The organism is Streptomyces sp. DvalAA-43 (assembly GCF_900091725.1).
GTDB classification, from domain to species: domain Bacteria; phylum Actinomycetota; class Actinomycetes; order Streptomycetales; family Streptomycetaceae; genus Streptomyces; species Streptomyces pulveraceus.
The window spans coordinates 115,344-171,990 of sequence record NZ_FMBW01000012.1; the positions used below are offsets into that span (position 1 = coordinate 115,344).

The following is a 56,647-nucleotide window of genomic DNA, read 5'->3' on the forward strand; positions in this document are numbered from 1 at the left end:
GTGCGTCCGGAGGCCGGCCACGATGGGCGATTCCTGGCCTACTATCTGATCGCCCTGCGCGCCACTGGATTTGTCCGTCGGTACTGCAACATCGTCTCTATGCCGCATCTGACTGCTGAGAAGCTGGCGGCCCTTCCCCTCCCGCTTGCCTCCGGTTCTGAGCAAACAGCCATCGCAGACCGGCTGGACCGTGAGACAACCGACATCGACGAGCTAATTGCCGCGCAGGAGCGGTTCGTTGGACGTCTACAGGAGCGCAAGCAAGCCGTCGTGGAGCATGCCCTTGCCACGGCTGAGTCAGCAGTGCCTGATACGCGGCTAAAGCACGTGGTGTGCTCGGTCCGACAAGGATGGAGCCCACAGTGCCTTCCATGGCCGGGCGACGGAGTCGAGACCTGGGCGGTTCTGAAGGCTGGAGCAGCTAACCACGGGGTCTTCCGCCCGGAAGAAAATAAGGAGCTCCCAGCGGAATTGGAGCCGCGTCCGTCCACCGTAGTGAGGTCGGGTGAGCTCGTGGTCTCCCGAGCCAACACTCGTGACCTCGTCGGCAGCGCAGCCGTCGTGACAGGGAACTACCCGCGGCTCATGCTGAGCGACAAGCTCTACGCTCTCAACCTCGACACATCCAAGGCGGTGCCGCGATACGTCGCCCTTCTCCTGGCCAGCCGCCGAGTAAGAGACCTGATCGAGATGGCCGCCAGCGGCGCGAGTGCCTCGATGCTGAACATCAGCAGGGACGAAATTCTGAACCTTCCGCTGAATGTACCCGTCCTCGTAGAGCAGAGCCGCATTCTGAAGTACCTGGACCAGGAAACAGCGGAGATCGACAGCCTGATCGCGAAGACGCAACGGCACGTTGAACTCGCCAAGGAACGGCGCATCGCGCTGATTACGGCGGCCGTGACGGGCCAGATTGACATCCTGAAGGGGGACTGATTCGTGGGGGACCTGACGTATGAAGAACAGTTCGAGCGGCAGATATGCGAGGATCTCGCGGCGCACGGCTGGGAGTACTCACCGAACGACGAGGGGTATGACGCGGCACGTGCCCTGTTCCCGCAGGACGTCTTCGGGTGGTTCGAAGACCTGGCTCCTCAGGAATGGGCGCGCGGCATTGGATCTGGTCCTCGGGCAGCTGCAGCGCAGGACGCCCTGCTTGACCTGATCGTTCAGCTTCGCGCAACGCCGCTCGACAACAAGGGTGGCGGCCCGGGAGGGACCCTGCAGTTACTGCGCTCGAGTGTGCCCGTGGGACTGCGCGATGAACTGAAGATGGTCCAGTGGCGCCCTGCGGACCCGACCAATGGCACCCGCGTCGCAGCCTACGACAAGGTGCGTCTGCGGATCATGAGGCAGGTGCACTATTCCCACCAGAAGCCCCACGACAGCATCGACCTGGTCGCATTCATCAACGGCATCCCGGTGGCCACGTTCGAGCTGAAGACCAAGTTCAAGCAGTCTATCGAGGCTGCCGTCAAGCAGTACGCGCAGGACCGGAACCCCAAGGGGGAACCCCTGCTGGCGTTTGGCGCCGGAGCCCTGGTGCACTTCGTGGTCACCGAGTCCGAAGTCCGGATGACCACCCGACTGGCCGGCGAGAACACCTACTTCCTCCCCTTCAACCAGGGAAAGGACGGTGGTGCAGGCAATCCAGTCAACGAAGACGGACCGGCCACCGCGTACCTGTGGGAGCGGGTCATGGCCCGCGACGCTTGGCTCGACATCTTCGGGTCCATGCTGTTCGTGGACGTGAAGACCAGCACGAACCTGATCACGCGTGAGCGTAAGACGGCGACCAACGTCATCTTCCCACGTTTCCACCAGTGGCAGGCCGTCTCGCGCATGGTCGAGCAGGCGGAGGCTGAGAGCGCAGGTGGGCGGTTCCTGATCCAGCACTCCGCGGGGTCGGGCAAGACCAATACGATTGGCTGGACCGCGCACCATCTCTCGAATCTGCATGATCAAGCAGGGCGCAAGATCTTCGACACGGTGGTGGTGATCACCGACCGGACGGTGCTGGACGATCAGATGCAGCGAGCGGTCCTGCAGATCGAGGGCAAGCGGGATTACGTCTATAACGTCGACAGGCGAGCTCGCACCGATGCAGGTTCCAAGTCGCGTGCGCTGCTTAAGGCGCTGCAGGACCGGCGCCGCATCGTGGTGGTGACCATCCAGACCTTCCCGGCCGTGCTGAGGCTGCTGTCCGAAGACGACTCGCTGGCTGGACATCGCTTTGCGGTCATCGCGGACGAGGCGCACTCCTCGCAGGCCGGAGCCACGGCGAAGAAGGTGCGCCAGGTGTTGCGCGCTGGCGGTCAAGAAGTCGACGAGGGCGCGGACGTCGATGCCGAGGACACGATCAACGCCTTCGCAGACGTTCCGACGCCGAACGTGTCGTTCTTTGCGTTCACCGCCACCCCGAAGTCGAAGACCGTCGAGCTGTTCGGGCGCCGTGAGACCGCCGACGCCAAGCCGTCTGCGTTCGACGTGTACTCGATGAAGCAGGCCATCCAAGAGGGCTTCATCCTGGACGTTTTGCCTCGCTTCCAGTACTACGGCACCGTCTATCAGATCGCCGAGGTGATCAAGAAGAATGGTGTCAACATCTCCGTAGATGACGAGGACCATCTGGTCGAGAAAACTGCTGCGGCCAAGGCCCTCAAGCGGTTCGTGCGTCTGCATCCGACGAACATCTCCCAGAAGGTGGAGATCATCGTCGAGCACTTCCGTGCCAATGTGGCCGGCATGCTTGGTGGTCATGCGAAGGCCATGATTGTCACCTCGGAGCGTAAGCACGCGCTGCGCTACAAGGTGCTGATCGACAAGTACATAAAATCCAAGGGCTACGACCTGGGCACCTTGGTCGCCTTCTCTGGCACCCTGGACGATCCGGACTTCGGCATCCATGACGAGGTCTCCGAGGCCAAGATGAATCCGGGTGCCGGCCCGGATCTGGCCGCGGCGTTCGCCGAGCCGAATTACCGGGTAATGATAGCGGCAGACAAATTCCAGACAGGGTTCGATCAGCCACTGCTCTGCGCGATGTACGTCGACAAGCGACTAGAGGACATCCAGGCGGTCCAGACCCTTTCTCGTCTCAATCGCACCTTCCGGATGGATAGCCTGGTCAAGGATCGGGTTTTCATTTTGGACTTCGTGAACGAGCCCAAGGATATCCAGGCGGCCTTTGCGAAATGGTACGAAGAGGCTGAAATTGAGACTGAGACCGACCCCAATCAACTGCACGTATTGGCAATGGGGCTGCGCACCTTCGGCGTCTTTGATATCCAAGACGTTGTCCAGTTCGTCCAAGGCGTTCACGACGGCGACCGCAACATGATCACTGCGGCGATGGGTCGGGCCCAGGACGAGTTTGCCCGCAAGTGGCAGCGGGCCGTCGAAGATGAGAACGCTCAGGACGTGGAACGTCTGGAGCAGTTCCGGAAGAACGTCTCCTCGTTCGTGCGGCTGTACGACTTCCTGTCGCAAGTCTACGATTACTCGGGCTCCCCCCTGGAAGACCTGTCCTCTTTCTGCCGTGAACTCGCACAGTGGATCAAAGCCGAGCGCACGCACGACGAGATCGACATCTCAAGCGCCCGGTTGGTCGCCATCGAACAGAAGGATAAGGGCGTCACCAACGCCTCGGTCACACAGAAGGGAGATAAGCTGACCGGACCTACCGCAGTGGGAACGGCCACGGTGAAGGACCCGAAAATGGTCCCGCTACTGGAGGTCATCGACACCCTTAACACCTTGTTCGATGACCTTTCGGAGTCGGCCATCGCGGGACTGATGGCGCTCGTCATCCAGGCGGCGAAGTCGGACGAGATGCTGAAGTCGCGGGCGCTGGAGAACAGCCTGGAAAACTTCCTGAAGTCCGAAAAGGTCCGCGACCGGATCCTGGACACCTTGCTTGCCGCCCCCGGCGAGCTGGGCAAGGCAGTAGCGGAGGTCGTCGGCGACGGCAGGGGTTTGAACAGCATCATCGCTGGCGCCTTCCATGGCGTCCGCTTGGACGCCGAGCAGGAGGACTCTGCAGAAGGCGATACGCCGCGACAGTGACAGGCGCTTGTACTGCTCCGGTATCTGCAGCCACCGGGCGCGACGAATGGGCCAGAGTCGGACTGCGAGTGTCATCGACCGTGGTAGGTGCGCTGAACGATGCAAGGAGCTGACGTATGTCCCGACGCCTGCCGTACGGTTGGTGGGCTTCGGGCCGTACATCATGTCGGGAGGCGGCTGGGATGCTAGCGGCGCTTCGCACGTCTGCCGTCAGGGAAGGCGAGTCAACGGGCAGCGTTGTCCTTGTCCTTGGTCGCGGCGAAGGTAGTCAGCCTGCCCAGTGACCTGCTCCTTCTGGTGACCCCGGCCCGGGCTTGCCTTGGACGCGGCTAGAAGTCGCGGTGCGCGTGAACAGGTTCGAGGGCAGCGTCTCTCCGGCCGCGTGAGTGGCCCCGCGTACACCAAGCCGCGACCAGCACTGTCCGAATCCCGCCCTACTGCCATGCGGTGGAGGCGGGTTAACTCAGACGTTCGCCCAGAGGTTGGAGAATTGAGAGGAGAGCTCGATGGCAGACGGGGCATCCACACAGGTGGCGGGGACCAGCCCCGCGCTTCTGATCGCGGTGGAGGAGCTGGCGACTGCGCACGACCGCAGCGAGTCCGAGCGGTCCGACATCACCAGTTCGCAGAACAGCGCGGGAGATGACGGCGACAACCGCGACCTGAACCTCCCAAAGGAGTAGGGGGAACCCATGGAGCACCGGCTCGTCAGCCACATCGAGAAGGCTCTCGGCTGGGACGGGCCGGGTTCCGTGGGATCCGCGTTCGCGCGCGGCCGTCTCACGGACCCGGAACTGCCCACACGGCTGTTGACCCCGCTCAGACTGCTGGACCTGATCAAGCGCCGCCATCTGGCCAATCCGCAGCTGCGCTGTTATGCCGAGGGCGAGGAAGTGCACCCGTCCACGTTCCTGTCCACCAACGTCAACCGGCGCAGGCAGGCCGTGCGCCAAGCGGACATGGCGGCCCTCGGACGAATCCTCAATGACGGTGGCACCGTGGTCTTGGATCACGTGGACTTCTTCGACCCGACGCTGGAAGTCGCCTGCCGGGCCCTGGGCTGGTGGTCCGGCGAACTCACCTCTGCCAACGCCTACCTCGCGGTGGGTGACACCGACGGATTCCATCTGCACTGGGACGACCACGAGGTCATCGCCGTGCAGCTTTCTGGCGAGAAGTCGTGGGAAGTACGCGGTCCCTCGCGGCCGGCGCCGATGTACCGCGACGCGGAACGCAACCGCACGCCCTCCGAGGAAGTGCTGTGGAAGGGCACGATGCGGGCCGGGGACGTCATGCACATCCCACGAGGCTTCTGGCACACCGCGACCCGTCTCGGCTCGGGGAGTGGTGGACACTCCCTGCACGTGACGTTCGGGTTCACCAAACGGACCGGTGTCACCTGGGCCAACTTCCTCTCTGACGCCGCCCGCGCCGACGACGCGTTCCGTCACGACTTGGAGGGCGTGCAGGGCACAGCACACCAGGTGCTGACGGACAAGCTCAGTGCCCTGGCCGCCACCCACAGCCCGGAGCGGTACCTGGACGAATTGCGGTCCAGCACCCCGCCCGCACGCCACATGCCGCACGTGGTCGCCTTCGGACGGCCGGACGGAGTCGTGGCCGTCACCGAGTTCGAGCCCTCCATCGTCCGCTCCGGTGACACGGTCCAAGTGTGCGGTGGCGGTAAGCGGCTGACCTTCCACGAGCGCGCAGAACCGAGCCTGCGAGAGCTCCTGTCAGGTCACCCGGTCTGCCTCGAGGGTGCCCCCGACGACATCATCGCTTTGGCCAACTTGTTGATCACGGAGGGGCTGTGCGAACCGCTGACGGAACTATCGTCCTCGGGCTACACCGGTCTGGTCACGCCCGTGACCTACTCGAAGCAGCCGCCGACCTCGATGTAACACGCCTCGACACCGCGTCCAACTACCTGCGTCATCGCTCCCACGAGGTCCTGAGGACGACGGCAGGCGATCTTCTGCAAAAATTCTCGGTCTCCACCAAGGTCGGGTATTTCCCCGAGGGGCACAGCCTAGCTCCCGCCCGGCTCCGCGTAGCCGTCGAGCAAGCCATCAAGGATCTCGGGCGGGAGCCTGATCTGGTATTTCTCCACAACCCAGAGCACTCGGCACCCGACGCCGAGACGCTGGAACAGGCGTGCACGGTCCTGGCCGATGCAGCGCAGGCGGGGCTCTGCCGTTCCTGGGGCGTCTCGACGTGGGACCCGCGCTCGCTCATGGACTTCGACGTGCCAAGCCCTGATGTCCTTATGGTCCGAGCGGGGTTGCTGGTCGGGATCGACGTCCTCGAAGCGGCCGAGGCCCTGGCGATGCGGTGGCGCCCGTCGCAGGTATGGGGCATGAGCCCCTTCGGCGGAAGTACGGCCGAGGTGGTGTGGGAGCGCTTCGATCCGAGGATCTTCCTGCGAGGCTCCCCGTCCGCCACGAAGATCCAGGCTGCCTTCCGTTCCTCGTATGGCCTCCCTCGGGTCGACGCAGTCGCGGTCGGCACAGACGACGTCGACCATGTGCGTGAGCTGACCGAGGCCCTGATGTACGAGGTCGATGAGAACGTGGTCCGGGAGTACAGGCAGCTCCTCAAAGCCCGTCAGCGCGCCTGAAGTTCCTGCAGCAGCTGCTCCGCCATCTTCCTCGCGGGGACCAGGCGGGGGTCCTCGGGATCGGCGTAAGGGCCGAGGATCTTCGCAGCGACGAACAGCGTCATCAGCATGCCGTCCCGGCTCTCCAGATCTTCACGCCGCTCGCTGCGGACGCGGTCTGCCAGAGCTGGGACGGCTAGGGAGGCTCCCCACAGACTTGCCGCGTCCAGGCCGCGGGGGGCCATGCCCCAGTCCTCCCAGTCGAACACACAGAACACCGGCGCCGTGATATTCGCCCAGTTGAAATCCGCATGGGCCGGCCGCCATTCGGCTACGGCCGCATCGACACCGGGAAAGACACTGTGGATCGTTCCCCTGACGAGGTCCTGAGTGAGGGTCTCGGTATCCGGTGTCGCGATACGGTTTGTGTGCTGCGCGGCCAGGGCATCCAGCGAGGCGCTCAGCGCATTCCACCACTCCTCGGGCAGCTGTGGATCCTCCGCCACTACGGAGCTGCTTACTGGCACCGCCGGCAGCATCTCCGTCTCGTCCGCTCGCCACATCACCGGCTCCGTGTCGTCGCGCCACGCGACGCCTGTGAGCCAGGCCGGTTTCGCGATCCCGCGAAGGGCCTCGGCGGACGCGGTGCCATCCCCTCCCTGGACCCCGATCCGATCGAGTCCGCGCCGCTCGATCCGCACCCACGTATTGCGGTCCGTACGCGCCCCCAGAGACCGGCGCTTGCGCACTACAGCCTCCCGGCTAAGGCGTACCCCAAGCGACCGTTCGACACGGTCCAGCACGGCTTCCACAGGCTCCTTGCGCAGGTCCACTGAACGCAGTGTCATGCGCCCGAACGTACCAAGTCCGAGCCACATCGCGAGGGAGATTCGGTGCGAGGCGTACAGGTGCAGCTGACGAGAGATAGATCCACTAGGTCACCACGGCACGGGCGACCTGGAGGTGCAGCTACGTACCCCGCGGGACGTGGAGCGTGCCGAGGATCTGTTCCGTGCGAGCTACGCAGCGGCTTGAACGTTGGCGGGCATCTGGCCGTGAGCGTTTCGCACTCAGTCTGGGGTCGTCCGGGTGATGCCTTTCGACGTCGCGGGCACCTCGTGGCGGTGGACTATCAATGATGCGCAAGATCGCCGGTTTAGCTAACCGGCGATCGTCCGCTATGTTCCCGCTTCCCCCGGAGGCGCCCAGGTGCCGATCACGTATGGTCCTCCCCGGTCGCCCCTGCGCGCCTTCGTGGCGCGCATGGGCGGGCCGTCGGGGGCCCCGCCGTCGTATTCACCGCTGCTGCATCGATCTCCGGGGCTTGGGACGAGAGGGATGTCGGTTGATACGGCTCAGGGGCCTTCGGGTGCGCCTTCTTCTGCCTTCAGTTGATGTACTCCTCCATGAGCTTGGCGAGGTGCAGGAGCAGCGGCATGCGGGTTGCGGTCTCCGTGTGGAGGTGGCACCTACGCAGGTTGTTCACGTACGCGGCCAAGTCGAAGGCGTGGTCACGTGGTTGCTTAAAGGAGACGTGGATCTCAAGGGACGTGGGGTTGGCTCCGTGGCGGGTGGCATTCTGCTCGTCTGCCGAATACTTGGAAACGGACTTTGGCAGCTGATGCGTATCCGGCCTTGGGTTGATCGCGAGGAAGGCGTGGTCGTTCCAGGGGACGACGCCGGAGTACCTGCCCCACTCCTCGTATGGCAGCTCGGCTGCACCGGGTGCCGGCTCGGAGTGCGCCTCTTCGCCGATGGCTACGTCGGGTGAGTCGTCGGCGGTGGCGGGGTCCTCGGCCTCGTCGTTGAGGTTGGCACCGAATGCCAGCGGGATCTCGTAGGACTCCTCGTTGACACGAATGATGCGCAGCCCGGGCAGGTCCTCAGGGCGGCGGCCTTCGGCGCGGTTGGGGTGGGCGCAGTCTTCGCCAGGGAGCCGGAGCGAGTCCGGCGTGATGTGGGGATTCTGCAGCCAGGACCACACATCCTTGTTGCGCAGGGTCTGCGCTCGGGCGAGGAAGAGTCGCTCTGTGTGGGAGTCGATGGCGAGTGCTTGGGTGATGAAGTCGTTCAGCTGGGCCTTGTCGCGTCGCCGCATTCGCCCTCGCCCGGAGGTCAGGGCTCGGGGCAGGTGTTCGATGGGGATGGGCGCTTCGTACGGATGACCTGGAGGCGCCACGAGTTGGGCTGTCGTGTTGCCGTCGGTGTCCATGCGCAGGACGAAGGGGACGATCCATGGCCCGGCCTGGGCGACGTGCACGGTGGCCAGTTCGAAGCGGCCCTTGACGCTGCGGGGTGCGGGCAGGCGGGGCAGATGCCCGAGCGAGCGCAGGAGGTCCTTCACCGAGGAAGCGGCACGTTGCACGTCCTCGCAGCGGATGTCGCTGTCCTCGAAGGGCTTCAGCCCGGCCTTCTTGGCGTCGAGCTTGGGAGCCGCTGTGACCGGGTGCAGGCATTGCACGTGCCGGTTCAGCTTCGGCAGGGTGTCTTTCAGGAACCGCTTGGGGTCGTCCTCTCCGGCCATGGCGAAGTTAACTGGTTTGTCGATCTCCACAAGGCAGCCGATCATGTGGTCGGCTTCTGGGAATTCCTTGTGCAGTGCTTCGACTCGCTGCTCCCGTTCCTGCTTTCGGTGAGCCTTGCGGGCGTCTGGTTCCGCGTGTGACGGTGGCTTGGGGAGACCGGAGACGAGGGTCCCGGGGTTGCGTAGGACCAGTGTGATCTTGGTGGGTCCGGCGTAGTCGTGAATGTCGGGTTCTGCGCTGCGTTCACCGAGGTGCTGGTAGTTGAGCAGCTTGGTGAGGGCCAGATGGACTGCTTGGTAGGTCTTCGGTGCGCAGTGCCAGAGCTCGAAGTGGTAGTGGGCGTCCTCGCGTGCTGGGGAGAGTCGAGGGGGCCGGCGTTGGGGTGTCTTGTCCAGGGCAGGGAGCGGGTCGAAGTTGAGCTTTGCGAGCGGTTCCTTCAAGTTCTCGAAGAGGGTGAGATGGTCGATGGGCTGCAGGCCGCTTTCCGCCGGGTGGCCGTGCGTGCTGAATACCGGTTGGGCATCAGCGAGATCGGTCCGGGTGAGGTAGGTGTACCCGGTGGCGTGCAGCAGCAGCGCAGTAGGTTCCTTGTCCTCCTCGGCGCTGCGGTTGACGCCGGCAGCGCGGCGGGGCTCTGTTCGGACGTCCTCGGGGTTGGGGTAGCGGTTGCTAGAGGGGAGGGAGGGCAGGATGCGCGCGATGCCAGGCTGCCACTGCCACCGCATGTCCTGCTTCTTGCCGCTGACGGTGACCGGTGCGCGGAGCAGCATGGGGCGCTCGACGTCACGCAGTGCGCCCTTGGCCAGGTAAAGCAGGACGGTGGCCGTGGCAGGGCTGTCGCCCCGGCGTGGGATGTACGCAGGCTGGGCCCCACCGAAGCGGACGATGTGGGGAACGGCCCGGAGGATGAGTCGCTGGTCGTGGGGCATGGAGACTACCCGCAGTGCGGTCCGGTGGGTCCAAAGGCCGTAGGCCCCGTCATCGTCGAGCTCTCGGGGTGGCCAGCTGTAGATGCTGCGCTCACCGCGGTCGGTCAGTTGGCCAAGAACCGAGAAGCCTTCCGCGGTATGACCCGGCAGGGACAGCTTGTCGTCCACCCAGCAACCGGCAATGTAGGTGGCAAGCAGCGAGAACGTGCTGCTGTGCGGGGTCGCTGTTCCGTTTGCGGCCTTTCCGTGGGCCAGGAGGTCGACCTCTGCCTGCGCCCATTCCAGTGGCAGGGCGCGTTTCACGATGGTGGGCCAGTCGACATCGCCCTGGTGGGGCGCGACGTGCGTAGTGATCCAGAATTCGAGGGCCAACTGCAGGGGAAGCTCATTCTGGGGTGTTCGCATTGCGTGGAGCCAAGGGCCATCTCCCAGCCGGCCTTCGACCGCGAGGACAGCGGGTTCCACCTGCTCGATCAGCTCGCGCAGGGCATAGGTAGGCAGATACTGGGAGCGTGCTTTTGGGTTGCTGTTCCAGGCGCGTTCAAGCCGTGCCAGGAGCGACGGTGGGAATTTCGCCGTGTGTACGGTGATGGGCAGTGTGGCTCCGCGGCGTGCCATGAAGCCGGGCGTGATGATGTGGTCGTAGCGAGGCGGCGGCTTCTTCTTGCCGGAATCCACTGCTGCGCTGTCGGTTTCGGTCATGTCTGTTATCCCCAGTCGATGGTGTCGAGAAGGTGCCCCAGCAGACTCCACGTGGCGGTGTAGATCTCATGGTTGAGGCGCACGTGGGAGTCGGCTGCCGGCCCTGGATCGGCGAGCATGCGGCGTGTGAGTTCTCGGCAGGCGATCAGCACGCTGGTTCGCTCGGTGTCCGGGGCGGTGTCGCGAGGGTCTGCCGCGCGTGGGGCGAACGCCGCGTCAAGGAGGTAGACCTGGACGGGCACATTGCCGCGCAGCCCCCGACCGGTTGTCTGGTAGAGCGAAGCTGACTGGTCTGAGATGAAGGCGTGGCGCAGGTAGTCGTCTTTCATCGCCCGGAAGTTGAGAGGGCGGCCCATCATCGTCCCCCAGGTGGCACGAGCGCCGTACGCCAGTTTCCTCATCTCGCCCGCCGCGTCGGTGCCGGGGGTGTCGCACAGAACCGGCTTCAGAAGGCGCTGTATGGCCTGGGCGTTGAGAATGGCGAGAGGGAAGGAGAGGTCGGTGGGCGGGGGGTGGAGGCGTGCCAGGTAGAAGATGGCCTGGATTGCGGCGACCCCGTGGTCGTTGAGCATGTTGTGGCCGCGGCCAGCAGAGCCCTCGGCAGCCGCCATGACCTGGGCATCGGTCTTTGGGAAGGCAGAGATGCGGCGATGGTTGAGTCCGTAGAGCCCGGGCGCCCGGCGGTCGGGTACGACGTGCACCGCACGCACGGCTGTCCGGGTGTTCATGTAGTGGGCGCTGGTGGCTGCGTCCTCGGTGCTGAGCACCACGAACAGAGCCCTTCTGCGCTCAGGTTCGCATCCTTGGAGTACCTGTTCCAGGAGAGACAGGGGCGCCCCGGGGTCGGGGGTGCAGACCGCGTCCGTCATCGCCCTCACGGCGGCTTGGCGGGCGCTGCGGCCACCGGCTCCTGAGACGTAGATGCCGCGTTCGTGCCCAGGGCGCCGCCGCGGCCGGGTGTAGAACCTGCTTTCCCGGATGGCAGCGGCACAGTCGGGAGGCTCGTGCAGAATCAGTGTGGGGAGAACGTCGATGTGGTAGCGGGCAGAGAGCGGGTTGTAGCTGGTCGCCGAGGACAGCAGCACGTGCGGGCCCTCGACTCCCTCACAGGCAAGCATGTCGTGCAGGTGATAGAGCAGCCACCGTCCGACCCCGCGAAGCCACAACAAGTCCAGCGAACCTCTGCCCTCCTTTGGGCTGGGGGTCCACTGGAGGGCCATCATGTTGCCCATCGGCTGTTCGGGCACAACCGCGAGCAGTTCTGGCCTCGGCTGGTGGGCGAGCAGATTGTTCGTGTCCTCCACGGCCATAAGCGCGCGGAGCGATTCCTGCATGTGGGAAAGCTCGAACACGGTGGTTGTGACGCGGGCACTCCAACAGCCCGCGATGAGGACTCGCGCGAGCTCGGCCAAGCGATCGTCGGGGTGGGGCATGTCCTCGGGGATGTGGTGCGTGAGCCAGTCCTGGGCTACTTCCTCGGCGCTCTTCTCGGTGTCGTACCCAGAGGTCATCGTGTCGACCAGCGACTTCAGGCTGGCGGGAGGGGAACCGAAGGGGTCTTCGACAAGACGGGCGAAGTGAGTATGGAAGTACTCCTCGGCTCGCTCCCACAGGTGCGACTGCTGCTGCTCTTCGACTCGGCTGGTGATGCCGTGCAAGGCCCGCGCCAGCCGCATGAGCAGGGTGTGCCCGCTGAACGGCCCGTCAGCCGTCACCTCCTCCAAGAGCTCGCCGCCCGCGTCCCGGGCCTCCTCGTGCCCCTCGGCCGACGGCCTCATGAGCAGCGGCAGCAACCCGGCCAGAGCCTCGGCGTGATAGGTCGCGTACTGCTGGTATCGCCGCCCCTGCCGGTCCGCCATCGGCCGGTACCACGTGCGCGCCAGCCCCTCATGCCAGGCCAGCGCAATGCGGCTGCTCCAGCCGTCGGGACTAGTCAGTGGTTCGTGGTGCATGAACGCCTTGTCGAACTGCGTCATCACCTGGTCGGCCTCGTCGGCCACGAGGAGGTCGAGTTCGTGCTGGGCAGGAATCACCCACTGCGTCTTGTAGGAGGCGGGCTCCGCCCTGCTGGCGAGGAGGGCGGCTGGCGTCGCTACCCAGACCTGTGCCGTAGGGATTCGGCGTACGGCTGCCTGTGCCGGGCACACCGCGAGAAGCGGACAGTCGACAATCGGTGCTCGTTTGCCCGAGGTGTCGACACGTAGCTTGTTCCGGCAGGGGCGCTCATCCATGGAGAGCGGTGTGGCAACGGGACCGGAGGGTTCGAGAAGACTGTCCAGCAGGCAGATGTCTGTAGTGAAGGCAGCGACCTCGTCGTTGCCGTCCGGAAGGGGCGGCGCCTGGCCGTTGTCCGGTGCGTAGAGAAGGTCGTCCCAGTAGCGTTCCACGTGCGCGGGACGGTTCCTGTGGCCGATCAACGGAACGGCGTCGATGCCCAGACTCCGGAAGAAACGGACCTTCTCCAGTGCGTTCCCGACGGAGGAGACCAGGTACCCGACCCTGAGCCCGCGGTCGGTACAGATTTTGACCAGAACGTCGTTAAAGGTGGTCTTCCCTGAGTTCATCAGGCCCACGACGTGAGCCAGTCCGTCGATCGTGAAGATGTCGAGGCCGTCCGTCAGGCATCCGGCCTTGCTGTCCGTGCGAGAAAAGACCATCCTCCCTACACGGCCGGTAAAATTCTCCGTACGGTATCGCTCACTTGTACTGAGCCGCTGATCCATCTCCTTGGCCGCTTGGCGGAAGTCGTCCTCCGTAAGCTGCGGGAAGGGACGCCTGGTTCTGCGCGTCTTAGGTTCCAGACGCCGCTCGGGTGCAGCCTCCTCCAGCCAGTCAGGAATCCGGAACCGGAGGATGCTGCCGTCCGATCGCTTGAGCCGTACCCGCATCCCCGGCGAAGCGGGATCATGACCTGCCTCCACCTTGTAGGACACGGGTACCGACATCGCATCCCTATACGCCTGCTCCCGCTCCGGCAGCGTGGAACTTCCCCGGCGACGAAGAACGCTGCCGTGGACCACGCGCGGCCCGGCACCCTCGTCAAGCTCGAACAACCGCAGGTGGGGAGGCACCTTGCAGTAGTCGTTGAGACGCAGCCGCCACTGGCCGCCCCGCGCCGTAGGCCCCATGCGGCGACGCACGTTTCGCACGACCGTCTCGGTGCCAGCCCCCGGCAGGGCGTACCCGTCGAGCAACTTGCGCATCAGGGTGGCCGGCTGGCCGGGCGCGTACTCGGACAGGAAAAACAGCCCGAGCTCGACTCGGAAGAACTCACGGACCGACAAGAAGAGCTTGATACTCTCGGCCACGCCTGATGACGACGCCTTCTTTTCCAGCGCTTCGAACCAGCCTTCAACGTCCCGGCTCATCGACATCGCCGCCCGCCATGCGCCAGGACGGCGGCGACGAACGCAGTCTCACTCATGACCTCAATTCCCTGCACGCGCCCTTGCAGCGAAGTGGTGAGGTCATCCACGTAGTCGGGTTGTTCAAAGCGGTGCTGTGCGATTACGAGGATCCGCCGCTTCGAGGCAGCACGTGGGTTCCAGCGAAAAGAGCGCCCGAGAAGTGTGGCGCTGGCGTGATCCTTCACGTCGGCGGCCCACCACTCACCGACTCCCATTTTTCCGGTACCTTCGAAGTCGATGGCCACGTCCACCGCATCCATGCCCCACCAAGGGCGCATACGCTGTCCGAATTCCGGCTCCAGGGCAGCAAACATCCGTTGCTCCGCCAGCCCGGGATCGTGGAAGAAGCGCCGAACAGCCCTGTTCTGCACAAAGTATTCGGACATGGTCTCCACAGTTCGGGCAACCGGACTACCCGTGCAGCCCGGCGTTCCGCAGTCACACTGACCGGAGACCGGGTTCTCGCAGCCGTCGCAGAAGCTGAGTACGACGCCGCTGCTGGCCGGCTGAGCCCGGTAGCACTGGCCGAACCAGTGCTTCACCCACGGCTGCCCGTTGGGGTCCGTCGCAGGGAACGCCCGTAGTAGACCCAGAAGGTCGATGTCGGAGGCAACCGCGTGCTTCGTCAGGAAGCCCCGGAGCTGTACGTAGTTGTCCTGGACCTCCTGTTCGGTTTCCCCGTTTCGGTCGGCCACGGCGATCATCAGCTCGTAGCACCGATTCTCGACCAGTTCCGCTTCAGGGTCCTTGGACAGCAGGAGCCGCGCGGCTTGTTCGGCAAACGCCGACGGTTGACCGTCTTCGATCAGAAGTAGATCAGAATCGCTCTGAGCGACCCACAGCGCAAGGGGCCATTGCCCGAGAGGTACGCGGCACCAGCGGAAAACATCCGCATGCGAGGTCACCTCGCGGCAGCCGTCCTCCAACGCCCGCCAAAGCAGGCGCGTTACACCGGCCTTCCACGCCGGAGGAAAGCCCGTGGGGTCTCCGGAAGGCTGAGCGGAGCTCCACAGCGCCTTCTGCTGGTTTGCCTGGATCCCCGCCAGACCCGCTGCCAGCAGTTCGAGCGTCATGTAGTCGTCGGCCAGGTCAGGAGACACTTGCATCAGACGTGACAGCCGCGCCGGATCCCCCGGCAGTGTTGCGTGGGCGGCCAAGAGAACCCCTCAATGATCACCAAATGCCACTGAAACATAGCAGAGAGTAGCTGATGGTGAGGTCGGGCTGCATGTACCGCGCATGGTCCCGTGCTTCTTTCTGGCAACGCGGTCTGGCTCCAGTCCCGATACCTGCTGGGACACCCTCTCTCAGCGGGCCCTGGAGGCGGAACGGGCCCAGACTTCAAGATCGCGGCCGTACGGGCAGCCGCATGGGCCGCTCCCCGCCATGTCTCACAACTCATAGCGGTGGCCTACGAGACTCGACAGGCACGTGCATGTCCAGGACGATGCGTGGGCGAAGACGGCCGCGCTGTACTGGCATGGGCGCTGTGAGTTGCAGACCGCCCGGTAGGACTCCAGCGGCGGACGCTCACCCTGTGCGCGATGTGGGCTCAGCCCAGCCCGTGTACCAGACGGGCGGTGTCGTGGACTTCGTAGGCGCGTCTTTCCAAGCTGGTCGCGTACTGCTGCGCCTCGTCACTGCCTTGGGACAGCAGTAGGCCGGATATGCCGAGCAGGCGTGCGCTGCCCAGGCAGGCCACGTCCAGAGCGAGAGAGAGCATCTCAGGGGAGATCTCGTGGGCGGACAGAACGCCCTCGATAGCGGGTCATGTGGACGACGCCTACGGGAGTGCTGTGCGTGACTTGGCTGAGGAGCGAGTAGGTCACGGGAAGCCAGCCCGGCTCGGGATAGGGCGTCCCCATCAGCAGGAGCATCTTGTCGATCGACGGCAGAGGCTGACGACCCTTGATGATCGTCTCCGGACCCTCGACGACGTTATCGGGTGTCTTCAGCAACCTGGTGGCTGCGGCGAGGGCAACACCGTTGCTGGCGAACGCAGCGATCGCGTTCTGCTTTTTCCGGAATTCGTCGAAGTACTGAGTGGACCGCCGCACGAACGCTTCCTCGTCGTGCAGGTCCTGAGTCAGCCAGGTGAAACGAGCCGCTTCCTCCAGAAGCATCCACGCGGCAAACACTGTTGTGACTGTTGAATGATCGTCGAAGGTGTTCATCACGGTGGAGAACGTGGAATGGGCGCTTAGAAGGCGCCTGCTTTACCCAAGAGGGATACCTTCTGACCTGCGGGTTTCCTGGCATGTGACGGTGTGTCATGTGTTTTGTGGGACGCATGTGGGATTTGGTGGCGCATGGGTACTGTGGGACATGGATGCTCATCGGCGACTCGGGCGCAGTCTTTCCTGCGACCTTCACGCCCTCGAAGCCTCTTCGGAAATAATCCAGCCTAGGCCCGGCGTTGATGACCCCTGAACCGAGAAGGGGGAGGTGTCGGGGCTGAAGCTGTTCCGCACGGACACGACGAATAGCGACGTGACCGAGGTCGCGCCGCATCTTGCTGAGGTCGAGGCAGATGTACAGCGGCTCGTTGAGGAGCATATGGAGGCTCTGCTGGGCGTCCGCTTCCTGGCGAGCGAGTACGGCACCGGGCCGGTCCACGGCGGCCGGATTGACTCGCTCGGGCTGGACGAGAATGGATCACCGGTCATCGTCGAATACAAGCGGGGCGTCGATGCCGGTGTCATCAATCAGGGCCTCTTCTACTTGGCGTGGTTGATGGATCATCGCGCCGAGTTCGAGCACCTGGTCCGCGGCCGGCTCGGGGTGATGGCCGCATCCCAGGTGCTGTGGAGCGGACCGCGCCTTGTCTGTATCGCCGGCGACTTCACGCGCTACGACGTACATGCCGTGCGTGAGCACCGGAGGTCGATCGACCTGGTCCGCTACCGGCTTTTCGGCAGTGACCTGCTCGGGCTTGAGACCGTAGCGTCCGTGGGCGGCGGTATACAGGTAGCCCGTCGGGGGCGCCGACGGGCTACCGCGCGGGCAGCAGTCGATGTCCAGGGCGGGGCGATGGTGGAGCTGGCCGATGCGGTCGACGAGGCGCTGCTCGGTCTCGGAGACGGCGTGAACCGCGTCGAGCGCAAGCAGTACCGGGCGTATCAGCGGCTGCGGAACTTCGCCTGCCTCTGCCCGCCGCAGCGCACCAAGCTGCTGGTTTACCTGAAGGTCGATCCGAAGGACGTAGACCTCGTCCCGGGGTTCACTCGGGACGTGTCTGGGCTCGGCCACCACGGGACGGGCGACCTGGAGGTCCAGCTCCGCACGCCGAGGGACGTGGCGCGAGCGCAGGATCTTTTCCGCGCGAGCTACGCGGCGGCGTGATGGCCTGATGGCTTTTGGGCATGCGCGCTTCGCGCTTGGTCTGTGGTTTCCCGGGTGGTGCCTTCCGACGTACGGGCAGGTCGTGGCGGTGGACTATCAATGATGCGCAGGGTTGCCGGTTTGGCCAACCGGCGACCCTGCGCTATGTTCCCCGGCTTTGACGAGGTTCTCGCCGTGGCCTCGTCCAACTGAGCTGACGCGCTGATGCCGCGAAGAGCAGTGCTGACGCGATGCCGCAGTGGACGTCACCTACCTGGGGCCGAGTTCGTCTTCCGTCCGTCGCCGCGCCAACGTCTTGTGGGCCCTCTTGCGGCGCTACGAGCTCACGTCCCCAGTGGCCCTCGCCGCTTGACCGCGGCATGAGAAATGTCTGTGAGAGATCAGCCTGCCCGTCTGGGCGCGGCGCGGTTTCGGGGCAGGTTGATTCCCGGGTGCGGGCAGCGGGGCGTACCTCTCAGGGCTGGGCTGGTGTTCCGCCCGAGGCGTCAGGGGTGAAGGTGTGCCACAGGGCCGAAGGCCACAGGCTGGTCTGCAGTGCCACTTCGAGGCGGGCGACTGTGCCGAGATCTGGTAGTACCTCGCCGCGGGCGATCCGGCCGATGGTGTTGTGGGACATGCCGGAGAGGCGGGCTACGGCGCGGTCGCTCAGTGAGCGGTCTTTCATGACGGCAGCGAGTCTGCGGGCCAGGGCCACGCCGTAATGGGCGGTGAGGGGTGCGTCCGGCGCGAGGGTGACGTCCGGCCACTGGCCATGGGTCACGTGCTCTGCCGGGGCTGTGTGCCGGGGGTTGCGTGGCATCTCCACCCCCTTCGTGTTCCGTGACGGCGGCTGCCTGGTGGTCATCGTTCCGTCGCAGGTGCGAGGGCGGGCACTCAACCCACCGTTGGACCATGTATGGTCCACTCGTGTGGGTGATGAGGGCACACCTGGGCGAGTGGTGCGTGGGCGGGATGCCGCTTACAAGGGAGGGCGAGTAGCCGTGGTTTCCGCAACGATGTACGCTGCGGTGGACTGGGCAGACCGGTGGCTCGACTGCGCAGTGATCGCACGGGACGGCACACGGCTCGGATTCCGCCGCGTCATATACAAGAACACCTCCGACCCCGTCGCGGAGGTGCAGGATCTTCTGCGCTCCTGCAACCGGACCCGATGGCGCACCATCCCCATCGGGACGGAAGACCCCGACGGTCTTGTCTTCCAGGCCATGGAAGACGCGGGACTGACCGTCGTCGGTATCGAACCGATGCTCGCGGCCCGTACCCGCAAGGCCACCACGATGGGACTGACGAAATCCGACCGGGCGGACGCCTACCTCCTGGCGGACATGCTCCGAACCGGCGGAGACCGATTCCGCCCCGTCCCCAGAAGCTCCCCCGAGGCACGGGCCGTCCGGGTCCTGGCACGGGCGCAGGTCGCGGCCGTCAAACGCCGCAGCCGTGCCCTGCACCAACTGCGCGCCGTGCTGGTCACCTACTACCCGGCCGCCGTCACGGCGTGGCCCCGCCTCACGCTGCGCCACGCCCAGGCCCGTGCCGTCCTCGCCGCCGCCCCCACCCCGGCCAGGGCAGCCGCGCTCTCCCGCACCGAACTCGCCGGCATCCTTCGCGATGCCGGCCGGTGGCGGACCGTCGACGACGAAGCCGAACGCCTCAGCCTCCACTTCAGACGCCCGGCGCTGCGCACACACCCCATGGTCGAGGCGGCCAAGGGCGTCGAGATGAGGGCCGTACTGGACACCCTTGACCATGCCTGCGATGCGGCCGTTCAGCTGTCCGAACAAGTTGCAGAGGCGTTCGGTGCGCATGCGGACGCTCTCGTCCTGCAGTCCTTCCCGGGCATCGGTCCGCTTCTCGGCGCCCGCATCCTCGGCGAAATCGGTGATGAGCCCGGCCGCTTCGCCACGGCCCGCAACCTGTGCGCCTACGCGGGCGTCGTGCCCGTCGTCTGGGCCAGCGGCCTTGCCCAGCGCACCTCCCACCGGCGCTTCGCCAACGAAACGCTGCGTGAGGCCATCTGGCAGGCGGCCTTCTGCTCGCTGACGAAATCACCCGGAGCGGCAGCCTTCTACCGCAGGCGCCGTGAAGGGGGCGAGAGCCACAACGGGGCCCTGCGGAACCTTGCGGCACGTCTTCTCCGGGCACTGCACCACTGCATGGCCACGCACCGGCTCTACGACGAAACCCTCGCCTTCCGGGACATCCACCCTGCCGAGAGCCGGGCCGGGTGACAACGCACCGCGCCGGCACAGCACCCGGGGGCGGGAAAAGGGGGCGGGTGGACAGAGCGGGAGACGCCCAGACCATCTCGGGCCCCCGAGCCCCAGCGCGGGAATGGCGCCCGCAGCGCTGTCCGCCCGCCCCCGAACACCACTAGCCGAACGACTTCGGAGAACTCATGATCGACGAAACCAATCTCGGCACCGTGTGCCGGCACCTGACCGACGAGGACCTCTCAGCCGGATTCTGGCAGGCCCATGCCAGGCGATGGGCCCGCCGAACCGCAAGACTGGGCACCGGCAGATTCCTGGATGCACCGGTCATCGAGCTCTACATAGCCGCAGAGGCTGCGGGACTGCCGCCGTCCGACGGCACACCCGACGACGTGGTCGTGCACGAGAACATCCTTGCTGCGGTGCTGGCCGCACATGCCGTGCTGGCCACCGTCGGCCGGGGGCACCGGCCTGGCGCACCCGGCATAGGCGAAGCCATCGGCGCGATACCCCCTGACGTCCTGCGCGCTGAATCGCTGAAGCTGACCACGAAGCAGGTAGCGTGGAGTAACAGGACTGCCTTTACCCGCATCCTGGCGCACCTTCAGCGCGTCGAGCAAGACGTGGACTTGCGTACGGTGGCAGCCCTCGCATGCGGGGTACAGGGCCACAGAACGATGCTGCGGACCAACCCCACCGGGCACGGGCCCGAAGTGGGACTGTGGTCGCCCACGTACGAGTTCAATCGCACGGCTTGTCTGGCACGGTGGCGGGTGGAGCGCGAAACTACGTGACAGTGGCGCATCCTGTTTGCCGATCAGCGATTGGCCCGTAGGTGAGGTAGCAGGCCGTCGGGCTGGGGTGCACTGGTGTGCGATGGCCCGTCACTCTGTTCCCTGGTGATCAGCGTGGGCGGCTGACGGTTTGGCTGGGTTTGGCCACGGGTGCAGCCATGGCCGCGGTGGGAAGGCTCCTCGTACGCACTCGAGTGGTGGCCTGGGGCAGGCGGGTGCCGGTTCCGTGGGCGAGGGTTTCCGACAGGTCGGCCAGCAGCGGGCTGGGGGTGTACGGAGATGCGGTGAGGGTCCAGGCGGCGTGGTCGGGGCTCGGGCCGGCCCAGATGGTCCAGGTGTCGAGGTTCTGGATGGGGTGTTGCGCGGCGAAGGCGTCGAATTGGACTCCCGAGTCTCCGGCGGAGGACGTCCAGCGGATCCAGCGTCCGTCCACGGTGTGCTTCCACCCGGCATCGGAGAGAGGCTGCGTGGCGGCGGTGACGGTCTTCTCGTCCACCGGGGTGCCGAGGGCTGTGTCCCAGCCATCGTTGAAGGCGAGGTGATCCAGCAGGGCCTGCAGTACCGGGGCGGGGGTGGCGCCGGTCGCGGTGAGGACCCACATGCGTTCGGAGACCGGTGTTTCGTACGCCGCTACGGTCCAGGCGGTCTCCCGGGCGACGGCGTCGTGGATGTGCTCGATGCGCAGGGTCTGTTCCTCGTGGATGGCGTGGGTGGTCTCGTCTGACCAGGTGCGCCACTTCTGCCAGTCGCCGTGTGCGTCGAGGAAAGCGTCCAGGAGCGCGTCGTGGTCGCCGGCATCGGCGGCGTACGCGGGGACCGTCTCCGGCACCGGGAGGGATGCCTCGTGCTCGGCTGCCGGTGCTTCAAGCGAGGTTCGGGCTCCGGCGGCGGCGCGCTCCGTGTCCGTCATGGGTGCCGGTCCGGGGCGCATGGTGTCGCCGTGGGCCTTCTCGAAGGCGACCAGAGCCTGGGCCTGCGAGTCGAAGGTGCAGGCGACCTGCCGCAGGTGGTTCTCGCCGTGGAGATAGACGCTCTTGCCGCCACTGAGGTAGGTGCCGACCGCGACGGTGGTGTCACCGTCCTGGGCGTGGGCGTGGATGAGGAGGTGACCGTACTGGATGTCGTCGTAGATCTTCTGGGCCTGGTCGGAGACCTCACGGATGTCGCTGCGAGTGCACCAGGACATCGGGTAGTTGGCCCAGGTCCATTCCTCGTCGATCGCCTCACGCAGTTTCGGTGCGATCTCGGTGGTGATCCCCTCGGCGTTCAGGGCCTGGGCGGCCTTCTCCGCCCAGTACGGCTCCTCACGGTCGATGCGGGCCAGCACGAGGATGTTCTCGGCAACCGCGACCCAGCCGTCGGCCTCCAGAGCCACGTGCGCGACGTGGGCCTGGGTACCGGTCAGGGAGGCGGTCACGGCACTGGAGTGGGCAGGGTGGCTGTCGAGCCGCACGTGCGCGTCGAGGGACGAGGTGGTCACCAAGGTGTTCTCTCTTCTGCCGGTGGCCGGACTGCGGAGGTCCGGCCACCGACGGGTTCGGGGTCAACGGGCGTTGCGGGCGGTGAGTGGAGCCGTGGTCCGCGGGGGACCGGCCCGGGGCGCTGCCGCGGACTTGGTGCGTGTGGGGTTGTCCGTCGGCGGGGGCGAGGCGGCGTGCTGCCAGCGCGTCCGCACCGCGGAGAGGTCGGCGAGCGCGCGGCGACTGCCGACGACGAGCTGATACGGCGTGGTGGCCGGGTCGCCGGCGTATGCCTCGATACGCCGGCCGGCGTGGTGCGCGGTCGTAAGGACGGAGCGTTGGAGGACGCGCTCGCCCCAGTGCTCCGGCGATCCGGACGTTCCTGCGAGGAGATCGAGCAGCTCCCTCGGCCTGGCACCGGTGGTGAGGAGACCGCGGTGCTGCGCTTCCCACAGGACCGTCATGCGGTCGACGGGGGTGCCGCGGCGCGTCAGAGCGGTCAGGCACTGCCACAGTCCGGCGTGCAGAGAGTGGGTGAAGTCGCCAGGGGTCAGCCATCGCATCCGACCGACGCTGCTTGCGTGCAAGGTCGAGGTCGCGAGCAGCAGCCTCTCCTCGTCGAGGGCCTCTTCGTCATGGTGGATGGCCGTCGGCGGTGCCGGGGTGCGGGGCATGGATCCGGCGTGGGGCGGGAACCGGGCGGCGATGTCGTCCACCACGACGGTGAGGTTCTCTGCTTCGGCGAGGGTGGTGGTCACGCGCTGCGGGAGTGAGATGTCCACAGCGGTACGCATGAGACGCTGGGCGGCAGCGGCGAGTCGACGACGGGAGTGTTCTGCCTCGACTATCCGGGCGTAAGCAGGCGCGTGCCGGGCCGATGGGCAGACCTGGATCAGGGTCTGCAGGTAGAGAACGGACAGTCCGCGCGCCTGGTCGCGGGCGGCGGCAAGCACCTGGTCGAGCCATTTCGTGGTCGTGGCGTGCTCGACCGGGTCCGGGACCGGCAGCGAGAGGATCGTGGCGAACAGCGCGGTGTGCGCGGCGGTGGAGAACGAAGCGGGGGCGATCCCGGTCACGTCGTCGAGATGCCGCGGATCGAGCAGGAGCGCGCCGAGGAGCGCCTGCTCGATGTGGAACACCGGATGCGGCGGCGGAACGGCGTCAAGGTCGTCTGCTTCGGGGTCGGGAGTACGGGGCATCAGGCGGCCAGGGTGAAGTCGTCGGGATTGAGGGGAACGCCCAGGTGCGGGGCGAGCAGGTGGCCCGCGAGCAACGGGGGGACGGCGTTGCCGATCTGCGAGAACTGCTGGCCCTTGTTGCCTGCCCAGGGGTAGGTCTCCGGGAACGTCTGCAGGACGGCGGCCTCGGGGGCGGTGATCCGGATCGGGTCCGGGACAGGCTCTGGCCCCGCCTCAGCCTGCTGGGTGGCTGGGGGTTCGGCAATCCAGGTGCACTCATTCGCGCGGTGCCCGAAGAACAGCGTCCCCGCCGGCTCGGAAAGCGGCCGGACGGTGGCGTGGGCCTGGTTGTTGCTCCGCAGGGACCAGGACCAGCGGTGCGCCTCGCAGATGCACGGCGCGAGACCGGTCGCCGTGCAGCTCTCGTGGGTGCTGCGCCGCGCCGCCCGGCGGGATGGTGGGACGACACGGTCCGATCGTGGTGTCCATGTGCCGCGGTCGCGGGCGTTGGCGAGCGTTTTCCGGGAACCGGACGGGAAGGGTTCGGGGCCGCCGCCGGGACCTCCCCCCGCACACACGGTCGGAACGGGCTGGTCGGTGGCGCCCCAGCCGAGCGCCTGGGCCATCGACACCCACTTCTCGCGGCCCGGCCCGAAAAGGCTCTCCGGCTCGGGATACCGGGCGTGTGTGGGCGGCGGGGGCTCGGCGGTACGGGTACGGGAAGCGAGCAGAATCGCCCGCTTGCGTGTCTGCGGCACGCCGTAGTCGGCAGCGTTCAGGATCCCGGTCCAGACCGAGAATCCCCAGCTCCGGAGGATCGCCGCGTACTGCCTCCACAGCGGCAGGACGTCCGGGACCTCCTCCATGGCGACCCACTCGGGCTCGCCGACCACGTTCAGTGCGCGGAGGTACCGCATCGGTTCGGCGGCCAGAAGACTGCGCGCGTCCCGGCAGGAGGCGAGGAGCCTCTCGCGGGTGTCGCGGCCCGCGGCGAGGTCGGCGACAGCCGTGTGGACGAGTGGCTGGTCCAGCAGCCCGAGGCGCTTGCCGGCCATCGACCATGCCTGGCAGGGCGGGCTCGCCAGCACACCCCAAGCCCGGCCGACGAACGGATGAACCGGGTAGAGGGCGACATCGGTGCGTATGGTCTGCAGCCGCGCGGCGGCGCGTGTCTTGCAGGCCCATTCATCCCATTCCAGACCCACATCCCGGACACCCAGAACGGCCAGAGCGTGGCTCCAACCGCCCGGACCCGCGAACAGATCAAGAACGAGTCCCCTCATACGGCCAGCCCGAAATCATCCTGCGAGGGATCTGCTTCGGAACCGCGGCACGCCCATGGTGAGCAGCCATCGGTAACGCCCAGCTCCAGCTCCTCGGCGTTGGTCCGCGCCGTATCGGAATCCGCCTGGAGTGCCGCCCATTCGGCGGCGGTGACATGGTCGATGGGGGCTTCGCCGAGCGGAACGCGGGAGCGGTGGAGGTACGCCTCGCCCAGCAGCCGGTTCCCACTGGCATTTGCTCGGGCGTTTCCGTTGCGGATGGCCTTGTCGAATTCCACCACGTCCGCCCACTCGGCCGGTGAGTTGTCCCTGATGTTCCGCCACTGCGCGTTGCCGTGGAATGGACACCCAAGACAGCTCGATTTCGGGGTGTCGGCCAGCCCCAGAGACGTGAGGTAGCTGATGCAGTCCGTGCGCGACCAGTTCATGTCGACGATCAAGGGATGCCGGTTGCGCATGTACTGGACATCGGCGTCCTTGGCGCGATGGAATTCATCGGTGGAGATTCCGACCCACTGCTCGACGAAGACACCCTTGGGTATCCGGGCCGGATAGGGGTATCCGAGAATGTCTCGGACCTGTCGTTTGATCGGCTTTATCTTGTATTCGCCTGTACACTGGCGCCGGGTCATTCCCGGCTTCCCGTCCTTGTTGAGAATGTAGAGAGGCATCGAGGCGAATCGGTGCTCCGGGTCGAGGGCGTCCCTGCGGATGTTCCCGGAGGAGACGCGAAGGACCGGAATTCCGGCAGGTTCGGCTATTTCCTTTTCGAGCCGGTCAAGGTGACGGTAGACGGCAGCGGGTTCCCAGCCGGTGTCAGCGAAAATCGCGTAATCGACTCTGGGGAGAACACCGTTGGCTGAGAGTGCTAGAAGCGTGCTGGACTGGATTCCGGCGCCGAGCGACAGAATGCGGTGACGGGGGTGAGGCAAGAGGAAAAACTCCGGGAAATACGAGGGAAGGGGGCTGTGGACTCAGCGGTGCCGCGGCGGGGCCGTGGAAGCGGTGGCGGGCGCTGGCGGGGTGGTGGAAACTGCGCGGTCCCGGGCTGCCTGGAGGCGCTCGGCGGTGGACACCCACTTCGCTCCTTCCGCACACTGCACCGGCACCCTCGCCAGCAAGTCGATGGCGACAGCAACGCGTTGGGCGGGTGAAGGCCCGACGAAGACGGGCTTGGCGGAGCGCAGAGCGGCAATGCGCGCGTTCTCCGCCTTGCGGGCAAGAGCAGCCGACAGCTCACCGGAGACGACCTGGACCGACTCCGCGACAAGGCCCAGGTGCGCCAGAGCCTGGCGTCCCTCTGGCCGGGCACACGCCGGCTGCTTGGAAAAGTGCAGGAAGAGGAAGAGGGCTCGTTTGGCGAGGTCCTGGGCCGTCATGATGTCCAGCGCCTGGTGGGACCAGCTCGTCGCTGGTTCGCTCCGCAGCGTTGTGCACAGGGCGGCGGCATCCTTGCCGAGCAAGGCAAGGTCGAGGGCGATCGTGGTCTCGCTGTCACTCATGGGCTGAGTCCTCGGCGGGCGCACTGACGGCGGTGGCGAAGTCGGCGACGAGAGCGGCTGCTGCTTCACGGCCGGCCGATGTGAGGGCGCCCACGATGGGGGAGCCGACCATGACACCGTCGACCAGCGGCGCGACGGACCGGGCGAGGGCCGGGGTGGAGATACCGATGCCCGAGACGACCGGCAGCGGTGACGCCCTCCGCAGCCTCCGGACCGACCGGGCCAGGCCCTCAAGGTCAACAGGACCCTGGTAGCCGGTGGGCTCGTGGGCGGCTGGGGCGTAGAGCCACCCGGACGCCGACGCGCACACCTCGTCGAGTTCGTTGTCTGCGGTGTGCGGGGGCACAAGCCGTGGAGAGGAGAGGCCGGTCTTGGTGAGCATGGCCGCCCAGGTCCCGGCCACGGAGTCGGGCAGGTCGACGACCATCACCCCGGCGGCCCCGGCCGACTTCATGTCACGGGCGAACAGACGAGTCCCGTACCGGGCGACGGACTCCCAGTACGCCATCACGACGACCGGGGCGCGTGAGGCGGCGTGCGAGACCGTGTCCACCACATCGCGCACACGAGTGCCGCGGGCCAGTGCCTCGTGGTAGGCGGAGGTGATGACCGGACCGTCCAGGACGGGTGCCCGGTGCGGGACACCGATCTCGAAGAGGTCGGTGCCACTCTCGGCGAGCACATCGATGGTGCGCCGCTCGGCGTGCGGGGCCATGAGTCCGGCGGGCAGGAACACACCCAATGAAGCCGAAGAAGAGGAACGCAGGTGGGTGCTGAGCGAGGTGCGGGTGGGCAGTAGAGACAATCGGGCTTCCTATCAAGGGGTGTTGAGGATCCTTCTGCCACCGCGGGGTGAAAGCCGGAGGTCAGAGGCGTACCGCAGTGTCGGGCTGCCGGGTACACGGCGCGCATGGTCAGCGCGAGCGCTTCATGGGCGCCGGGGCATGGACGGGAGAGGGGCTGCTCTGATGGCCGGGTGTGGTGGACGGTGCCTGTCCGAATGCGCTGGCGAGTGCACTGACTCCGGCTGCAGTGAGGCGAAGACGCTGGGGCTTGCCTTCTTGGTCCGCGTCCTCCCGCTGGATGAGCGCTCTTGTTTCTAGGCCCCGGATGGTGTTGATGCTCAGACGGGCGCCGTCGTCGTTCGAGATGTACTGCCTGCCGAGCATCAGCGTGACGTGGGCCTTACCCCGGGCCACGGCATGCATGGCGGGAAGGTCCGCGGAGGAGAGCACGGGTGCGCTTTCGCGTGTCTGGGCTACTCGCTGACGGAGTGTCTCGACGGCGATTGTCTCGGCGAGAGCGACACAAGTTTCCGCGCCGAGAGCAGTCAGATCCTTGGCCATCCCGGCCTGGTGGGCGGCAACGCTGTGGCCGGCGTCGTTGAGGATCAGGAGGCCGCGCAGTTCCTCGGCGGCGCCTGCTGCCAGATAGGCCGTTTGTCGCAGGCGCAGGGAAGCCTCGACTACGGCTGGGGTGCTGCGGAGCGTGCCATCGATGGACTCCCGGACTCCCAGTGTGAGTACGACAAGTTCCTGAGTGGTGGGAATCTGCTGGCGCAGGGCCGATCCCTGCAGGTGGCCAGTGGCAGCGAGCGCCTTCAGCAGGTCGCCATGCACGATGAAGTCGTCGGCCAGGGTGATGAGTCGCTCGGGAAGCGAGGGCAGGTCGAAGAGCTGGCAATGGTCGGACAGTGCGGTCGTCATGGAATGGGTTCTTCTTCGGGTGGCGGGTGCGTGAGGACGGTTGAGCAGGCGGTTCAGTGGAGACCGAGTCGGTCATCGGCGCCTGTTGCCGCCCTTGACGGGGGCCGGCACGCTGCCCGGTGACACCGGCTGTGCCCGGCCGGGCTTCTGGATGTCCAGCACCAGCCTTCCGCGGGCGGTGATCTCGATCTCGCGGCTGACGATCGCGGAGGTGCCGGGGTCGATGCGGATCAGGCGGTGCTTCAGCAGCACGTTGAAAGGCTTCGCGTGGATGGTGTTGCCGTTGCCGTCCCGGACGCTCGTCTTGTCGCTGCGGCTGGTGTAGTGGTTTGCGCCTACTTGGGCGATCTTGTCGAGGGCCGCGTACTGGGCGTCGGACAACTCGGGCAGCTGGGGGCGGTGTTCCGGGTGATCCTTCAGATCGCGGGCAATGCCGGAGGCGGTGTGGTGACAGCAGGCCGCGCACAGGGAGAGGTGGTGGACGGCGGTGGTCAGGCTCTTGGCCAGGATGGGTGCGGAATCGGCGAGCCGGGCCCGAAGTGTGGCCGCGGCGTCGGGCGTCCCGGCGAAGGCGGCGGCTTCGAGTGGGTTGTCGGCTACGGCCCTGGCCAGCTGCGAGGCGGCGACGGAGGCCGAGGCGACGACCTCGCTCAGCGTCTCCAGGGAGGAGCGGCTGCCGGGCACAGCCGTGTACTGACTGCCGTCAAGAACAGACAGCCGGACCAGCGTGCGGCCGACCAGTTCCTGGACGGAGAGGATCTGCGGACCGAGCTGCCGCAGCAACTCGCTCCCCGGTCGGGCATCCAGCGCGGTGACAGTGGTGTGCAGGACGGTGAATTCGGCGGCGAGCTTGTGGAGAAGTTCGATCTGCAGAGGCAGGTCGATCTGGCGCAGGGCGATGGTGGGCCTCCAGGGTAGGTCAGAGGGTGCGGCGCCGCGTCGGCGCTGCGGCCCGGCTGCCGGGTACGGGGGACGACGCCGGGCCGGGCGGGGCAGGGATCGCGTCCGGGGTGGGCATGCCCAGATAGATGCGGACGGTGATGCCGTCGGCATGAGCGTGGGCTTCGGCGCGCACGACAGCGCTCAGCAGACTGGGCTCGTCTACCGGTGTGACCAGCCCGTACGAGGTGCCGCCGGCCGAGGGCGCGAAGCCGTGCTGTTCGAGAAGCGAGCGGGCTTCGTCCGTAGCAGCGGCCGCTGTGAGAACGGGACCGGTGAAGGTGAAGCGGAGATCAGGGTCGGGCGCGGGATCCTGTGGGTTCCACCGCGTGGTCCGGGACAGGTCGACCAGGTCGTGGGTGTGAGCCAAGAGCCCGTACATCGCTATGCCGGCCTTCTCGTTGGCATCCTCGGGCGTGCCGGGCGGCAGGAGGTAGACCGTCCGGCCGTGCAACTTGCGGGCGGTGAACCCGGCAGCGATCAGCACGCCGTTGGCGCCGCGGATGGGGCGGTTGAGCACGACGAACGTGTGGTCGTCATCGGTGGATCCGATGAACACGTCCGGTACGTCTATGAAAGACACGAGACCTCAAAGAGGGAGCGATAGGCGTGGAGGTGGCAGGGCGCGGGCGCGGAATCCGTCAGCGCCTCGTGTGCGCGACCGCCGTGGCCGCGGTCGGCAGCGTCGCGGCGGAATCGCCGGCGATGGTGTGCTGGTCCTGGCTCCAGCCTGCAGCCCAAGCCAGACGGCGGGAGAGCCGGACTGCGACGGCGCGATAGGTGGTCGCCGCCCGCTGCATCTCGTCACCGGCCTGCCGGAGCTGGTCACGGCTGGCCGCGGGAGTGGGATCGGAGTCCTCGTACAGCAGAATCTCCGTGCGATGGTGGATCGCCAGATTGCACAACGTGGCCGCGAGCGAGATCTGGGAGCAGGCGCCGACGAGGCGCGCCAGATTCTCCTCGCTGCCAGCCATGGTGGCGTAGCGGCTGACTGAAAGGTCGTGGAGCTGTTGTGTGCATTGCAGCGCGAGTTCCGGTATGCGCAGGCTGACAGGCGCGATCTCGCGGACCGGTTTGGCGATCTCGCCCTGACGTATCCGGTCCACCTCCGCGCGCAGCGCGGTGAGTGTGGGGGCCGCCTCGCCGAGCAGACGGGCGTGCTCGGTCAGGTTGATGCTGATCTGCGGGGCGTCGGGACTGAGTGGGTGGCCGACGTGTATCCGTCGGGTGGCGATGGCGGGTCTCCGGTGTGGGGCAGTGGGTGGGGCGCCGGGTCGACCCTGTGGTCGGGCCGGTCCGGAGGCGGGCCGGGGCCGCAGGTGATAAACGGCGAGGTGCAGCCGGATCTCTGACGGTCAGTGGGTGCGGCTCGAAGCGGTCTGGTCCCGTGCCGCTACTGGGGACGGTGGGCCAGGGCGCGCCACCTGGTGCCGGCCGGGAAGATCTGTGCGGCGGCGGTGGAGGCGGGACTTGGTCATGCCGCCGTCCCGTAGTCGGACTGCGTTGGCGTGTGCTTCGCGACGGCGCGGGCGGTGATCGCCTTCGACGCGCGGCTGGATGCCGCAGACAGATCCGCCGCGCCGGGCTCCAGGTACCAGGGGCGCAGGTCGAGCATCGCGACCCTCATGCCGGTGGCGAAGCAGAGCGCGCTGCCCTTGGGCAGGGCGCGGATCGCGTCGGCGGGCAGGATCCGCTCCTGGCGCATCGATACGGAAGTCGACTTGCCGGACTCGGAGTGCGAGGTGGAGGTGGTCTCGACGTCGTGGTCACCGATCAGCCGGGAGAGCTTGTCCGCGAAATCAGGGTCGTCGATGCCGGAGCCGATGACCTTCACCGTCGATGCGGACCACATCGCGTCCATGCCCGCGTCTCCCCAGACCTTCTGGCCCTGGCGGTAGGACTGCAGGATGGTGATGGGGATGATGCCGCGGCTGCCGAGGTGGGAGTACAGGTCCGGCAGGTCCGAGATTTTGCAGACGTTGGCGGCCTCGTCGAGGATCGCGAGCATCGGCGGGTCAAGGCGTCCGCCGGCGCGTTCTGCCTGCGCGGTCGCGGCCCGCATCACGGAGTCCGCACACGCGGCGATCAACGCGCTCGCCCCTCCGCCTCCGTCCTTGCTCAGCAGAAAGAGGGTGTCGGTGGAGGTCACGAACTGCGACGGCCGGAACTCTGCGACGTCCTTCTGCGGTGTCACCCAGGCGGCGATCTCGGCATTAAGCAGCGCGGACGCGTACTGTCTCGCCGTCTCGTAGATGCCGTCACGGGTCTCCGGCGGCCCTTCGACGGTGCCCTTGAGCTGGGAGGCGACCGCGGTGAAGTCGTGGTCACGCAGGATGTCCAGCGGGGTGCGGTCGGCGGGGAAGGCCAGCCACTGCATCACGTCCGTGATGGGCCGCTCGTCGAGCGCGGCGGCGAGGAACAGCTGGGACAGGATGTTGCTGCCGGCCTTGGACCAGAAGTCCCCCTGCTGGGAGGCATCTACCGATGCGGCGAGGAAGTGGCCCGCCAAACGCCCTGCACCGTCGAGGGACTTGGCTTCGGAGAGCGGGTTCCACCACATCTCGCGTGCGGCGTGCGCGATCTGCTGCGGGTCCATCGACCACACCCGTCCCACACGGCCGCGGGCGTCGTAGGTGGCGGTGAAGGCGTCGCCGGCGGCCTTGTTCGAAGTCAGCAGGACCGGGCCGGGCGCGTGCAGGATGGAGGGGATCGCGAGACTGGTGGTCTTGCCCGAGCGGGGCGCCATGATGGCGACGGCCACGTCCTCGTAGCCCATACGCACCTCGTGCCGGGTGCCCTGCAGGTTGCCGAGCAGGATGCCGGTGTCGTGGGCCTCAATGTGTTTGACGTTCTTCAGGCTCGGTCTCAGGGAGCGGGCCTTGTCCGTGATCGCCTTGGCCATCAGCGGTTCGATGTCCCGGGCCTTGGCCATACCGGTGATCTTCCTCTTCCGGCCGCCGTGATCCTTCTTGCGGGACCACAGGACGCCGGCCGCGGCGGCGAGTGCCAGGACGAGGGTGACGGGAACGACGCGGGCGCCGATGAGCAGGGACGTTTCTCCGGCGTGGGGCCAGAGCCGGTCAGGGTGGAGCAAGGCCGCAGTCGGCTGGTACGGCGCCCACGGGAGGCCGGTGAGGTAGGCGGTGATATTGCCGGACAGCCAGGCGAGGTTCGAGAGAGGGACGACGACGGCGAGGACTCCGAGGAGGATCCGGAAGGCTATGTCGTACCCATCGGAATTGCTGGAGGAGGAGGGCAAGAGGGGGCTACGTACTTCCAGGCGGGGACGAAGGGGTCAGCGGCTGCGGCCGTTGCGAGGCGGTGGCGGGCGCAGGGCGCTCGGGCTCGCTGTCGGCCCAGCGCGGCGGGCAGCGAGGGCCTGAACGCGTTCTTCCAGGGCAGAGGCGACCTGCACGGCCGGTACCTCCCGGTGGGAACGGGTGACGAGGCCCGGGTCGCGGGACGGGAGGCTGCGCGGGCTGCCCGTGCGCGCCACGGGGCTCGGATCGACGAGCGCGGCGGTGAACGTGGCGATCAGGTACGGCGGGGTGTGCTCGCCGAATCGGGCCTGCCACACCGGCCGGTCATGGCCGAGCGTGGTGGTGATGAACCAGGGGCCTGGTTCATCCGCTCCCAAGCGCTGGACGTACGCGGTTCCGTCGGGCGAGGCGAGGCCGTCCGCCCCTGTGGCCGGTGACCAGGCTGCTTGCCGCAGAGGTTCGTACGGGTCGGCCGACGCGGTCGCGGCCGGGGCAGCGAGCGCGTCGGTAAAAGCGGCGATGATCTCGACCGGTGTGCGGGCTCCGAAGCTCGCGTACCAGGCAGGGCGGCCCTGTGTGCGGGAGTGGTGGAGGGTCCACCACTGGCCGTCGGGGTCAGGCTCCAGGCGCAGGAGGGCCTTCTGGTCGGGACTGGAGAGGACGACGCGCGGCATCAGGGGGTCGTTGCCGTGACTCCAGCCGCAGGCGCGGTGGAGCGGAACGGTGATCCAGGCGGGATCACCGCCGCCGGCCAGGTGCCGTGGTGAGATGAACTCGACCTCGACGGTCTCGGGTGTCTGGGGCATGTTCACCTTCGGACCGTTCCGGTCCGGGTAGCCGGTGCAGGGACCCGTACGGGTGCGCTGGTCGTGAGCAGGGACGGGGCCTGCCGCGCTGCGACGTGGATGTCGAGGATGCTCTGGCCGTGAGTGGTCCAGTCGTCCAACGAGGACCAGGCGTCCGCATTGCGATCGGCGAGCGGGTCGTCGTACTGCTCTGTGCCCGGGCCTGCGGATGCTGGCAGGGAGTCCCGGAACTCCACCCACTCGGACTGCAGGGTCCGAAGTTGCTCCAGGGCAGTGTGGAGTGTGCCGAGCTCCCACACCCACCGGGCCTGGATCTTGTGGGAGGGGAGCTGCTGCAGCTGGTGTTCGGCTGTGGCCAGCAGTGTCTCGCCGCTGTAGCGGACCTGTTCGAAGGCGCGCCAGGTCTCGGCGTGCCGGCGGTCCTGGTGCAGCGCGTAGTCGTGTTCGTCGTACGGTACGCCGTCGATGTCGGTCTGTTCGTCGGAGTACACACTCCAGGTGTCCTGGATCAACTTGCTCTCGCGAAGGAACGCGGCGAGGTGGCCGAGCCGGAACTGGTGGTCTTCGGTGGGTGCGGTTGACGGTGAAGAGGGCAAAGGGTGGCTTTCGGTCAGGCAGAAGGTGGCTGTTATGGCGGTGCGGGCGCTGCCGGTTCGTGTCAGCGGTGGACCGCGCTGTTGCGCGTGGACGGTGCGACTGCTGGTTGGGCCTGCGGCGATGTCATGCGCCGGGCCTTACGGGCGGCGACGCGGACGGCCTTGAGGCGGGCTGCATGGGCAGCGGCGAGCTCCTCGCCCTGCGGCCCGCGTGCCTCCTGCGTGACGAGGTGGTTGTGCGGGACCTCGTACATGCCGCGCTGGACGGGCTCGTCGCTGGCCAGGGCTCTGGCGAAGGCGGCGAGCAGATGCGCGGGCATGCGGTCGTCGAGAGAGGCGCTCCACAGCCGGCTCTCGCCGCCGCCTCCGTTGGGAAGGGCGGCTTCGGCGGTCCAGTAGAACCGCTCGGACGGTTCGACGGTCCAGCGGCGCAGGCTCAGGATGCCGTCCGGGTGCGAGGCGGTCTCGTTGCCGTTCTCGTAGTGCTGGTAGGTCCAGCCCGCCGAGGTGAGGGCCGGCCAGACGTCCGGCGTGGTCTCGGGCGCGGGCAGGAGCAGGGCGTCGGTGAGCGCGGAGAGGATCTCGACGGGGGTACTGCCGCCGAACTCGGCATACCAGCTGCTTTGTTCGTCCTGCCCGCGGATGCGCCACCAGGCGCTGTATGAAGCGGTCCCGGGTTCCAGGAGCAACGAGTGCTGGTAGTCGGGACTGGCCAGCGCGACGTGGGGATAGTCCGGATCGGAACGGTTCTGCCAGCCTGCGGCGCGCAGGGTCTGGGTAATACGGCGGGGATCGCCGCCCCCGGCGAGGTGCCGGGGGCGGGTCTCGAACCAGATCCGGGCGCGGGGGTCGTCTGCACGGGTGAGGAGGTAGGGGATCACTGGTCTTCGGGCGCCGGGATTGCGAACTCGCCCGGCATGGCGATCAGACGCTGGACGTCCCAGTGCAGGACATGCCAGTCCGTGATCTCCTGGGCGGCCTCGCGCAGGCTGTCGATGAACTGCCGGGTCTCGTCGGCCATGGGCCTGGCTGCCTGCTGGGAAAAGATGCGGGCGGTGCTGCGCAGGATGTCGCCGAGCAGGATGGGAGCTCCGCTGTCCTCGTCGAGGAGCGGGACGAGCAGCGGCACGACCTTGTCAGCCGAGGGGTTGGTGCGCAGGTAGGCGGCGAGGTCGGCCAGGGTTCGGGTGGCCTGGCGGACCTGATCGGGCATAGGGGCATCAGGGGTGTGGTGGGGCATGAAGTCCTTGGCGGAGAGGGCGATACGGTGCGCGAACGAGAACGAGGTGGTGAGGGTGGGGCGGGTCAGCGCCGGGCCCGGGTCCTGCCGGCTGCTGCGTGCGGGCGGGCGGTGGCACGGGGCTGACCGGCTGCCCAGGAGTTGCGGGCCCACGTGGCGGCACGGGCCGCAGTTATCCGGGTCTGCTGCCAGGCGCCGAGCTGGGAGGGGAGCACGGAGACGGACCTGGTGCGGATCCGGCTGGAGGCGGGCACGAGTCCGAGCGGGCGCATCACCGGGTTCGGGTCGGCCAGAGCGGCCGAGAATCCCTGGACGAGGTGCATCGGGGTCGTGGGGGAGAAGACGGCATCCCAGGCGCGGCCGTGCTCGGTGCGGGCCCCGGCCCACCAGTACGCCTCGCCCGGCCCGGACTGGTGGTACTGGACCCACGCGTTGCGGTCAGGGCTGACTGCGGTGAAGTGCTGCTGTCGATTGGTGGTCCATCCCTGCTGTACCAGGGGCGCCCAGGCATTGGGGGCGTGAGCGGACCGCGGCTGGTGCAGTGCGTCGGTGACTCCGGCCACGATCTCCACCGGTACCTGCTTCCCGAGCATGGCGTGCCACGCTTCCTGCGAGGCGGCCTGTTTGCCGGAGATCGTCCAGCCGCCGGGCTGGGTGAAGGGGTCGTATCCGATCCGGATGCTCTTGTCCGGGCTGTCGAAGACGATCGGCCCGCCGGTCTTGGACTTGTCCTTCCACCCGGAGGCGCGCAGGTACTCAGTGACGTGCCGCAGGTCTCCTCCGCCGGCCAGGTGCCGCGGTTCGACCAGGTAGTGCTGCTGGGGCTGCTCGAACGAGCCCCAGCCGGCCTTCTTCTTCACCGGTGCCGCCTTACAACGAGGGGCGACGCGACGGCTGGCTTCGCCGCTGACGGTGTGTCGAGGGTGGTGAGGGAGCTGGTGTGCTCGTCCAGGTCAAGGCCGATGTCCTGCAGTTCGTTGGCGGCCCGGCTCAGGGCGAGACATACCTCGGGGGGCAGTGCGCCGCGTTCTGCGCTGTCCTTCGCCAAGACGGCTCCTGTGTCCAAAAGGCAGGTGAACCGGCCGAGGACGCCGTCGTGCGGGTCGAGGACACGAGCGAGGATTTGGGGAACCTGATCTGCGGGCAGCTGGAAGAGGTGGGCGCTCAGTTGTGTGAGCTGACGGGTGATGTTGTCCGTTAGGTAGTCGGCGTAGGGGTACGGGTGGGGCATGGTCCTCCCGGATGGACGGGGCGGGTGCGGGGCCAGGGAAGGTGAGGCTGGTCGGCCTCGGGAGGGTCGCCGATGGTGGGACCGGACGGGATGCAGGCGCGTAGGTAGCGGCGGAACACCGCGGTTGCGAGGCGGGGCTTGATGAGGTGAGAGATCGGTGGGGGCGTGCGGGGTACTACGGGTGTCTCCTGTGGGTCGTGCGGTGTGTGCCGGGGCCACCTGACGGATCTGCTGGAACAGATCGGCGGCCGGGGGCCTTCAGGTCAGCGGTGGCGAGTCGTGGGTGCGGGAAGTTGACCGACTGCGGGCGGTGGCGTTGTTGCCGGGGTCGGCTTCTGAGGGGCGCGCGCGGCTTGATTGCGGGCGAGGAGGACTTGGTGGGCGGCGCGCAACAGCGAGTCCGCCGTGTTCGCGAGCTGGGAGACCGGCTCGGCGTCTTCGCCCCCGCTGTTCAGATGCTGGGAACAGGCGATGACAGTCCTGACGACAACCTCGCGAGTGAGTGGCAACAGGCCCTCGGCCGGACCGGCGACCGCGGTCAGTATCTCGGCGACCTCTGTGGCGCTCTCGGCACGGGAGGCCCGTTCGGAGAGCTGGGCCAGATACCGCAGAGCCGCATCACGTTCACCGTCGGGCGTGGCTAGCGCGTTCAGCTCGGGATCGAGGTGCACGCTGTGGCCGGCGGCGAGAAGGGCATGCGAGGCAGCGGTCGCCTTCAGGCGCTGCTGCTCGACGGCAAGTCCGTGGGGCAGACGGTGGTAGTCCCGACCGGCGCCGGGTGCGTTGAGGAAGCCGCCGGCTCGCTGGAGGATGTCTGCCGCCCGCCCGTTGCCGCCAATGGCGACGACCAGCTCGGTGCGGGGGACCTTGGTGATGGTGATGTAGTCCTGGACGAAGAAGCGCGGTTCGGTGCTGGCTTTCATCGGGCCCGTGGGAGCGTGGACCGGGTGACGGCCGGGGTCGGAAGTGCCGTCGGCGCGGTGGACTTGGGCGGGATCCGGCCCGACGGGTGCTGGATGACGGTGGCGATGCCGTGCGTTTCGAGCTGCGGGCCTATCTCGCGCACGGCACGGGCCTGAACGGTGGTGTCGTCGCCGCTCAGGCGATAGGCGCCGGCACCGTCAAGGACGAAGCCGTTGGCCACCAGGACGGCGGCGGCATCCGCGCCGACAGCAAAGGTGGCGAGACTTCCGTCCGGCTGCCAGGTGAGGACGACTTGGTCAGCCTGGGAGGGCTGCACATTCTCGATGGCCTTGTAGCGGACCTGGGCGAGGGAGGTTTCGTAGCGGAGCAACAGATTGCCGATCTGCTCGACGGCCTGGAACGGGTCGTCACTCAGAGCGATGCCGTTCGGCTCGCGTATCCCCCGGTAAGCCTCGTCGGGCAGGTTGCGGGGGGCGACGGCGGCTATGAGGAATCCGTCCGGGTCGTCGTGCCGGTCCATGACGATGAGCTGGGCACCGTCCGGCCGGGAGAGGACGGCCGCGTGCTGGAGCGGGTGCTCGGCGAGGGACTCGGCGACGAGGTCCAGGTCCCAGACCCGGTCGGTCAGTTCAGCGAGGGCGTCCTTGGCGTCCGGCGGGAGGTGGGCGGTGCTCCAGACTCCGGGGAGTTCGCTCGCGAGGATGTCGGCGTACGAGGCGAGGCGCTCGGTGATTTCGTGGTCGTGCATGGTGTCTGTCCTTGGGCGAGGTGGGGGTCAGCGGCGCAGCCCGGCGGCCACCGGGGGAGGCGGGGCAGGCGTCGTGCGCGGCGGGGGCGGGCAGGCGCACACGGCGGAGCGTTCGCGTTCGGTGGCGGGGACCTCTTCGGTGCAGGTGCTGCGGCCAGGGTGCGGGGTGTGCCGGTCGGCTAGGTCGTTGCGGGTGTGGACGAGGTCGGCGCGGATGGTCTGCAGGTGCTCGTCGGCGAGGTAGCGCAGCCGCCGGGCGATGTGCGGGTCAGCGGCTTCGCCGAGGCCCTCGTGGAACTCGGCCGTGGCGGTGAGGATTTCGCCGAGGCCGGCGAGGATGCCGTCGTGGGCGGCGGTCAGCTCGGTGAGGGTGTCGGCTGCCTCGTCGGTCGTGGTGGCTTCACGGATCTGCTCGGCGAGGTGGGTGACGGAGGCGCCCAGCGGCGGGTAACTGGGCCACCGCGAGTCGGTGTCGAAGTCCTCGTCGCAGTCGACGTGGTATCCGGCGGACCGAAGGCGGGCGACTGCTTCGGTGGCGAGGCGGGATTCCTCGGGTCGGGCGAGGCCGGTGGGGGCGCGGTGGTAGGTCTCGTGGACGCGGACGACCGGGACGAATCCGGTGCGCTGGAGGACGCTGTGGGCTTCGGGGTCTCCTCCGCGTGCGAGAAGTTCATCGGAGTGCGGGTCGTGGCGGATGTCCAGGAAGCGGTCGGCAACGGACAAAGAGGCGTTTCTCCTCTCCTACGGTGATCGGTGGGCGGAGGGCTGGGCAGCGGGTGGCGCAGCGGCTGCAGGGGGAGAGACCGCAGCTCTCAGCTGGGCTGCCGTGGTGTCGAGGTCTTGCTGGACGGAATGGAGCCGACGGACGATCAGCCCCAGGCGAAGCATCGTGGCGTCATCGGCGGCACCCGGCTGCCGTGCGATCTGGTGAGCGGTGTGCTCGACGAGGTCGCGCACCCAGGCCAGTGGCCCGGCCTGCTCGTCGGCGAGCTGCGACAGGATGGTCGCCAGCTGTGCCGAGGCAGTAGGTACGGGACGGACACCGGTCTGCGACTGATGAGTGGTTTGTGCTGGAATGAGGCGCAGGTCCTGCTCGATGCGGCGGGCCTCGTCCGACAGACGCCGCGGGACATCGGCCGGCTGCGTGTGCCAGGAGCCGTCGAGGCGTATCAGGTTGGCGATCAGGTCGAGGCGTCCGGGCTGGGCCTGGACGGCGATCCACCGGCAGCCTCTTTCGTCGCCCGGGACTTCGATGCCGGCGGCGCGGGCGAGCCGGTGAGCGGCTTCGGCCCATTCGGGGCCGGTCAGCTCACGGTCGTCGGGGTGGAGCCGGACGTCGAGGTGGAAGATCGCGTGCCGGTCGTCCTCCGGGCTGGCGGCGAACGGGTGCTCCATGTACGGGTCTTCGAGGTGCTCAGCCCACTGGACGGACGTCCAGATCTTCTGCTCGTCGTCCAACGTGTAGTAGTCGAGGCCCGGCCAGTGGGCGACGATTGTGTGGTCGGTGAGTCCTTCGGCCGCTGACACCGGGCGGCCCAGTGCCTCGGCGAGGGGGCCCTGCGGGGTGTGGGCGCGAATGTGGAGGCGGGGGATCACGTCTGAGTGCTTCCGGAGGCGGTGACCCTCGTCTTGAGGAGGGGCAGCACACGGACGGGGCGGAGCACGGGGAGGGTCACCGGCCGCTCCGGACATCGGCGATGTGCACCAGCTGGTTGAGGGCGGTAACGGTGTACCACCCGCAGTCGACCAGCGAGTCGTGCCCGGCATACTTCGGCAGCAGGCGGTCCTCCATGGCACGCAGATAGATCAGGCAGTCCGGGCAGCGGCGCGAGAGGTGCACGAGGTAGCGGGGGTGGGCGGTGACGTACGTCTGCGCGCCTCCGGTGGCATCGCGCAGCCGCCATCCGTCCTCGTCGGTCGGGGTGTGCCAGGACGGGGCGACGATGCGCATCGCGTCCCCCCACAGCTCCCCGCCGGCAACCCCTTTGAGGACGATGATCTGGTCACCGGCCTGGAAGTGCTGATGGGTGATGTCCCGTGAGGGGGTGAGCGGGTCGTGTGCCGGAGTCGGCGGAGGTGTCCAGGGCTGCGGAATCATGCGGGTCCTTCCACACGGAGCGGGTAGCGGCGGGAGGATCAATAGTCCGGGTGATCGCCGGTTTGGCTAACCGGCGATCCGCCGCTATGTTCCGCTTCCGTCAGCGGAACGGATTCTCCGTCCCGCGGTCGCCCTCGCCTGCGGCATCGAGGAGTTCGAGCAGGTCAGTGCCCTCGGCCTCACGCTGATCGATCCACCAGCCGGCGCGGGCGACGGAGCGGGCCTTCTCCTCCAGCTTCGCCCAGTCCGCCTCGTCCCAGGACCCCTCGACCACCAGCGCGGTGTGCGCAGCCGTCATCAGCTGGTGGCGGGACCGCTCGCCCCAGGCCAGAGTCCGCTCCGGTCCCTCCAGCGGTGGCATGTCGAACTTCTCGGCCCACTCGGCAGCGGCCTGCTGCTCCTCGGCGCGCTTGGCGGCGAGCCACTTCTCCTTGGACTCCGTGTCGGAGTCACGCGACGCCTTCCAGCATTCGGTGCAGTCCCTGCCCGCGAGCCATCGAGCGAAGCTGGCGCGGCGGTCGGCGGGACGGTCGGACAGATCATGGACGATCGAGTCACCGCAAAGGTGCTCGACGGTCCATTTCGTGCGGACAGCCATGGTGAATCTCCGTACGGAATAAGAGGGTTGGAATGCCTGCTCAGACGCGGCGGCGGTGTCGGCCGCGGCAGTCGGCGCCCTGGTCGGGGCGGGCGAGGAGCAGGACGGTGAGAGTGAAGGCGGCACCGGCTGCACGATTCATGCGGCGGACGGAGGTGGTCTGGAGTGCTTGGCGGTGGTCTCGGGGACGCTTCCGCCTTCTGCGTCGTCTCAGCGTGTCCTGCGGATGGCGTCTGTGGCCGCCGTGGCTATGGCGACGGGAGCGCTGGAGGGCTTGGGAAGGTGCAGCAAGGTGGTCCCCGGCAAGTGGTGGGACTCCGCGGTGAGGGTGAGCTGGAGTACGGCGCAGCCAGCGGTCGTGAGCTGCTTGACGCGGGTGACGGCTTGAGCGGTTTCGTCGGGGGTGTAGATGGCGTCGGTGACGATCACGAGTAGGCGGCCGGTGCCGGGGCGGCTGAGTTCGAGGCCGTGGTCGAGCGCGTCCAGGGCGTTGGCGAGGTTGTGACTACTGCCGTTGGCACCGAACGTTGTCACGCGCTCCGGTGCCCGGTGGGTGGGTCGGTTCAGTGCGGTCAGATGCGTGTCGTAGGCGATGGTGGCGGTGCGGGAGTCGGGGTCGGTCAGGGCTGCTGCGCGTGCCACGATCCAGGCAGCGGACGCGACGGGCGCGCAGGCGGCACGCATGGAGCCGGAGACGTCGACGGCGATACCTACGCGCAGCGGTGGGGTGGGGGAGTTCCGGCGGCGGGTGTGGGTGAACGGTTCCGCCGTGGGCACCGACCCGGACGCGCGTTGAGCGTCGCGGGCGAGGGCCGCGCGCATGTTGAGGCGGCCGGGCGGGGTGGGGCTGGTGGTCCGCTCCTCGGTCCGCTCGCGGTAGGCGGCGGCACGCAGGGCGCGGCTCAGGCGCGCGGCGGCACTCTGCTCGGCGGCGGTGGGCCTGCGGGTGCCGGTGACCGGGTTGCCGTAGGGCGCCGGTGTGCCGTCGGGGGTGACGGTGGCGCCACGGGCGTTGAAGACCGACTTGGCGGTGGCGGCGGCTTTGCGTCGCTGGCCGGCCCGCTCGGCTCGGTCCTGAGCCTGCGCCTTGGACTGCGCGGCCATGGCGTTGGTCGCTGCGGCCTGTGCCGCGAGGTCGGCGGCGTCGGTGGCTGCCATGCTGTCCATGACGACTCCCACGGCGCCGGACAGCAGATCGGTGAGGTTCTCCTGCACGGGCAGGGCGGGGGCCGCGGAGTCCAGAGCGTCGCACCATTTTTGAGCGTGCGCGAGCATGGTCGTGGCGTCGTGGTCGGCGCACTGGTGGGCTGCGGTCCAGATGCGGGTGAGTGTGGCCAGCAGGTCCGCGCCCAGCACCTTTTCGCACAGATCGGCGACGGCCCGGGTCTCGCCGGCGTCCAGGATGCCGACGTCACGGCGGCCGAGGACCAGGGCCGCCACGGCGGCGGCGTGCTCGATGCCCTGGAGGGTGGGGTGGGCGATGTCGGGCATGACCAGGGTTCGGGCACTGGTGCGCAGGTACGTGCGATCCGTGGGCCGCGTGATCAGGTGTGCGCCTTCGACACGGCTCTCCTCCAGCAGGAGCGCGGCCTCGACGGCACGGGGGTTCGCTCCGGCTGGCTCCGTCCAGATGGAGTGGGCCGCGTGCGCGGCCTCGTGGACGAACACTCCCCAGGCGGCGGGATACCGCTCCTCGTCGCCCACGATACGCGGATGGATCTCGTGGGGCTGGAGCGGGGCGAACAGGCCGGCGTCGAACTCGACCTCGCCCAGAGTGGGGAAGAACGCGGCCGGTGCGCCGCTGCGCGTGCCGGGGCGGCAGGTGACGAGGAGGTCTTGGCGGCCGGAGAGGGCGACCAGCCGATCGCCGAGTTCGGCTCCCACGCGCAGCCACGCGTCCGGGGAGGAACGGGGTTGCGCGGGCGGGGCGCCGTCGTCGTCCCATCGCGCGAGGTCGGCGTCGTCGTCCGGCGTGGTGGCGGGGGACTGGACGTGGTGGTGGGCGCTCATCGCGAGCGGCCCCGGCGCGCGGAGCCGGTGCTGCCCGGGGGCTGCCGGACGGCCGAGGCGGAAAGCTGCTTGCCGAGGGTGAGGGGGCGGACCTCCTTGACGCCGGCAGCCTTGATGATGGCGGCGGCGACGGCGTCGCGATCCTCCAGGGGGGCGATGCCGACGAGGTTCGCGAGCGCGGCTTTGGTGCCGAGGACGGCCTCGGTCTTCTGGTAGCTGAGCAGCTCTCGCAGTTGGGGGGCCCAGCCCAGCTCGCCGAGTTCGACTTGGTGGGCGAGGTGTCGGGCGACCCGGACGACCCGGGCATCGATCCTCAGTGCCTTGGCGAGGTCATAGTCCGTGCCGATCTGGATTTGCACGCTGAACCGGGACGACAGTGCCTCCGTCAACACTGCCCCGTGGACGCCGGGATTGTGGCCCGCCACCACGTAGAAGCCTTTCTCGGCCTTGATCGTCTCGCCCTTGTGGGCCTTGACCTGGATCTGCCTGCGCCCGTCCATCGCGGGATACAGCGCCGCCAGGACCATCGGTGAGATCAAGGTGGCATCGTCGATCAGCAGGGCGCGGCCCTCGGTCATCGCGGTGACCAGCGGCCCGTACTGGAAGACGTAACCTCCGCTGTCGGCCTGCGTGTACTCGCCGACCAGGTCGCCGACCGTGGTGTCGCCGTCGCCGGCGACGGTGAGCAGGTCCGGGAACGCCGCCTCCACCAACGACGTCTTGCCGGTGCCCGGAGGGCCGTAGAGCAGCACCGGCACGTCGGCGTCGCGCAGGCGGTTCAACGCCTCGACGTCGGGCAGATCGGCCAACTCCCGGGGGTGGTAGAGCTGGCCCCCCGCGCGGGGGATCGGGCCGGTCTGCCTGGGCGTGGCTGTTGCGGGAATGGTCGTGCGGGCCGTGGCCGCCTGGGCGCGGGGAGCGTGGGTGCCCGGTGGGCTGATCACAACGGTTTTCGCGGCTGCGGCGGTTTTCGCGTTCGCGCGGAACTCCGGCTGTCCGGTTCCGCTCTGGTCGGCCTCGCCGCGTCGCACCAGGGTGAGGGTCGCGTTGCGGACAGCGCCGTGGGAGTGGCCCAGCTGCCTGGCCATCTCCCCGATGGTGAGCGTGTCCGCCGGTCGGTGCGCGAGCAGTCGGGCGACTTTGGCCCGCAGTTCGCCGCCCTTGGTGCGCGCTGAACCGCTAGGCGTTCTGGGTGTGGTCAAAACGAAAGCCTCTTCAACAGGTGGGCGTTGCGGGCGGGGTTGGCGATGCGTTTGTGAGGCTGGCCGCTCTCGGAGCGGATCACGGACTGTGCCGACATCGGCGACTGGGCCAACCGGGTACCGTCGGCGCTCACCGGCCGACCGAGGGCTCGGTCCAGGTGCACGGGATGGCCGGCGACGAGCAGCTCGCTGGCTGCCGAGCAGGCCCGGTCCGCTCCGTACCGGGTTCCGTCGCTCGGCAGGCGCAGCCCGGCGTCTCTTCGAAGCCGTCCTGGAGCAGGATCCGCCGGGCAGCGGCGTTGTAGCCGGTGGTGGTGATCTCGCCGGTGATGGTGTGCCGGATCGTCATGAACGGCTCTGCTGGTGCTTCGGGCAAGGCGGATCTCCTATCGGTGGTGGCGGGAAAGCGGTGGGGTGTTGGGCGAAGGCGAGGCGGGCCCGGAGCTTCCAGCACATCAACGGTGCGTGGCTGGACAAGGCCGACCAGGCGCGCAACCGCCGAAAGCTCGGCTCCCGCGGCGGCCGGCCGCCTCGTTTTGACCGGGCCGACTACCGTGAACGCCATGCGGTCGAGTGCGGCATCAACCGCCTTAAGAGGCATCGCGCCGTCGCCACGCGATACGACAAGCTCGCCGTCCGATATGAAGCGACCGTGCTGATCGCAGCTCTCAACGAATGGCTCTGACCCTGTCGCGCGCGGCATCGCGTACGGCAGCGGGGCCCTGACTGCTCAGTTCCCGTTCTGAGCTGGCCTGATGTCACTCAATCCCGACGCGCCGATCGGTAACATTCCGCATGCATGTGTACGCGTAGCGCAAGGAGTTCAAATGCAACCTAGTCACGGGCCGACCGAGTTTCCTCCCAGCCGGGGCCGTCTCCACCTGATGTCCTGGCAGGCGGATGCACTGGAGGCTGGCAAGTTCTTCCCTGCCACCGAGGCAGGGTTGCCCGACCCCGTCGTCCCGTCCGACGTAGCCAACGCCCAGCCTCCGGCGGACGGGAAGATCGCCAGCGCGGGGATGGGTGACGCCGCAGCCCTGGACGAGGTCGGCACCGACTGGAAGAAGCACCCCGTCACCGCCGGCCAGAACCTGGACGTCAGGTGGGTGCTCCGCCATCGCCAGAAGACCCGCCGTTTCAACTACTTCCTCACCAAGCAGGGCTGGGACCCCAACCAGGCTCTGTCCCGAAGCCAGTTCGACACTGAACCCTTCCACCAGGTGCAGTTGTCCGAGCAGCCGTACTGGCAGGACGACCTCGCCCCGGGTGACAGGCCCACCCACACCATGCGTCTGCCCCAGCGCGACGCGGGCCACCACGTCTTGCTCGCAGTGCAGGAGATCGCCGACACCGGCAACGCCTTCTACCGGGTCATCGACCTCCAGTACACGTAGAAGAACCGCGCCCTGGCCTGACCACGTGCCGACCCTGCCGCTGCGGGGTCGGCACCTCCCCTTACGGCCTGGGATGCCGCACCCCTCAGCATGATTATGGGCTGTTTCGACGGCCCACATGGGGCAGAACCGAAGCGCCAAACGACGGCGAACTCACACAGCCAGGGCTGAGACGAGCCGGTCCTCGCTCCGACGGTCCTCGCCCCGCTGCCCACAGCCAGCGAACCGTGAAAAGCGATTTCGATACACGGCCTAGGGGCGGCGCGCGGTTGCTGTGGTGTGCTGCGGCGGCGCAGGCGGGGGCGTTGTCTCCAGGGCAGGCCGCGGGCGGATACGGGGCGGCTTCGGAACGCGGTGCGGTGGCAGGACCGCGACGGTCGCGCCGAGGTCCTCTGCAGTTTCGTTTACCTCACTGGCGAGGAATTCGAGCTGCCTGCCAAGGGCGTCGAGCCGGGCGCCCAGGCGCTGACCCTGAACGGACTCCAACGCGCGGGAGAACCCGGCTGCCTCATACAGGAGTTGACGCAGGTGTGTCATGGGGCCGCAGCCGCGTCCCTGCTCGGTGGCAGTGAGCAGGGCCTCGGACACGTCGCCCGCGCAGTGTGCCTCGGTGACGTCGCGGAGCAGCTCCTGGACGGGCACCTCCGGAGCCATCTCGGGGCGGTTGAACCGGGACGTGCCCTCAGCGCGGAGAACGCCGGGCGGCACTGGCCGGGGGAGTGTCTTGCCGGCGACGTACTCGTTGTCGTACCGGCCGATGACGCACCACCCGGGCGCATCCGGATCCCCGGCCAGGGCGATCACCTCGGAGACGTCCTCCTCGACCAGGTAGGCGAGGGTGATGCGGCGGCCGTCAGCCGCGTACCAGGACTCGATCAGATCCAGTGCCCCTCGGCTCCGCGCCAATCGGGCCCTTTCCGTCCACTCCCGTGCCTCGTCAGCCGTGAATTCGGGTCCGGGCTGGTGGTGCAGTTCGGCGAGGTGGGCGGCGATCGCGCCGTTCTCAGCCCAGTGAGCGAGGTGCGCCCACACCGCCTTCTCCTCACGCTCGGCGGGCTGGCCGGCGGCGCGCAGGATCTCCGCATGTGACGTGGCGAGGGAGTCGAGCATGTCCCGCCACGCCTGGGTGTGCGCGGCGGGAGGCACCGTGTCGAGGGCTGTGCCGGCCGCCGCCAGCAGGGGGCCGGCGGCGTCGGCGAGGTCGAGCCGGTATCCGTCGAGAGCTGCCCGGGTGAGGCGGGTGCGAATCGCGGCTGCTTCCTGGGGGCGGACTATGCGTCCGTGCCGGTCGCGGACGGCGTCGAGGGCCGTCTCAGTCTCCCGGTCCAGGAGCGCCATTCTTGCCCGGAAGTCACCGCACTTGGCGCCGAGCTCGTGGATCTGTTGCGGGTCGGGGGTGACAGGGATCGGAGTCTCCTGGATGAGGTCAGCGGCGTGCTGCTCGGGGCGGGCATGCCTGGACGGCCGTAGCGGGCGGGCGGACCGGTCCCGAGAGCTGGTCGGGTGGGGCGGGGCGGGTATCGAGGCCCGGGCCGAGGCGTACGGGGTAGCGGGCGGTGGCCAGCATCTGTGCGGCCCAGGTCGACTGTTCGTTCTCCCAGTCGCGTCCCATGCCGAGTGGGAGCCGGATCGAGCGGCCGTTCAGCGACGGTACGGAGAGGAAGCCGGCTCGGAGCAGGATGTGTCCGGCGAAGGCATCGAAGGTGCCGTCGATCTTGACGTGGCCATCCCTTGTTCGGGCGATGCGGATCGGCTCCGGAGAGGGGTTCATCGGCTGTGGCCGGCAGGAGAGGAAGCGAGGTGGACGGTGGGCGCGTAGGTGGGCTTCGGCGGGGCCGGACGTGCGGAGGGCGGCGAGGTCGTCGGCGCGGCACTGCGCTGGGGTGATCGGCCGGAGGCAGCCTGGGCGATCCGTTTACGTCGCTCGGCAAGTCTGTTCGGCAGGCCCGGGCGAGTGGGGTTGGCGGGGGCGTAGGCGATGTCGGTGTCGACGTGTACGGCGTAGCCCTGGGCGCGGAGGTCCTGGGCGGCCTGGCGGGTTCGGCGTGGGCCGTCGAGCTCGGGTTCGGTGAGCTGATACAGGCTCGGCTCACCGGGGACGGCCTCGAACTGGACCCGGGTGAGGAACCAGTCGGCGAGGTGGGCGGGAAGCGAAGAGTTGAAGCTGGCAACGTAGCCGTGCTGAGGGTGGCTGCCGAACACGAAGTGGATGTCGGGGTCCAAAGAGGAAGAATCTCCTTCCGGTAGGGGAGCCGTGGGTCAGCGGCGAGGGCCGGGAGTGTTTCGGGCCGGTGCGGGCGGAAGCACACGCGGGGAGACGATGGTCCGGCCCGTCTCGGTGGCGGGCGGCTCGCTGGGAATGGAGCGGCGAGCCAGGTCGATGAGGCTCTCGCCGCCCTCTGCGAGCCACCACACCACCTGATCGGTGCGAGGGGCCACGGCGGTTTCGGCACCGGCCTGGGCCCCAGCGGCAATGACGTCTTCCACCCGCTGGAGGACAGCAGCCTCGTGCTCGCTCTGCGTGGCCAGGGCGCGCACCGCAGCGGTGACCTGCGGCGCCGTTGTGGTGAAGCGGCCGTAGGCGTCGATGAGATCCTTCGGCGCCGGCTCAGGGACTGCGCCTGACTCGTAGATCTGGCGTGTCCGGTCCAGGTCCTCCTCCAACGAGTTGACCTGGCAGTGGAGCACGGCCCGCGTGTAGGCAGGCAGCAGACGGGAGTTGATCTGCCAGGCGGCGGAGGCCGACGTCTGCTGCACGGTCACGCTTGCGGGCGGGGTGACGAGTCCGTCGGGATGCAGATTGATGGGGTGGAGTGCGCCGACGTGATACAGGTCGCGCTGCGGGTCGCGGATGATGGCGAGTTCGGCCCCGTCGTCACGCCGAAGTACGGCCGCCCACCGCACACGGCGCTGGTCCAGCGTGGCAGCCATGGATGGGCTCCACATGCAGGCGGCGAGGTCTTCTTGCCAGACGCGCATCGCGTAACTTTCGACGCTTACGCTCCACTGGCCCGGCAGGTGATCGACCAGGTCGCGTGCGAAGTCGCCGATGTAGGTTTCACCGCTCGATGTGATCTTTATCTGGGTGGCCCGGGCGACTACGCCGAGGGTGAGCAAGACCTCGCGGGTGCGGTCGAGATCCGTCAGCGGGATGGCGCGGTTGCCGTCGTCAGACTTCTCGAATCCTGCGGTGTCCAACGTGGTGTGCGCCCAGCGCCAGTTGTCACCGTCGACCAGTGCGACGATGCCATCGCGGGAACTGGTGAACAGGGTGACTTCGCAGGAGGATTGTCCGGCGGCGGCGCCACCTGACGTGCTTCTACCTGGCGTGGCGAATCGGGCGTACTCGGGGAGGTCCACAGAGCGGCTCCTTCGGCCGGGATGTTGCGGGAGGCCGGGACGGTGTCACGGTTGGCCAGGCGTCCGGGTTGCTGAAGTCGGTGAGAGGGTCGGCGTCCCAGCTGACGACGGGGCCGGATGCGGCATAGAGCGTGGGGATCACTTCGATGCCGCGCGGGCGTAGGACGTATCCCCACTCCAGGTCCTGGTCGGCGGCGGTCGTCTCGGTGACTGTCATACGGGTAGGCGGCGAGCCGTCCGGGGTGATCAAGTCGTCCATGGTGCGGCTGGACCACCGGAACCCGCCGGTGAGGGCGGCGACGGTCTCGGACGGTGCCCCGTCGAGGAGATCGGAGCCCAGCTCATCCCAGCCGATGGCGACGTCGTCCACCAGGTGCCGTGTCATCGCGTCAAGGTTCCGGCCGTAGCGGTACTGAAACGCGGTGAGCAGCACCGGAAGCTTCGCGGAGGGCGCGCCGTCGAGATGGACGTATATGCCGGTGTACCCGGTCGGGGTGGGGCGGGCGATGAAGGAACGGGTCGACAGGTGAAGCCTCCAGAGGTGTGCGCTAGCGGCCGGGTGCAGGGCCGGCGGGCGGCGGGACGGGCGGAGCCGGGGGCAGGCTCGGTCCTGTCTTCGCGGCCGGTCGCGGCGCGGGTGCGGGGTCGTACTCGTCGCGCAGGACGGCGAGATCGGCCTCGTCAGCGAGGGCGAGCACGGAAAGGCTGCGGCTGGCCGCTTCCAGCAGCATCTTGGGCGGATTCCCCAGCTCCGCACCCCGGTGGCGGTCGCCCCACCGCGCGATGGACACGAGAAGGTCGCTCACCGCGCTCAGCGCGGGCTGGGCGGAGTCCAGGAGGTGCTGGGTGATGGCGCTGACCTCGGCGGGGGTCTGCGCTGCGGCGAGCGCCGCGAGATACGGGGCCGCGTCCGGTGCCGGTAGCGGCTCGTCGGGCAGCGGGTGCTTGGTGAGGAACTCTTAGGAGTCGCGGCGGGCCCAGCGCAGCAGATCACGCGGGTGGCGATACCGAAGTGCGCGGCTGCGATCTGTTCGGAGGTCCGGCCGACGTTGTCGTACAGCTCGAAGTCGGGATCTTGCATGTCAGGCTCCTAGACGGCGGTGCTCGGGCCGGCCGCTGTGGCGTCGGTGCGGCGGCAGCCATAGCCGAGCAGGCTCGACGGACCCGGCGTGCTGGGGACGGAGGCGACGTCTGAGCAGGTGAACGTGTAGGTGAAGGCGGGGCTCGGGCTGGTGCCGAGCCAGGCGCGGTCCTGCTTCTCCGGCCTGATCCGTAGGCCCGCGGTGGTGGAAGCGTCGTGCTGGGCGTGCGTGTGGGAGAACACGACGAGCGCTCCGGTAGTCGTCTTCAGGGCGTACGCCTCGGGGTACTCGGGCTTCTCCGCGGTGAAACGGGTGGTGCCGCGCGTCCCGAACTTGTTCACGGTGTCCCGGTGGACCTTGACTTGCTGCTCGGATGCCTTCGTCGCGGCGAACACCTTCCTTCCTGCACCTCCGGTGGCGAAGTTGTCGCCGACGGCCGCGCGCAGCTGCTCGGCCGGGATGGCGAGCTTGGTGGAGGCCGGGTCGATGGGGGTGGCGTAGCCGTCCTGGTCGAGCACGATCTGCGGGAGCTGCTGCGGGTCGTCGATGTCGACGGTCGAGACCATCTCCCACTGCTTCGTCTTCGTGTTCTCGGCCAGGACGAGGACACGGGCGTACTGCTGGGAGCTGCCGGCGCGGGTGACGGCGGCGAACCACTTCCGCTTCCCAGCTGTGAGGCGCGGGATGTAGAGGTCGGTCTGGGTCACGTCGTACGACCAGGCACGGAACGGCTTCCGGTCGGCATTCGGGAGCCCCTCGTCCTCCTTGAGGTCGGCCAGCGTCATCGCATAGCGCGGGCCGTCTTCGACGGTGTCGAGTAGTGCGCGGTCCTTCGCGGCGAGCGCGAGGTTGTTCGTCTTCGAGTAGTGGGTGATGGCATCGCGTGCCTCGGCCGGGGTGAGAGCCGGGGCCGCCTTCGCGACAGTTGCGGCGCTGGGGGGCCGCCTCACCTTGGCCGCGTCGGGGCTGTCGCTGTCCGTGGTGCAGGCGGTGGCGGCCAGGGCGATGCAGAGGGCGGTGGTGATCAGCGGAATGGTGTGACGAGCGGGACGGATGAGGGCTCCATGTGCTGGGGGCGGTGGGCGTAGTCGCGCAGGGCGGTTGGCCTACTGGTGGTGGGTACCGACGGACGTGCTGGTGGTCGGGAAGGAGGCCGGCCGCGGGGTTGTGGCGGCGGTCGGAGTGGCGCGTGTTGCGGTGTGGCGGCGGAGGTTCACGCCGAGGCCCTGGGCGGCGAGCTCCCGGGTCAGGGCTTGCACGCGCAGTGCCCGCCCGTCTTCGCCGTACGCGGCGGGCAGAAGAAAAGCCGCCTGGTGGGGGTGGTACTGGAAGCCGTGGGCGAAGAGCGCCATGCGGACGTCCTCTGGCACGCTCTTGTACGGCACACCGAGGGCGCCGTCGTTGTAGTAGGTCAGGGTGAGGACCTGGGAGACCTGCGGTGGGGCGGGCCGGTGCGGGGGCTCGGGCTGGTCTTCCGCGTTGTGGAGCACCGCGTGCAGGGCCTGTTCGTAGCGGGGGAGTACCCGGCGGGTGACGCGGGCAGCGGCCCGTGCGGGGTCGTTGGGGACGGCGATGCCGTTGGGCTCCTCGACACCCTCGAAGTGGTGGGGCTTGAGACTGGCGTCTTCCGGCTGGAGTGGAGCGACGACGAACTGTTCGGGGTGCAGGGGCCGGTGGGTGACGTAGAGCCGTTCGCGTTCGGGCCCGTGGAGGACGGCGTCGTGAGGGAGGACGTACGTGCTGACGACGTGGTCGATGTGCCCGGCGTCCCAGAGCTGGTTGGTTGTGCGGTATTGGTCCTTGTACGTGGTGTGGTGCTGGTATGTGCTGGTCCAGGGGCCGGGCAGGCGGGCGGCCAGAGCGGTGGCGAATGTGGACAGGTCAGTGCGTGGCGTGGGCATGGGCTCCTGATGGCGAGGGGGCTGGGATTGCGGTGTCAGCGCGTGTGCCGGTGGGGAGTCGGAAGACCGGGCAGGGGCAGACGGGGCGCATGGGCCGGGGATGCTGGCGGCCGGTGCGGCTGCGGGGGAGCGGTGAGTGCTCGCATCCGGTCCTCGGCCACGTTCAGGGTCTCCCCGAGGTTCCGGATCTCGGCAGCCGCGTCGGCGAGGTCGTACGAGAGGTCGAACCCGTCGTCCTCTTCGGCTTCTTTGGCTTTCTCGCCCGCGGCTTCGAGTAGTTCCCCCATCCGCTCCAGCAGGCCGTGGGTCGGTTCCAGGATCTGGCCCAGCAGCGCGGCAGCCTCTGCGTACGTTGTGTTGTCGTTGAGCTGGTCCGTGAGGGCAAGGAGGGCATCGCCGTAGATGTACGTGGTGGTGCGGTCCGCGGCAGCGGCCGGGCCGAGGGGGGCGCCCGCAGTCCGGGCAACGCTGGCGTGGTTCAAGGGCTCTGGGGCGCGGGGAGGCGGGGCTGTGGACATGGGGGGAAGCTCGGTAGGTGAGGGTGGAGCGGGAAGCAGCCCGAGTTGGCTGAGTCGCCTATCGATCGCCTCGATCAGGAACGGGGCGCTGCCGCCGTTGCGTACCTCGGGACGTGCAGGGGCATGGGGGTCGTCCGCGGGCACCGAATCGTAGACGATCTCGTACAGCGCATGGTCGTCGGGGTGTTGACGGGTGACGGACCATCCCTCCGGATCCCCCGGCGGGCGGCTGGAAGGTGGCTCCTGCGGCGGGGAGATGATCAGGTAGCTGTCGTCGGGGAGCGGTACATGCACCACGTACGCACTCAGACCGAACTCAAGGTTGCACTCCAGTCCGCGCTGGCGCAGTGGGGTGGTGATGTGCGCGTGGCGGCTCCACAACTCCTGCCACCACGCGGTGCTCGCGTTGCGGTGGTCAGGGAGCGGTGCGAGTGGTGATGCACTGGCCGGGTAGTGGTGCTGTGCGTTGTGGAAGGTGACCGGGGCGTTCTCGCGGTCAGCGGCCACGGGCGCTCCCGTGCGAGGCCGGGCCGGAACGGGCCGGCGGGAGCTGGCGGGCGGGGAAGAAGCTGTGGAAGTCGAGGTGGCCGTCGAGTTCCTTGGACGCGTCGCGGAGAGATTCCGATGCGCGCCGCAGGTAGGCACGCGCTGTGGCGTGCTCGATGACCATGGAGTTCGCCGGGTACTGCTTGATGATCGGCGTGGCGGCCCGAGACAGGGCCAGGGCGGTTTCCGCGGTCTCGGCGAAGCACGGTACTGCGTGGCTCGACATGGTGGATGCCATCGCGAGGCGGGCGAGTACGGCTCTGCCGACACGGTTCGTACTGTGAGGGGTCCGGGCGAAGTCGGCAGTCAGCTGAACGACGTTGTGGGAGAGGGCCTGTGCGTCGACGGCATGCTGGAGCAGGTCGGTGTAGGAGGGCGAGGCCGGTACACGACCGTTCTCGTCCAGCAGCTGCCACTGTTGGGCGGCATCGAGCAGTTTGGTCTTCATTGTGTCGAGTACGCCGATAAGGTGGAGAACGGTGTCGTGAGGTATCAGTTCACGCGAGTTATCAGGTTTCATGAGCTTTTGGCTTTCAGTGCATGCGGGCGTCGGTATCGAAGAGCGCCAGCTCGTGGCTGTGCAGGAGGTGCTGCACGATGAAACTTCTGCCTGCGACTTTCCACAGGCCCCTGCCGCGATTGAGGTGCGCGATGGCCTCCATCTCGACGGAGGTCAGGCCCAGCAGGGATGCGGCGGCGTGGAGCTGGTCGGTCTCCTGGCGGTAGATGATGCGCGTGCTGCAGTCGGCGAGGAGGCCCTCGGCGAGCGCTCGTCCGCGGGATCCGGCGTCGCCTGCGGTGAGCAGATCGCTGAGACGGTGGATGACCATGAGGTTGGCGATGCCCAGGCCGCGGCTCAGCTTCCACTGGGACTGCATGCGTTGCAGGAGGCCCGGGTGGCGCATCAGTCGCCACGCCTCGTCGTACACGATCCAGCGTCGGCCGCCGTTCGGATCGGAGAGCGCGGACTCCATCCATGCCGAGGCGCAGGTCATGGCGAGGACGAGAGCGGTGTCGTCGCCGGATCCGCCGAGGCGGGAGAGGTCGATGGTGAGCATCGGCGCGCTGGGGTCGAATTCGACGGTGGAGGGGGCGTCGAACATGCCGGCCAAGTCACCGTGGACCAGTCTGCGCATGGCGTGGGCGAGGTCGCGTGCCGCGTCTCCGAGTTGCCCGGTCATTCCGGCGGTCTCGTCGAGGGTGGCGGGGTTGTTGAGGGCAGCGGCGACATCGCCGAGAAGCGGGGTGTGGCCGGTGTCGGCGGCCCGGGTGACGACATGGTCGAGGGCGACGTCGAGCGCGGTGTGTTCCATGGGCAGCAGGTCCCGGCCCAGGACGGTCCGGGCCAGGGAGCCGAGCAGGAGAAGGCGTCGCTTGCGGATCTCGCTGACCCAGTCGGCCTCGGAGATGCTCTCTGGCCGGGGCGCGGCATCCAGGGGATTCAGCTTGCCCGGTAGCCCAGGACCGAGGGCAACGGACGTGCCACCCAACGCCTGCGCGACGGGCGTCCACTCCCCCTTCGGGTCGCACGGGACGTAGATGCGGTAGCCGAAGGCGACCGACCGGAGCGCGAAGCTTTTGGCCAGTGCGCTTTTCCCCTGGCCGATGACCCCGGCCAGCAGCACGTTCGGGTTGGTGAACCCGTCGACCTTGCCGTACAGGGCGAACGGGTCGAACACGAACGATGCCTCGGCGTGGACATCGCGGCCGACATAGATGCCCTCGGCGCCGAGCCCGCCTTCGGCGAGGAAGGGGTACGCGCCGGCGGCGACTGCGGTGGTCATACGGTGGGAGGGCAGTCTCAGCTTGCTACCGCGGGCGGAGCTGGGGCCGGGGCGTCCGCTGACCGGATACAGCGGGGCGGGTGTTTCGTGGTCGGTGGGCGCGCTGTCCGCCAGGTGCACGGCCGCTTCGGCGCGGGCCTTGGCGGTGGCTTCGGCGAGTTGGCGGCGGGCGGCCTTGCGGCTGGCCCGGTCGGTTCCGTGCGGGGTGAACAGGGGGCTGGCGGAGGTGCGGCGGGTGGGCCGGTGGCTCATCGGGGGCCCTCGTTTCGCCTGCGAGGAGCGGTCATCGCAGGCATGCAGTGATGTGGGGCGGGCGGTCGAGGTCGGTGGGGGTGGTCTTGCGGCGGACAATGTGTCCGGCGGCGAGGTGGCGCTGGCAGATCGTCATGAACGGCGGGCCTTCCGGAAGACTCTCCGGCCGGCATTCGCTGGAGTCGGAGGCGGACGGCAGCAGGTGGAAGGCGTCGTGCACGGCGGCGGCGGCCTGCCACAGGCGCGTGTGGGCGGAGGCGAGGTGCCGGCCTGCGCCCGGATGCGGGGAACGTGCCGACCCGGCGAGCTGATCAACGAGCCCTAGCAGGGCGGTGAGATGAGCGTGGACGACATCGAGGTGGAGGCGGTCCGCCGGCTCCGGCGGGGCCGACCGTCCCAGGGCGTGGGTGTGGTGGCGGACGCCGGCGGTGGCGGCTCGGAGGTAGGGGTGCGCGTCGTCGGCACGCGGAGGAGAGGTCAAAGGGACGTGGGTCCTTCCTGCCGCCGGTGGTGCGTGGGGCAGCGGGGTCAGAGAGTGGTGCGGGCCAGTGGCAGCGCGGAGACGGCGAAGGCGTCGGGCTGCTGGAAGAACAAGCGGCGCAGGTCGACGCCGGCGGTGACGGCGGCGGTCTCGATCTGTGCGCAGGCGGCGTCCAGGAGGGCATCGGTCTCGGCTGTGACGGTGACCAGACCGGTCAGTGAGACATCGGCATGCCCGGCGATGAGCTGCCGCTCACGCGTCTTGACGTCGGCGTACTCGATGGAGTCCTCTTCGCTGTCGACTTGGCCGCGCCGGGTGCGCTCGCTGGCGTCCGCGATGATCTGTGCCTTCTTGCGCTGGACGTCGCGCAGTGCGGACTCAAGCCGCTGAGGCACGTATATGAGGGAGAGGGTCCGGCGGACGCCGGCTGTGAACATCAGGCGGTGCAAGAACCCGGCGCCCATCTCGGTCCGCGGCCAGTTCTCCACCCAGTACGTGGCGTGGCGGGCGGAGTCGGTGGCGACCCGGTCGTACTCCTCGACCTGGACGACGGGACCGGCTGCTGCGGGGTCTGCTTCGGCCCGGCCGGATTCGGACCACTGCTGCAGGGCGGAGAGGGCTTTGGGGTCGTAGGCGGTGCGGATGACGGCGGCGATCTCCCGGGCGGTGAGCCACCCGGTGACCATCAGGCCGGCGTTCCGGGCGGCCTGGGCGACGCTGGCCGTGGTCTGCTCCATGACGGTGAAGGCGCCGGGCAGCCCGCCGCCGGCCTGCGATATCAGGCGCTTGGCGGCCTTGAGATCGAGGGAGATCGCGATGTACGTCTCGTGCGGGGCTGCGGCGGGGCCAGCGGCAGCGACGAGTTCGGAGTAGACCTGCCCGGCGACCGGGGCCTCGGGGCGGCCGTTGTGGGCCCAGTGCCGGGCGAGGGTGTCACCGGAGTCGGGGACGGTGCGCTCCAGGACCTGCACGGTGGCGACGTGCCCGGTACGGGCGGTTCCGGCAAGGGCCCGGCCCCAGCTGCTCACGTTGTGGTTCTGAGCGGCCGGGTCGAGCAGCACGAAGGCGCGGGAGGAGACGCGGGCGATGGCGGTGAGGGTCTGCTGGTGCGGGTCGTGCACGGCCGCGGCCTGGTTCACGGAGTCACCGGGGGCGACGACCTTGAGGGAGGCGGCGGTGCCGGGCAGGTGCAGGACGCCGTCCTGCCGGGGCCGGGTGACGGGCCGGGCGAGCCACAGAGACTGCCCGGTGCGGCGACGGTGCGCGTAGCGGGCAAAGATCGGAGCCCAGTCGATCAGGGACCGGCCGTTGCGGCGGACCGTGACCAGGGCGGCGACCGCCACCCACAGGGGGGTCAGGGCAATGGCGCCGAGAAGTCCGGTGGAGATGATCGCAACCAGCAAGAGCGTCAGAGCGCAGGACACGAGTACAAGCTGGGGCAGGGTGAGACCGAGAAGGATGCCTCGGCGAGACCGGTGCGGGAATTTCACCGTGACCGGGGCGACAGAGAGGTCAGACAAGGGGCGGGTCCTGGAGGCGCGGAGGGGGCCCGGGGGCGGGGCATAAGGAGCACGCCCCGCCCCCGGGAAGCGGGCAGAGGATCAGAGGCCGGTCGGAGGCGGAGGCCCAGCCGTTGCGCTGGTCGTGGCGTGCTGGGACCCGGAGGACGGCGGTGCGCCCTGCGGCGGCGGGGTCGTGGTAGGCGGGTCGGACTGCCATCCGCGGCTCTGACCGGGCACGGGGTTGGTTTCGGAGCGATCGGGGACCGAGCTGCCCCCCATCTGGCCGCTGGTGTCGTCGGAGACGCTCGTCGGCGGGGGCTGGACGGCCTTCTCCAGAAGACCGGTGCTGGAATCTTCCTTGCCGTTGCCGTTGCCGGTGTTGCCGGTCGGGTTGGCGGCGATGTCGCCGGGGAAGCCGGCGTCGGGGCCTTGAGGGGCGGCTTGCGCACCGGCTGCGGCACCACCGGTTCCGG

The 56,647-nt window shown here is 68.2% G+C and carries 57 protein-coding genes and 1 pseudogene (2 of these 58 only partly in view); 11 read left to right on the forward strand and 47 right to left on the reverse strand.

Annotated elements, in window-relative coordinates:
- The 5 genes from GA0115234_RS02590 to GA0115234_RS02605 all read left to right on the forward strand — a co-directional run.
- Positions 1–936, forward strand: partial view of a restriction endonuclease subunit S gene (locus GA0115234_RS02590; RefSeq protein WP_093539174.1) — the 3' portion only. It extends 336 nt beyond the left edge of the window; only the last 936 of its 1,272 coding nucleotides appear in the window; its start codon lies beyond the left edge, outside the window; it ends in the stop codon at positions 934–936.
- Between the two features lie 3 nt (positions 937–939).
- A complete protein-coding gene (locus tag GA0115234_RS02595) occupies positions 940–4,065 on the forward strand; it encodes a type I restriction endonuclease subunit R (protein WP_093539175.1) in 3,126 nt (1,041 codons plus the stop codon).
- 506 nt (positions 4,066–4,571) lie between these two features.
- Complete coding sequence (locus GA0115234_RS42155; RefSeq protein ID WP_176729051.1) at positions 4,572–4,748, forward strand: hypothetical protein; 177 nt, start codon at positions 4,572–4,574, stop codon at positions 4,746–4,748.
- A 9-nt stretch (positions 4,749–4,757) separates the two neighbouring features.
- The gene (locus GA0115234_RS02600) at positions 4,758–5,969 is read left to right on the forward strand and encodes a JmjC domain-containing protein (protein ID WP_093539176.1); all 1,212 of its coding nucleotides are present in this window, start codon (positions 4,758–4,760) and stop codon (positions 5,967–5,969) included.
- Complete coding sequence (locus tag GA0115234_RS02605) at positions 5,879–6,685, forward strand: aldo/keto reductase (RefSeq protein WP_093539177.1); 807 nt, start codon at positions 5,879–5,881, stop codon at positions 6,683–6,685. The genes GA0115234_RS02600 and GA0115234_RS02605 overlap by 91 nt, the downstream gene beginning before the upstream one ends.
- On the opposite strand, the gene GA0115234_RS02610 is transcribed toward GA0115234_RS02605, so the two are convergent.
- A complete protein-coding gene (locus GA0115234_RS02610) occupies positions 6,673–7,512 on the reverse strand; it encodes a hypothetical protein (RefSeq protein ID WP_176729052.1) in 840 nt (279 codons plus the stop codon). The genes GA0115234_RS02605 and GA0115234_RS02610 overlap by 13 nt on opposite strands.
- A gap of 70 nt (positions 7,513–7,582) precedes the next feature.
- On the opposite strand from GA0115234_RS02610, the pseudogene GA0115234_RS43135 reads away from it, so the two are divergent.
- Positions 7,583–7,699: pseudogene (locus GA0115234_RS43135) on the forward strand (transporter); the annotation flags it as partial.
- Between the two features lie 352 nt (positions 7,700–8,051).
- On the opposite strand, the gene GA0115234_RS02615 reads toward GA0115234_RS43135, so the two are convergent.
- From GA0115234_RS02615 to GA0115234_RS02630, 5 genes are all read right to left on the reverse strand, one after another.
- The gene (locus GA0115234_RS02615) at positions 8,052–10,820 is read right to left on the reverse strand and encodes an RNaseH domain-containing protein (RefSeq protein WP_093539178.1); all 2,769 of its coding nucleotides are present in this window, start codon (positions 10,818–10,820) and stop codon (positions 8,052–8,054) included.
- 5 nt (positions 10,821–10,825) lie between these two features.
- Complete coding sequence (locus GA0115234_RS02620; protein WP_141718376.1) at positions 10,826–14,194, reverse strand: pPIWI_RE_Z domain-containing protein; 3,369 nt, start codon at positions 14,192–14,194, stop codon at positions 10,826–10,828.
- On the reverse strand, positions 14,185–15,384 hold the full coding sequence (locus GA0115234_RS02625; protein WP_141718377.1) for a restriction endonuclease-related protein: 1,200 nt from the start codon (positions 15,382–15,384) through the stop codon (positions 14,185–14,187). The genes GA0115234_RS02620 and GA0115234_RS02625 overlap by 10 nt, the downstream gene beginning before the upstream one ends.
- A gap of 395 nt (positions 15,385–15,779) precedes the next feature.
- Positions 15,780–15,950, reverse strand: coding sequence for a hypothetical protein (locus GA0115234_RS42160; RefSeq protein WP_161275548.1), 171 nt, complete (start codon positions 15,948–15,950; stop codon positions 15,780–15,782).
- 1 nt (position 15,951) lies between these two features.
- Entirely contained in the window at positions 15,952–16,404 is a 453-nt protein-coding gene (locus GA0115234_RS02630) for a hypothetical protein (protein ID WP_141718378.1), read from the reverse strand.
- Between the two features lie 268 nt (positions 16,405–16,672).
- Here GA0115234_RS02630 and GA0115234_RS02635 point away from each other — a divergent pair, with 268 nt between their 5' ends.
- Positions 16,673–17,569 carry a DUF5655 domain-containing protein gene (locus GA0115234_RS02635; RefSeq protein WP_093539182.1) on the forward strand — a complete coding sequence of 299 codons (897 nt, stop codon included), beginning with the start codon at positions 16,673–16,675 and terminating at the stop codon, positions 17,567–17,569.
- A 454-nt stretch (positions 17,570–18,023) separates the two neighbouring features.
- Here the strand turns inward: GA0115234_RS02635 and GA0115234_RS02640 are convergent, their stop codons facing one another.
- Complete coding sequence (locus GA0115234_RS02640; protein ID WP_161275549.1) at positions 18,024–18,368, reverse strand: helix-turn-helix domain-containing protein; 345 nt, start codon at positions 18,366–18,368, stop codon at positions 18,024–18,026.
- A 181-nt stretch (positions 18,369–18,549) separates the two neighbouring features.
- Here GA0115234_RS02640 and GA0115234_RS02645 point away from each other — a divergent pair, with 181 nt between their 5' ends.
- Both GA0115234_RS02645 and GA0115234_RS02650 read left to right on the forward strand, forming a co-directional pair.
- On the forward strand, positions 18,550–19,797 hold the full coding sequence (locus tag GA0115234_RS02645) for an IS110 family transposase (RefSeq protein ID WP_141718379.1): 1,248 nt from the start codon (positions 18,550–18,552) through the stop codon (positions 19,795–19,797).
- Positions 19,798–19,964: 167 nt separating this feature from the next.
- The gene (locus tag GA0115234_RS02650) at positions 19,965–20,573 is read left to right on the forward strand and encodes a hypothetical protein (RefSeq protein WP_093539185.1); all 609 of its coding nucleotides are present in this window, start codon (positions 19,965–19,967) and stop codon (positions 20,571–20,573) included.
- A 109-nt stretch (positions 20,574–20,682) separates the two neighbouring features.
- Here GA0115234_RS02650 and GA0115234_RS02655 read toward each other — a convergent pair whose 3' ends face one another.
- From GA0115234_RS02655 to GA0115234_RS02780, 26 genes are all read right to left on the reverse strand, one after another.
- On the reverse strand, positions 20,683–22,053 hold the full coding sequence (locus GA0115234_RS02655) for a DUF317 domain-containing protein (protein WP_343335925.1): 1,371 nt from the start codon (positions 22,051–22,053) through the stop codon (positions 20,683–20,685).
- A gap of 63 nt (positions 22,054–22,116) precedes the next feature.
- Positions 22,117–23,232 (reverse strand): DnaB-like helicase N-terminal domain-containing protein, encoded by a 1,116-nt coding sequence (locus GA0115234_RS02660; RefSeq protein ID WP_093539187.1) that lies wholly within the window; start codon positions 23,230–23,232, stop codon positions 22,117–22,119.
- Positions 23,232–24,494 carry a DNA cytosine methyltransferase gene (locus GA0115234_RS02665; RefSeq protein WP_093539188.1) on the reverse strand — a complete coding sequence of 421 codons (1,263 nt, stop codon included), beginning with the start codon at positions 24,492–24,494 and terminating at the stop codon, positions 23,232–23,234. The genes GA0115234_RS02660 and GA0115234_RS02665 overlap by 1 nt, the downstream gene beginning before the upstream one ends.
- Positions 24,491–25,426 carry a hypothetical protein gene (locus GA0115234_RS02670; RefSeq protein ID WP_237541027.1) on the reverse strand — a complete coding sequence of 312 codons (936 nt, stop codon included), beginning with the start codon at positions 25,424–25,426 and terminating at the stop codon, positions 24,491–24,493. Before GA0115234_RS02670 ends, GA0115234_RS02665 begins: the two co-directional genes overlap by 4 nt.
- Positions 25,427–25,468: 42 nt before the next feature.
- Positions 25,469–25,996, reverse strand: coding sequence for a hypothetical protein (locus GA0115234_RS02675; RefSeq protein ID WP_093539189.1), 528 nt, complete (start codon positions 25,994–25,996; stop codon positions 25,469–25,471).
- Positions 25,989–26,801: a tryptophan synthase subunit alpha gene (gene trpA, locus GA0115234_RS02680; protein ID WP_093539190.1), complete on the reverse strand. Its 813-nt coding sequence runs from the start codon at positions 26,799–26,801 to the stop codon at positions 25,989–25,991. The genes GA0115234_RS02675 and trpA overlap by 8 nt, the downstream gene beginning before the upstream one ends.
- Positions 26,802–26,910: 109 nt before the next feature.
- Positions 26,911–27,702 carry a hypothetical protein gene (locus GA0115234_RS02685; protein ID WP_093539191.1) on the reverse strand — a complete coding sequence of 264 codons (792 nt, stop codon included), beginning with the start codon at positions 27,700–27,702 and terminating at the stop codon, positions 26,911–26,913.
- A 72-nt stretch (positions 27,703–27,774) separates the two neighbouring features.
- Positions 27,775–28,485, reverse strand: a complete 711-nt coding sequence (locus GA0115234_RS02690; RefSeq protein WP_093539192.1) for a hypothetical protein — start codon at positions 28,483–28,485, stop codon at positions 27,775–27,777.
- Positions 28,486–28,621: 136 nt separating this feature from the next.
- Positions 28,622–29,224: a hypothetical protein gene (locus GA0115234_RS02695; RefSeq protein WP_093539193.1), complete on the reverse strand. Its 603-nt coding sequence runs from the start codon at positions 29,222–29,224 to the stop codon at positions 28,622–28,624.
- A 58-nt stretch (positions 29,225–29,282) separates the two neighbouring features.
- Positions 29,283–29,747: a hypothetical protein gene (locus GA0115234_RS02700; protein WP_176729053.1), complete on the reverse strand. Its 465-nt coding sequence runs from the start codon at positions 29,745–29,747 to the stop codon at positions 29,283–29,285.
- A gap of 368 nt (positions 29,748–30,115) precedes the next feature.
- Complete coding sequence (locus GA0115234_RS02705; protein WP_093539194.1) at positions 30,116–31,900, reverse strand: type IV secretory system conjugative DNA transfer family protein; 1,785 nt, start codon at positions 31,898–31,900, stop codon at positions 30,116–30,118.
- Positions 31,901–31,936: 36 nt separating this feature from the next.
- A complete protein-coding gene (locus GA0115234_RS02710) occupies positions 31,937–32,707 on the reverse strand; it encodes a DUF317 domain-containing protein (protein ID WP_093539268.1) in 771 nt (256 codons plus the stop codon).
- Between the two features lie 2 nt (positions 32,708–32,709).
- On the reverse strand, positions 32,710–33,303 hold the full coding sequence (locus GA0115234_RS43140; RefSeq protein WP_237541028.1) for a hypothetical protein: 594 nt from the start codon (positions 33,301–33,303) through the stop codon (positions 32,710–32,712).
- A 62-nt stretch (positions 33,304–33,365) separates the two neighbouring features.
- On the reverse strand, positions 33,366–34,184 hold the full coding sequence (locus tag GA0115234_RS02720; RefSeq protein ID WP_256088569.1) for a DUF317 domain-containing protein: 819 nt from the start codon (positions 34,182–34,184) through the stop codon (positions 33,366–33,368).
- Complete coding sequence (locus GA0115234_RS02725) at positions 34,181–34,516, reverse strand: hypothetical protein (RefSeq protein WP_237541029.1); 336 nt, start codon at positions 34,514–34,516, stop codon at positions 34,181–34,183. The genes GA0115234_RS02720 and GA0115234_RS02725 overlap by 4 nt, the downstream gene beginning before the upstream one ends.
- A 92-nt stretch (positions 34,517–34,608) precedes the next feature.
- Entirely contained in the window at positions 34,609–35,403 is a 795-nt protein-coding gene (locus tag GA0115234_RS02730; protein ID WP_093539195.1) for a DUF317 domain-containing protein, read from the reverse strand.
- Positions 35,400–35,774 carry a hypothetical protein gene (locus tag GA0115234_RS02735; protein WP_093539196.1) on the reverse strand — a complete coding sequence of 125 codons (375 nt, stop codon included), beginning with the start codon at positions 35,772–35,774 and terminating at the stop codon, positions 35,400–35,402. The genes GA0115234_RS02730 and GA0115234_RS02735 overlap by 4 nt, the downstream gene beginning before the upstream one ends.
- Positions 35,775–36,037: 263 nt before the next feature.
- Positions 36,038–36,697, reverse strand: a complete 660-nt coding sequence (locus GA0115234_RS02740) for a hypothetical protein (protein ID WP_093539197.1) — start codon at positions 36,695–36,697, stop codon at positions 36,038–36,040.
- Positions 36,694–37,446, reverse strand: coding sequence for a hypothetical protein (locus tag GA0115234_RS02745; protein WP_093539198.1), 753 nt, complete (start codon positions 37,444–37,446; stop codon positions 36,694–36,696). Before GA0115234_RS02745 ends, GA0115234_RS02740 begins: the two co-directional genes overlap by 4 nt.
- Before the next feature lie 27 nt (positions 37,447–37,473).
- Positions 37,474–38,169 carry a hypothetical protein gene (locus tag GA0115234_RS42165; protein WP_161275550.1) on the reverse strand — a complete coding sequence of 232 codons (696 nt, stop codon included), beginning with the start codon at positions 38,167–38,169 and terminating at the stop codon, positions 37,474–37,476.
- Positions 38,170–38,187: 18 nt separating this feature from the next.
- A complete protein-coding gene (locus tag GA0115234_RS02755; RefSeq protein WP_093539199.1) occupies positions 38,188–39,042 on the reverse strand; it encodes a relaxase/mobilization nuclease in 855 nt (284 codons plus the stop codon).
- 76 nt (positions 39,043–39,118) lie between these two features.
- Positions 39,119–39,544, reverse strand: coding sequence for a hypothetical protein (locus GA0115234_RS02760; protein WP_093539200.1), 426 nt, complete (start codon positions 39,542–39,544; stop codon positions 39,119–39,121).
- Positions 39,545–39,644: 100 nt separating this feature from the next.
- Entirely contained in the window at positions 39,645–40,142 is a 498-nt protein-coding gene (locus GA0115234_RS02765; protein WP_093539201.1) for a hypothetical protein, read from the reverse strand.
- 210 nt (positions 40,143–40,352) lie between these two features.
- Positions 40,353–42,152 carry a hypothetical protein gene (locus GA0115234_RS02770; protein WP_093539202.1) on the reverse strand — a complete coding sequence of 600 codons (1,800 nt, stop codon included), beginning with the start codon at positions 42,150–42,152 and terminating at the stop codon, positions 40,353–40,355.
- Positions 42,149–43,240: an AAA family ATPase gene (locus GA0115234_RS02775; protein WP_176729057.1), complete on the reverse strand. Its 1,092-nt coding sequence runs from the start codon at positions 43,238–43,240 to the stop codon at positions 42,149–42,151. The genes GA0115234_RS02770 and GA0115234_RS02775 overlap by 4 nt, the downstream gene beginning before the upstream one ends.
- A gap of 244 nt (positions 43,241–43,484) precedes the next feature.
- Positions 43,485–43,703: a hypothetical protein gene (locus GA0115234_RS02780; protein WP_093539204.1), complete on the reverse strand. Its 219-nt coding sequence runs from the start codon at positions 43,701–43,703 to the stop codon at positions 43,485–43,487.
- A 60-nt stretch (positions 43,704–43,763) separates the two neighbouring features.
- Between GA0115234_RS02780 and GA0115234_RS02785 the strand changes: the two genes are divergently transcribed.
- Positions 43,764–44,039 (forward strand): transposase, encoded by a 276-nt coding sequence (locus tag GA0115234_RS02785; RefSeq protein WP_237541030.1) that lies wholly within the window; start codon positions 43,764–43,766, stop codon positions 44,037–44,039.
- 142 nt (positions 44,040–44,181) lie between these two features.
- Positions 44,182–44,748 carry a lytic polysaccharide monooxygenase auxiliary activity family 9 protein gene (locus GA0115234_RS02790; protein WP_093539205.1) on the forward strand — a complete coding sequence of 189 codons (567 nt, stop codon included), beginning with the start codon at positions 44,182–44,184 and terminating at the stop codon, positions 44,746–44,748.
- A 252-nt stretch (positions 44,749–45,000) separates the two neighbouring features.
- On the opposite strand, the gene GA0115234_RS02795 is transcribed toward GA0115234_RS02790, so the two are convergent.
- From GA0115234_RS02795 to GA0115234_RS02860, 14 genes are all read right to left on the reverse strand, one after another.
- Entirely contained in the window at positions 45,001–46,086 is a 1,086-nt protein-coding gene (locus GA0115234_RS02795; protein ID WP_093539206.1) for a hypothetical protein, read from the reverse strand.
- A gap of 88 nt (positions 46,087–46,174) precedes the next feature.
- Positions 46,175–46,519 (reverse strand): hypothetical protein, encoded by a 345-nt coding sequence (locus tag GA0115234_RS02800; protein ID WP_093539207.1) that lies wholly within the window; start codon positions 46,517–46,519, stop codon positions 46,175–46,177.
- Positions 46,516–46,971 (reverse strand): hypothetical protein, encoded by a 456-nt coding sequence (locus GA0115234_RS02805; protein ID WP_093539208.1) that lies wholly within the window; start codon positions 46,969–46,971, stop codon positions 46,516–46,518. Before GA0115234_RS02805 ends, GA0115234_RS02800 begins: the two co-directional genes overlap by 4 nt.
- Before the next feature lie 36 nt (positions 46,972–47,007).
- Positions 47,008–48,108 carry a hypothetical protein gene (locus GA0115234_RS02810; RefSeq protein ID WP_093539209.1) on the reverse strand — a complete coding sequence of 367 codons (1,101 nt, stop codon included), beginning with the start codon at positions 48,106–48,108 and terminating at the stop codon, positions 47,008–47,010.
- Positions 48,068–48,493 carry a hypothetical protein gene (locus tag GA0115234_RS02815; RefSeq protein ID WP_176729054.1) on the reverse strand — a complete coding sequence of 142 codons (426 nt, stop codon included), beginning with the start codon at positions 48,491–48,493 and terminating at the stop codon, positions 48,068–48,070. The genes GA0115234_RS02810 and GA0115234_RS02815 overlap by 41 nt, the downstream gene beginning before the upstream one ends.
- A 163-nt stretch (positions 48,494–48,656) precedes the next feature.
- Positions 48,657–48,914, reverse strand: a complete 258-nt coding sequence (locus GA0115234_RS43145) for a hypothetical protein (protein ID WP_256088572.1) — start codon at positions 48,912–48,914, stop codon at positions 48,657–48,659.
- A gap of 284 nt (positions 48,915–49,198) precedes the next feature.
- Positions 49,199–50,140: a hypothetical protein gene (locus GA0115234_RS02825; protein WP_256088573.1), complete on the reverse strand. Its 942-nt coding sequence runs from the start codon at positions 50,138–50,140 to the stop codon at positions 49,199–49,201.
- Positions 50,141–50,296: 156 nt separating this feature from the next.
- Entirely contained in the window at positions 50,297–51,091 is a 795-nt protein-coding gene (locus tag GA0115234_RS02830) for a hypothetical protein (RefSeq protein ID WP_093539211.1), read from the reverse strand.
- A gap of 35 nt (positions 51,092–51,126) precedes the next feature.
- Complete coding sequence (locus GA0115234_RS02835; protein ID WP_343335926.1) at positions 51,127–52,116, reverse strand: hypothetical protein; 990 nt, start codon at positions 52,114–52,116, stop codon at positions 51,127–51,129.
- Entirely contained in the window at positions 52,106–52,603 is a 498-nt protein-coding gene (locus tag GA0115234_RS02840) for a hypothetical protein (RefSeq protein ID WP_093539212.1), read from the reverse strand. The genes GA0115234_RS02835 and GA0115234_RS02840 overlap by 11 nt, the downstream gene beginning before the upstream one ends.
- Before the next feature lie 85 nt (positions 52,604–52,688).
- Positions 52,689–54,191 (reverse strand): VirB4 family type IV secretion system protein, encoded by a 1,503-nt coding sequence (locus GA0115234_RS02845; protein ID WP_093539213.1) that lies wholly within the window; start codon positions 54,189–54,191, stop codon positions 52,689–52,691.
- 31 nt (positions 54,192–54,222) lie between these two features.
- On the reverse strand, positions 54,223–54,672 hold the full coding sequence (locus GA0115234_RS02850; RefSeq protein ID WP_093539214.1) for a DUF6238 family protein: 450 nt from the start codon (positions 54,670–54,672) through the stop codon (positions 54,223–54,225).
- Positions 54,673–54,719: 47 nt separating this feature from the next.
- Positions 54,720–56,192 carry an SCO6880 family protein gene (locus tag GA0115234_RS02855; RefSeq protein WP_161275551.1) on the reverse strand — a complete coding sequence of 491 codons (1,473 nt, stop codon included), beginning with the start codon at positions 56,190–56,192 and terminating at the stop codon, positions 54,720–54,722.
- 81 nt (positions 56,193–56,273) lie between these two features.
- Positions 56,274–56,647 carry the 3' end of an SCO6881 family protein gene (locus GA0115234_RS02860; RefSeq protein ID WP_093539215.1) on the reverse strand. Its footprint extends 958 nt past the window's final position, so only the last 374 of its 1,332 coding nucleotides appear in the window; the start codon falls outside the window, past its right edge; its stop codon occupies positions 56,274–56,276.

Coding starts and splice junctions, on each gene's coding strand:
- GA0115234_RS42155 (WP_176729051.1), top strand. CDS start 4,572: ATGGCAGACGGGGCATCCACACAGGTGGCGGGGACCAGCCCCGCGCTT.
- GA0115234_RS02600 (WP_093539176.1), top strand. CDS start 4,758: ATGGAGCACCGGCTCGTCAGCCACATCGAGAAGGCTCTCGGCTGGGAC.
- GA0115234_RS02610 (WP_176729052.1), bottom strand. CDS start 7,512: ATGACACTGCGTTCAGTGGACCTGCGCAAGGAGCCTGTGGAAGCCGTG.
- GA0115234_RS02615 (WP_093539178.1), bottom strand. CDS start 10,820: ATGACCGAAACCGACAGCGCAGCAGTGGATTCCGGCAAGAAGAAGCCG.
- GA0115234_RS02620 (WP_141718376.1), bottom strand. CDS start 14,194: ATGTCGATGAGCCGGGACGTTGAAGGCTGGTTCGAAGCGCTGGAAAAG.
- GA0115234_RS42160 (WP_161275548.1), bottom strand. CDS start 15,950: ATGCTCTCTCTCGCTCTGGACGTGGCCTGCCTGGGCAGCGCACGCCTG.
- GA0115234_RS02640 (WP_161275549.1), bottom strand. CDS start 18,368: ATGCCACGCAACCCCCGGCACACAGCCCCGGCAGAGCACGTGACCCAT.
- GA0115234_RS02650 (WP_093539185.1), top strand. CDS start 19,965: ATGATCGACGAAACCAATCTCGGCACCGTGTGCCGGCACCTGACCGAC.
- GA0115234_RS02660 (WP_093539187.1), bottom strand. CDS start 23,232: ATGCCCCGTACTCCCGACCCCGAAGCAGACGACCTTGACGCCGTTCCG.
- GA0115234_RS02665 (WP_093539188.1), bottom strand. CDS start 24,494: ATGAGGGGACTCGTTCTTGATCTGTTCGCGGGTCCGGGCGGTTGGAGC.
- GA0115234_RS02675 (WP_093539189.1), bottom strand. CDS start 25,996: ATGAGTGACAGCGAGACCACGATCGCCCTCGACCTTGCCTTGCTCGGC.
- GA0115234_RS02685 (WP_093539191.1), bottom strand. CDS start 27,702: ATGACGACCGCACTGTCCGACCATTGCCAGCTCTTCGACCTGCCCTCG.
- GA0115234_RS02710 (WP_093539268.1), bottom strand. CDS start 32,707: ATGCCCCAGACACCCGAGACCGTCGAGGTCGAGTTCATCTCACCACGG.
- GA0115234_RS02725 (WP_237541029.1), bottom strand. CDS start 34,516: ATGCCCGATCAGGTCCGCCAGGCCACCCGAACCCTGGCCGACCTCGCC.
- GA0115234_RS02735 (WP_093539196.1), bottom strand. CDS start 35,774: ATGCCCCACCCGTACCCCTACGCCGACTACCTAACGGACAACATCACC.
- GA0115234_RS02740 (WP_093539197.1), bottom strand. CDS start 36,697: ATGAAAGCCAGCACCGAACCGCGCTTCTTCGTCCAGGACTACATCACC.
- GA0115234_RS02745 (WP_093539198.1), bottom strand. CDS start 37,446: ATGCACGACCACGAAATCACCGAGCGCCTCGCCTCGTACGCCGACATC.
- GA0115234_RS02760 (WP_093539200.1), bottom strand. CDS start 39,544: ATGATTCCGCAGCCCTGGACACCTCCGCCGACTCCGGCACACGACCCG.
- GA0115234_RS02765 (WP_093539201.1), bottom strand. CDS start 40,142: ATGGCTGTCCGCACGAAATGGACCGTCGAGCACCTTTGCGGTGACTCG.
- GA0115234_RS02770 (WP_093539202.1), bottom strand. CDS start 42,152: ATGAGCGCCCACCACCACGTCCAGTCCCCCGCCACCACGCCGGACGAC.
- GA0115234_RS02775 (WP_176729057.1), bottom strand. CDS start 43,240: ATGGCCAGGCAGCTGGGCCACTCCCACGGCGCTGTCCGCAACGCGACC.
- GA0115234_RS02780 (WP_093539204.1), bottom strand. CDS start 43,703: ATGACGATCCGGCACACCATCACCGGCGAGATCACCACCACCGGCTAC.
- GA0115234_RS02790 (WP_093539205.1), top strand. CDS start 44,182: ATGCAACCTAGTCACGGGCCGACCGAGTTTCCTCCCAGCCGGGGCCGT.
- GA0115234_RS02795 (WP_093539206.1), bottom strand. CDS start 46,086: ATGGCGCTCCTGGACCGGGAGACTGAGACGGCCCTCGACGCCGTCCGC.
- GA0115234_RS02800 (WP_093539207.1), bottom strand. CDS start 46,519: ATGAACCCCTCTCCGGAGCCGATCCGCATCGCCCGAACAAGGGATGGC.
- GA0115234_RS02815 (WP_176729054.1), bottom strand. CDS start 48,493: ATGACACGGCACCTGGTGGACGACGTCGCCATCGGCTGGGATGAGCTG.
- GA0115234_RS02830 (WP_093539211.1), bottom strand. CDS start 51,091: ATGCCCACGCCACGCACTGACCTGTCCACATTCGCCACCGCTCTGGCC.
- GA0115234_RS02840 (WP_093539212.1), bottom strand. CDS start 52,603: ATGAAGACCAAACTGCTCGATGCCGCCCAACAGTGGCAGCTGCTGGAC.
- GA0115234_RS02845 (WP_093539213.1), bottom strand. CDS start 54,191: ATGAGCCACCGGCCCACCCGCCGCACCTCCGCCAGCCCCCTGTTCACC.